Below are 57,441 nucleotides of genomic sequence, written 5' to 3'. Positions count from 1 at the left end.
TGCCGTGGCGGGCGGAGCGGGCCGAGGCGGCGCTGATCGGCGGGCCCGCGACGGGGGAGGCGTTCCTCCAGGCCGCCGAGACAGAGCTGGAGCAGGCCAGGCCGCTGCCGCGCAACGCGTACAAGGTGCCGCTGGCCCGTAACCTGATCGTCGCCACGCTGGAGGAGCTCGCGCCGTGAACCGCATCGAGGGCCGCGTCAAGGTCACGGGACTGGCCACGTACGCGGCGGAGTACCCGGTCGAGGGCGTCACCTACGCCTACCCCGTGCAGTCCCGCATCGCCAAGGGCCGCGTCAAGCACGTGGACGCCGCGCCCGCGCTGGAGCTGCCCGGCGTGCTCGCCGTGCTGTCCTGCGAGGACCCGCCGAGCCTCGCCGAGGACGCCGACCCCGAGCTGGCCCTGTTCAGGAGCAGGGACATCGCCTACCGCGGCCAGATCATCGCCGCCGTCGTCGCCGACACCTACGACAACGCCCGCGCCGGCGCCGACGCCGTCCGCGTGGACTACGACCCCGACGACCACGACGTCACCCTGCGCATGGACCACCCCGGCCTCTACAAGCCCGACGTGGTCAACCCGGACTACCCGACCGACACCGAGCTGGGCGACGTCGAGGCCGGGCTGGCCGAGGCCGCGACCACCGTGGACGTCGTCTACGAGACGCCCGTCATGCACAACAACCCGATGGAGCCGCACGCGGCGCTGGCCTACTGGGACGAGGACGGCCGGCTCATGCTGTACGACACCGCGCAGGGCAGCTCCACCAGCCGCGACATGGTCGCCCACACGCTCGGCCTGCCGAAGGACCAGGTCAGGGTGGTGGCCAGGCACGTCGGCGGCGGGTTCGGCTCGAAGGGCACGACCAGGCCGCAGGCGGTGCTGGCCGCGCTGGCCGCCAAGGCGGTGGGCCGCCCGGTCAAGATCGCGCTGACCAGGCAGCAGATGTTCGACGTCACCGGCTACCGCACGCCCACCATCCAGCGGCTGCGCCTCGGCGCGGACGGGGAGGGCCGGCTGACGGCGCTGGAGCACGTGGCGTACGAGCAGACCTCGACGATCGCCGAGTTCGCCGAGCAGACCGCCACCCCGGCCAGGGTCATGTACGCCACCCCCGCCCTGCGCACCAGGCACCGCCTGGTCCGGCTCGACGTCGGCACGCCCTCGTGGATGCGCGCGCCGGGCGAGTGCCCCGGCATGTACGCGCTGGAGTCCGCCATGGACGAGCTGGCCTACGCCGCCGGCATCGACCCCGTCGAGCTGCGGCTGCGCAACGAGCCCGAGACCGAGCCGTACAGCGGGCTGCCGTTCAGCTCCCGCGACCTCGCGGGCTGCCTACGCGAGGGCGCCCGCCGCTTCGGCTGGGAGCAGCGCGACCCCGCGCCCGGCGTCAGGCGCGAGGGGGAGTGGCTGATCGGCACCGGCGTGGCGTCCTCCACCTACCCGGCCAGGCGGCGGCCGTCGAAGGCGCTGGCCAAGGTGCTGGACGACGGCGACGTGCTCGTCCAGGTGGGCGCCGCCGACATCGGCACGGGCGCGCGTACCGCGCTGACCAGGATCGCCGCCGCGACGCTGAACGTGGCGCCCGAGCGGGTGCACGTGGAGCTGGGCGACAGCGACCTGCCGGACGGGCCGGTCGCCGGCGGCTCCATGGGCACCGCGTCCTGGGGCTCCGCCGTCGTCCGCGCCTGCGAGGAGATGGTCAAGGACGGCAAGGAGGGCCGCGCGGACACCACCGACGAGGTCGCGAAGGAGGCCGAGCTGGCCAGGCACGCGTTCGGCGCCCAGTTCGCCGAGGTGCGGGTCAGCATGGTGACCGGCGAGGTGCGGGTCTCCCGGCTGCTCGGCGTCTTCGCCGCCGGGAACATCGTGGATCCCGAGCTCGCGAGGTCGCAGTTCATCGGCGGCATGACGATGGGCCTCGGCATGGCGCTGATGGAGGAGACGCTGACCGACGAGGAGTTCGGCGGGTTCCTGCACCGCGACCTCGCGCAGTACCACGTGCCGGTCTGCGCCGACATCCGCGACGTGCAGGCCGTCTGGCTGGACGAGCAGGACGACGCGCTCAACCCGATGGGCAGCAAGGGCATCGGCGAGATCGGCATCGTGGGCACCGCGGCCGCCGTCGGCAACGCCGTCTTCCACGCGACCGGCCACCGCGTGCGCGAGCTGCCGATCACTCCGGCGAAGGTGATGAGGCACACGTTTTAACGATGCTTTGCGGAGCAGAGTAAGGCTCTCGTCCAGTGGCGGGAGGCCCCCTTGAAGAACGAGTCGCACCAGGAACGTGCGGACCGCAATTTCGTCGAACTGCTCCAGGGCGCGCGCGTGGCCGTGACCGGCGTGCAGGTGCTGTTCGCGTTCCTGCTCACCGTGCCCTTCTCCTCGAGCTTCTCCCGGCTGGACCAGGCCGACCGGTGGCTCTACTTCACGGCGCTGCTCAGCGCCGCCTTCGCGTCGATCTGCTACATCGCGCCGCCCGCGCAGCACCGCGTGCTGTTCCGTCAGGGCCGCAAGGAGACGCTGGTACGCCGCTCCAACGTCTACGGCATCCTGGGCGCGCTCGCCTTGGCGGTGTCGATGACGACGTCCACGATGTTCGTCATCGACTACCTTTTCGACGCGACGCTGGCGTGGGTCGCGGCCGGCCTGCTGGCGCTGCTCGCGTTGTGGACCTGGTTCGGGCAGCCGGCACTCGACCGCTCGGGCGCGGGTTCGGACGGGGACGAGGGCTCCACGCGCGCTCAGTCGTCGGAGGGCAGCCCGGTGTCGTCGTCGGAGGAGTGACGGGCGTTGGCCGCCCGCGCCACCATGTAGGCGGCGACCGACACCGTGATCACCTGCGAGAGCGCCACGAGCAGCAGCGGCCCCGCGTACGTCAGCGACGGCCGGTGCAGCCACATCGCCAGCAGCACCAGCAGCACGCCGAGCACCTGCGGCTTGGTGCCGGCGTGCATGCGCTGCAGCGTGGTGCGGAAGCGCACCAGCCCGATCCCGGCCGACAGCGCCAGCACCGAGCCCAGCAGCAGGCAGGCGGACGCGATCATGTCGAGCACGCTCATCGGCTCCTCCTCTCCTCCTTGCCGGAGAAGAAGCGGGCCAGCGACACCGACCCGACGAACCCCAGCAGCGACAGCACCAGCAGGATCGGCAGGTCGGAGTAGTCGTCCCTGACCACCGCGTACGCCCCGGCCCCGCACATCGACAGCGAGGTGAACACGTCGAGCGCCACCGCCCGGTCCAGCATCGACGGGCCCCTGCCCACCCGGTAGAGCGTCGCCGCCGCCCCGCAGCCGAGCAGGGCCAGGGTGACCAGGTACACCGTGTTCACGCCAGCTCCTCCTGGTCCATGGGCGTGCCGAAGGCCGCCACGAGGCGCGACTCCAGTTCCGCCACGTCCCGGCGTACGGGGCCGGTGACGTCGCCGGGACGGCCCAGCACGTGCAGCAGCAGTTCCCCGGGGTAGCGCTCGACGACCAGGCTGCCCGGCACGGTGGAGATCGCCACCATGACCAGCACGGTGATCGGCTCGGACGTCGTGCGCAGCGGCACCCGGACGAACTGCGTCGGCGGGTCGCCGGGCCGCAGCACGTAATAGACCACCCGAACGGTCGAGATCACCAGGTCGAACGCAAAGTACAGCAGGAAGCGGGCCAGCGGCACGGGATGCGGCCTGATGGCCCGGTTGATGGGCGGCATCGGCAGCAGCCAGGTCACCACCAGCCCGGTCGCCAGCCCGCCCAGCACGGTGCCCACGCTGAGGTCGCCCCACAACGCCACCCACACCAGCGTCAGCCAGGCCACCAGTGGCAGCGGCACCCGCCGGCCCAGCAGCCGCGGCGCCAGTGACTCCGGCCTCATCGCCACCTCCCATGGGCGCGCCTCACCGGGGACGCTCCAGCACCGCGGACATGTACGGCTCGCGCGCCAGCAGCTCGCCCGCCGCCCGCTCGGCCAGCGCCGTCAGCGGCCCCGCCAGCACCGTGAACGACAGCCCCAGCACGATCAGCGCCGCCACCGACAGCGGCAGCGGCGCCGGCAGGCTGATCGTGGTCACGGTCGGGTCCTCGCCGGTGGCCTCCTCGCTTTCCAGCACCCGGCCCACCTGCTCGGACTGCGGCGTCCGCCAGAACGCCTTGCCCCACGTCTTGGCCACCGCGTACAGGGTGAGCAGGCTCGTCGCCAGCCCGGCCACGACCAGCGTCACCGGCAGCCAGCCGCCGGTCGCCAGCCCGGCCTGCACCAGCATCAGCTTGCCCAGGAACCCCGACATGGGCGGAATGCCCGACAGGTTCATGGCGGGCACGAAGAACAGCACCGCGATCAGCGGCGTGGCCCGCATGAGGCCGCCCAGCCGGGTCACCGACGTCGTGCCGGTGCGCCGCTCCACCATGCCCGCCACCAGGAACAGGCTGGTCTGCACGGTGATGTGGTGCACCACGTAGAACACCGCGCCGGCCAGGCCCGCCACCGTCGACAGCGCCACCCCGAACACCATGTAGCCGATGTGGCTGACCAGCGTGAAGGACAGCATCCGCTTCATGTCGGTCTGCGCCACCGCGCCCAGCACCCCGGCCACCATCGTGGCCAGCGCCACCCACATCAGCAGCGTCGAGACCGGCCCGACGGGGAACAGCAGCGCCTCCAGCCGGATGATCGAATACACGCCGACCTTGGTCAGCAGGCCCGCGAAGACCGCCGTGGCCGGGGCGGGCGCCGTCGGGTAGGAGTCGGGCAGCCACGCCGACATCGGGAAGATCGCCGCCTTGATCGCGAAGGCCAGCAGCAGCGTCAGCTCCACCAGCAGCTGCACCTGCTCCGGCAGGGTCGCGAAGCGTTCGGCGAGCTGGGCGAGCGACAGCGTGCCGGTGGCGCCGTACGTGACGGCCAGCGCGATCAGGAACAGCATCGACGAGGCCAGCGCCATCAGCGTGTACGTCGCCCCCGCCCTGATCCTGAACTCGGTGCCGCCGAAGGTCAGCAGCACGTACGAGCCGCTCAGCAGCAGCTCGAAGGCCACGAACAGGTTGAACAGGTCACCGGTCAGGAACGCGTCGGCCACCCCCGCCACCATCACCAGGAACGCCGGATGGAAGATCGCCATCGGCGCGTCGTGCTCCTGGTCGTCGTAGGCGTTGGCGACCGAGTACACCATCACGCACAGCGTCACCGCCGACGACACCACCAGCACCAGCGTGGACAGCCGGTCGGCGACCAGGGTGATGCCGATCGGCGCCGGCCAGCCGCCCAGCTCCGTCACCAGCGGCCCCTGCGTGTCGGCCGCGACCATCAGCACCACCGACACGGCCAGCGACACGCCCAGCGTGACGACGCTGATCAGCGACTGCAGCCCGCGCAGCCGCCCGCCGATCGCCAGCTTCACCCCGGCGGCGAGCAGCGGCAGCAGCACGGGCACGCAGACCAGGCTCTCCAGCCCGCTCGCGCCGATCACCGCTCACCGTCCATGGCTCAGTCGTCGCCCTCGAGCTCGGGGTCCTCCGCCAGGGCCTGCCTGGCGCGTTCCCTCCTGATGGCCGCCCGCATCTGCTTGCGCGCCTCCCGCTGGCGGGTCTTGAGCTTCTTGCGCAGCTCCCGTTCCCTCGCGTCCTGCGTCCGCCTGCGGCGCTCGTGCTCCTCGCGCAGCTGCTCGATGCGCTCGGCGTTGCTGATCGCGCCGGTGTCCTCGCGCAGGCCGACGTCCTCGAAGCGGCGCTGCAGCTCCTCCTCCGACAGGCCCTGCTCGCGCAGCAGCCGCATCCACTGCTCCAGCTCGGTGTGCACGCGGGAGATGCGCCGTTCCAGGTCGGCCTCCTCCAGCCGCTCCCGCTCGGCCCGCTCGGCCTCCATGTTCGCGAGCTCCGCCCGCTGCTCGACGACCAGCCGCCGGTACGCGTCCCGCCTGGCCCGTACGGCGTCGCCCAGCTCGCCGCGCCGCGCGCGCAGCCGCACCCGCCGGTCCTCGGTGTCGTCCTGCACCTCGTCGGTGCCGGTGAGCTGCCACGAGCGGTGCACCATGGCCAGCAGGAACCCGGTCACGCCCAGCGTGATGACGATCGCGGTGAGCACCATGGCCTGCGGCAGCGGGTCCGCCATCCCGACCGTGCCGGTGTACGGCGGGCCTCCCGCGTCCCCGCCCGAGGTCACGATCAGCAGGTTCACGCCGTTGCCGAGCACGATGACGCCCGCCAGCACCCGCACCAGGCTCCGCTCCAGCAGCAGCGTCACGCCGGTGGTGATCAGCACGCAGCAGGCGGCGAACGGCACCAGCGAAACGCTGTTCACGCGTTCTCCCCGGCGTCGACCTGGCGGTCCAGCTCGGCGCCGAGCGCGCGCAGCACGTCCTGCACCATGCCGACGACGGAGACGTACACGCCGAGGTCGAACAGCAGGCCCGTGGACAGGTGCAGGTGGCCCACCAGCGGCACGCTCACGTCCGTGGCCAGCATCGCCAGCGCCGCCTGGCCGAACAGCAGCCCGATCAGCGCGGTCCCGGCCGACAGCGTGAGCCCGAGCCCCATCAGCACGCCCGCGTGCACCGGCACGGCGGCGGCCAGCTCGTTCCTGCCGCCCGCCAGGTAGCGCACGGTGATCGCGAGCCCCGCCACGATGCCGCCCGCGAACCCGCCGCCGACCCCGCTGTGCCCGACGAACAGCAGGAACACCGACAGCACCAGCACCGTGTGGAAGGTCAGCCTCGCCGCCACCTCGAACGCCAGCGCCCGCTGCCCGCGCGGCAGCGTCGAGGCCAGCCAGTGCGTCGGCTCCTCGGGCCGGTGCCCGTGCTCCACCCGCTCGATCGCGTACGACCTGCGCCGCAGGAACACCAGGCTGGTCACGCCCAGCGTCAGCACGATGAGCACCGCACTCTCGCCCAGCGTGTCCCAGGCCCGGACGTCGAGGATGATGGCGCTGACCACGTTGCGCGCCCCCGCCTCCACCGCCGCCTCCGGCATCGACGCGCCCACCGGCTCGGTGCCGCGCGCCGCCATCGCCAGCATGCCCGCGCCCGTCGCCACCACGCCCACCGCGAGGCCCACCCCCAGCCGGAACGGCATCGGCAGCCGCCCCCCTGCCGGCTCCACCGGCAGCCGCCGCAGCACCAGCGCGAACACCACCAGGCTCAGCGTCTCGGCGAGGAACTGGGTCAGCGCCAGGTCGGGGGAGCCGTGCACCAGGAACAGCAGCGCCGTGCCGTAACCCGTCAGGCCGATCACCAGGGCCAGCAAAATGTACGCGCGGGCGAACAGGGCCAGCGCGCCCGCCGCCGCCAGCAGCACCACGATCACCGGCTGCTCGGGCCGCTGCCAGCCGACGACCGGCACGTCCAGGTGCGGCGGGCCGCCGTACACGATCGAGAACAGGCCCACGCCGACCGTCGCCAGCAGCGTCAGCAGCAGGTAGTCGGGGACCGAGCCGCGCTGGATGAAGCCGGTGACCTGGATCGCGAACCGGTCGAGGCGGCGGATCGCCGTCCAGAAGACCTGGCTGGAATCCATCACGTGCAGCGCCGTGCCCGCCCTGGCCATCGGGCCGCGCGCCAGGAACAGCACCAGCCCGGCCGCCAGCGCCGACGCCGACAGCAGCAGCGGCAGCGAAGGGCCGCTCCAAGGAGCCAGGTGGGCGTGCCTGCCCGGGTCGGCGTACGTGCCGGTATAGCCGGACATCGCGCCCTCGTACCAGGGGGCGAGCGGCCCGAACACCAGGCCCAGCACGGCCAGCAGCCCCGCCGGGGCGGCCATCGCCGCCGGCGTCGCGTGCGCGGGGGTCGGCTCGATGCCCGGCTTGCCGGCGAAGGCCCCCCACAGGAAGCGCAGCGTGTACGCCGCCGTCAGCGCCGAGCCCGCCACCACCCCCGCCAGCACGGGCGGCGTGTCCAGCAGCGACTCCAGCGCCGCCTCCTTGCCCGCGAACCCCGCCAGCGGCGGCAGCCCCGCCATCGACGCGCCCGCCAGCACCGCCGCCCCGCACGTCCACGGCATCGCCCCGCCGAGCCCGCTCAGCGCGCGCAGGTCCCGCGTGCCCGTCGCGTGGTCCACGATGCCCACCACGAGGAACAGGGCGGCCTTGAACAGCGCGTGCGCCAGCACCATCCCGGCGCCCGCCACCGCCGTGCCCTCCGTGCCCGCGCCGAACAGCAGCACCATCAGGCCGAGCTGGCTGACCGTCCCGTACGCCAGCAGCCGCTTCAGGTCCGTCTCCCGCAGCGCCCGCCAGCCGCCCAGCAGCATCGTCACCACGCCCAGCGGCACCGCCACCGACCGCCACAACGCCAGGTCGCCGAACGCCGGGCCCAGCCGGGCCAGCAGGTACACCCCCGCCTTCACCATCGCCGCCGCGTGCAGGTACGCGGAGACCGGCGTCGGCGCCGCCATCGCGGCCGGCAGCCACGTGCTGAACGGGAAGATCGCCGACTTCGCCAGCGCCCCCGCCAGCACCAGCACCAGCGCCACCGGCGCGACGTCAGGAGGGCGGGCGACGATCTCCGAGATCTGGTACGTGCCCGCCGCCTGCCCCAGCAGCACGAACCCGGCCAGCATCGCCAGCCCGCCGAACGTCGTCACCGACAGTGCCTTCATCGCCGCCTGCCTGCTCGGTCGGCTGGCCGGGTCGTGGCCGATGAGCAGGTAGGAGAAGACCGTCGTCAGCTCCCAGAACACGTACAGCAGGAGCAGGCCGTCGGTCGTGACCAGGCCCAGCATCGAGCCCGCGAAGGCCACCATCGCCCCGCCGTAGCGGCCGAGCCCCTCGCCGGCCGCCGGGAAGTAGCGGGCGCTGTACCCCAGCACCAGCACGCCGACCCCGGTGACCAGCGCCATCATCAGCACCGCCAGCGGGTCGGCGCGGAACGACAGCTCCAGCCCCAGCACCGGCGCCCACGGCCTGCTCTCCCGCGCCGGCAGCCCGCGCAGCGCCAGCCATCCCGTGTATGCCAGCCCGGCCGCCGACGGCACCGCCAGCACGGCGAAGTAGGAGGCCCGGCCCAGGCGGGTCACCAGCCAGGGAGCGCAGGCCGCCGCGACCGCGTGCAGGATCAGCAGCGACTCCATGGGCTCCTCGGGCGGGAATTTCCGGCTACGTCCGCCAATCTCTCCCACGGTGGCCGCGCCATCGCGCAGGCACGGCCAGGGTTGACCCGAACGTCACCTCTCCCACACCGAGGTGTGGTGTCACCTCAGGCGCCGGTCACAGGCATGACCCTTGGGCCCGCCTCGCGCACCGCCGCTCCGCCTCAGACGCCGGCCTTGGCCTGGGCCTTCGCGTTCGCCTTCGCGTCGGTCGTCGCGTCGGGGCGGCAGGTGCTCGGGCGCGGAGCCTTGGCCGTCAGCAGGTAGTCGTCCACCTTGCGGTCGAGGCAGGAGGAGCCCCTGCGGTAGCCGGTGTGGCCGTCGGCGTCGTTGGTCAGCAGCACGCCGTGCTCCAGCTGCTCGGCCAGCGCCTGCGCCTCCTTGTACGGCGTCGCGGGGTCCCGCGTCGTGCCCACCACGACGATCGGCGGCGCCCCCTTGGCCTGCACCTTCGCCGGCACCCGCGAGCCCTTGACCGGCCAGAACGGGCACGGGCTCTCCGGATGGTCGACGCAGTTGATGGCCATCAGGGCCTCGAAGCTGTTGTCGTAGCGGCCGTTGGGCCGCCGCCCGTTGCTCTCGTCGGCGAGCTGCAGCAGCTTCGTGCCGTCACCCTTGTACGCCTGCGCCAGCGCCTGCCGCAGCCGCGGCCAGGTCGCCGTCTGGTACATCGAGTACTCCACCGCGCTGCGCACGACGGCCTCGCTGACCTGGCGGGCGTCGTACTCGTTGCGCAGCGGTGACTGGTCGGCGCGGTCGTAGAGCCGGTCGAGCTTCTTCATCGCCGCCTTCACCGAGTGCCCCTTGAACGGGCAGTCCCCGGCCTTGAGGCAGTCACGCAGGAACGACTCCGTGGCCACCTCGAACCCGCGGTCCTGGTCCTCGATGAAGTCCTCGGTGTCCTGCGACGGGTCCTCGGCGCCGTCGAGCACCATCGCCCGCACCCGCGTCGGGTACATGTCGGCGTACAGCGAGCCGAGGTAGGTGCCGTACGAGAAACCGAGGTACGTCAGCCGCTCGTCTCCCAGAGCGGCGCGCATCACGTCCATGTCGCGGGCGACCTCTACGGTGCCCACATGGGCGAGCAGTTTCTTTCCCGACCGCTTGGCGCAGGATTTTGCGAATGCTTTGTCCCACTTTTCCTGACGCTTTACTTCGGCAGCGGTGTCAGGAGTGGGATCGAGGGTGAAGTAAGAATCGAGGTCGAGGGATTTCATGCAGTGGACGGGTGCCGAACCGCCGACGCCGCGGGGGTCGAAGCTGACGACGTCGAAATGCTCCCTGATCGCGGGGGAGACGACGTCCTTGCTCTGCAGCAGCGTGTCGACGCCGGACGCGCCGGGGCCGCCGAAGTTGAGCACGATCGACCCGATCTTGCGTCCCGTCGCAGGCAGGCGGGCCATGCTGAGGCCGATCCTGTCGCCCTCGGGGCGCGCGTAGTCGAGCGGGACCGACACCTTCCCGCATTCATAGCCGTCGCCGCAGCGAGACCAGGCAAGGCGCTGTCCGTAGAATTCGCCGAGCCGTTCAGGCGCGGCGGCTCGGGCTTGGCCCGCGACACCGGTGAGGGTCAGCAGACCGGCCAGGGCAGGCGTAATGAAACGGAATAGTCGTCGCATGTCTCAGGGGATGTAGGCAACGGATTTCCCGTTATTTATAGACGTTGCCCCAGGTCGAGAGCAAGTGGGCAAAACACTCGAATTCCCGGTCCGGAGAAAGATCTACCAACCGCCCGAGACCTCAAAAGGCCATTCCCCGCCCCGAAATCCGCCCGTACTTCGTCAGCCGCCACCGGAGACGCGGCGCTGCACCTCGTCGGCGAGGCTGTCGAGCGACCGGTCGAGCAGCCCGCGCACCTCGTCCGCCCGCGCCCCGGACTCAGGCTCGTCGAGCAGGCTGATGTGCACCGTCACCTCGCTGGTGCCGGCCGCGGAGTCGGCCACCTGCAGCCAGCCCGAATAGCCGGGGTGGTCGCGTCCGCCCCACTCCACCCTCAGCTGCTCCTGGGAGACGCGGAACAACCCCTCGTGCTTGCCGGAACCGGGCACCAGCGAGCCGTCCGCCTCGAGCGTGCCGGGCCCCGCGTCGTGGACCGACAGTCCCTGCGGCAGCCACCGGTCCATGAGCCGCACATCGGACGCCACCCCGAACACCACCATGCTCTCCGCCGGCATGCCCCGCGTCGCCTCGAACTCCGCCATACCGTTACCCCCGGACCCCTGGCTTCCCATGCCAGCGCCGTACCCCCGTGATGTACGGGCAAACAGCGACCCCCGTGACGGTGTGTCCCGCTACCGTTGCGTCGGGTAATCGAGCGGCGAGGGGAGCGGGTGATGGCGGGCGCGCCACAGGTGCCGCCGGAGTTGTTCCGGTTCACCACGACGGAGCGGGCTGACCTGCACACGGCGGTCCTCTTCGCGTTCGGCGAGGCCGACGAGCGGCTGGAGACGGCGCTCACCGCAGACGAGGTGCGGGAGCGGTTGCGCGCGACCGGCTGCTACGCGCCGGTCGGCGAGCAGGACCTCGCCGGCACGCTCAAGCAGCTGGCCGGGTGGGGGCTGCTCGACGTGGTCTTCGACCACGCGGGCGGCTTCGCCACGGCCGAGGAGTACGAGCGCAGGAACCTCCAATACTCGCTCACCGGCCGTGGCGCGGCGGCCCTCGCCGGGATCCGGCACGCCATGGCCGCGCTGGACTCGGCGGGTGCACTGCAGACGGCGGTGCTGGACGCCATCGCCGCCCGCCTGGCCGAGCTGAACGAACTGCTGCACGACCCTGACCCCGGCCGCAACCGCCGCATCTTCGCCTGCCTGATGGAGCTGGAAGCCCACCTCGACGCCCTGCGCACCGACACCCGCCGCTTCAACGCCGACCTGCAGCGCCTGCTACGCGCCGAGGGCACCGACCTGGCAACGTTCCACGAGGTGAAGACCGCCACGGTCGCCTACCTCCAGCAGTTCGTCACAGATTTGGAGCACCGCACCGACACCATCACCACCCTCCTCCACCCCCTCATCGGCGGGGCCGCCCACCCCGACCAGGGCGGCCGACCCGGCGAGGGGAGTCCCGCGGCGGACGGTGGGCGGGGTGATCCGGCTGCGTATGGCGGGCAGGGTGGGCGAGGTGGCTTGGTGCGGCACAGCGGGCGGAGCGTCGCGGTGCTGCACGCGCGGGCCCTCGATGGGGCCGATCTGCCGAGGATGCCGGGGGCTGATCACGCGACGCCGTGGCTGGCGGCGCGGGTGGCGCAGTGGGAGGGGCTGCTGGCGTGGTTCGCGCCTGAGGACGGGAGCGTGCCGCGGGTGCGGCGGCTGCACGACGTGGCGCGGCGGGCCATCGTCGTCCTGCTGCAGGTGCTCGACCGCATCACCGACGCCCGCCGCCGCTCGTCCAGCGCCGCCGCCGACTTCCGTACGCTGGCCCGCTGGTTCGCCACCGCGCCCGGCGAGGACGACGCGCACCGGCTGTGGGACGCCGCGTTCGGGCTCGGCTCGGCCCGCCACGCCCACCTCGGTCACGCCGACGCCGAGCTGATCCCGGCCGGGGTGCCGTGGGCGGAGGCCGAGCCGGTCGAGGTGTCGGCGCTGCTGCGCTCGCGCGGACGTACCGAACGGATGGGCCGCACCGGCAGGGTCCGCGACGTCGCCGAGCTGCGCGCCCAACGGCGGGCCATGGCCGAGCGCGAGCGCGCCGAGCTGGAGGCCGCCTGGGCGGCGCTGGCCACGACGGGCCCGATCCGGCTTTCGCAGCTCGGCGAGCTCGACCACGACACCTTCGGCCGCCTGCTCGACCTGGTGGGCAGGGCGCTGGCCGAGCGCCCCGACCCGACCGGGTTCCGCCGGGCCGTCACCTCCGACGGCCGCGTGGAGATCGTCCTGCGAGCCCCTGACGACGCGCCCACCGAGAGGGAGGTGGCGGTCCTGCGGACGTCCGAGGGCTGGTTCCGCAGCCCCGACTACCTCATCGACGTCCGCGCACCCGGCACCCTGCGCGAACGGGTGGTGGGCGCGTGAGCACGGCGGCGACTTCCATGACGGCGGCGTGGCGGTGCGGTGGTTCGCGTGAGTGGGGGGTGGGGGCGTGAGCACCCTTGCCAACCAGCTCGTACGCGCCGAGAAGGAGGAGCTGGCCCGGGCCATCAGGACCCTGCTCGGCCGTCCCCTCGTCTCCGCCCACGACGACCCGGCCGCCTTCGACCTGGTCAGGAAGCGGCGCGGGCCGCTCATCCAGTGGTTCGACTACTTCTGCGGCTGGCGGCTGGTCGTGGAGCCGCGTCAGGGCTACGCCCGGCTGGTCAAGGTCAGGTCAGAGCCCGGCGCCACCCGTCCGGCCAGGCGCCGCCGCACCACCAGGGCGCCCTTCGACCGCCGCCGCTACACGCTGCTGTGCCTGTGCGCGGCCGAGCTGCTCACCTCGCCCGTCACCACGATCGGCATGCTGGCCGGGCGGGTCGCGCAGGCGGCGGCGGTGGAGCCGGGCGTGCCCGCGTTCGAGCCGGTGCGGGGTGAGGAGCGCGCGGCTTTCGTGGACGCGGTCAAGCTGCTGGAGCACTACGGCGCGCTCACCGCGATGGACGGCGCCACCGACGCCTACCTCGACGACGAGGACGCCAAGGTGCTCTACCGCGTGGACACGACCCGCGTCATCCGCCTCCTCGCCGCCCCCGTCCCCCCGTCCCGGGTGGCGGACACCTGGCGGGGCGGGCCGCCGGATGCGCTGGTCGCCGAGGCGCGGTACGGCGCCGGCGAGCCCAGCGAGACCCAGCGCGCCCTGCACGCCCGCCACACCCTCATCCGCCGCCTGCTCGACGACCCCGTCGTCTACCGCGACGACCTGACGCCCGCCCAGGCGGCCTACGCCGCCTCGCTGACCGGCCGCAGGCTGCTGCGCCGCGCGGCGGAGGAGGCCGGGTTCGTGCTGGAGGAGCGGGCCGAGGGGTTCCTGCTGGTCGATCCCGACGGCATCGCCACCGACAGCAGGTTCCCCGACGACGGCGGGCACGCCAAGGTGGCCGCCCTGCTCATGCTCGACCTGCTCGTCACCTCGGGTCCCGTCAGCGCGGCCCGGCTCGACGAGGAGGCCGCCGAGCTGCTGCGCCGCTTCCCGCAGTGGGCCAAGGCGTACCAGTCGGACGGCGGCGGGCCGCGGCTGGCCGCCGACGCGCTTGAGGTGCTCGTCCGGTTCGGGCTCGCCCGCCGTACGGGTGACCGGGTCGCGGCCCTGCCCGCCGCGGCCCGCTACCGGGTCGATCGCGCGGCCGTACAGGAGGATTGATGACCGTCACCGAGCTCGCCCCGCAGCGCGCCGCGCAGGGGATGGACGCCCGCTGGGTTCCGGTACGCGCCGGGATACTCAACGTCTGGCGCTACTACGACGAGGTGTTCGAGTTCCACCGGGGGCGGCTGCTGCTGCGCGGGCCCAACGGCAGCGGCAAGTCGAAGGTGCTGGAGCTGCTGCTGCCGTACCTGCTGGACGCCAGCCTGAAGCCGAGCAGGCTGTCCACGTTCGGCGGCGGCGAGCGCACCATGCACTGGAACCTCATGGGCGACGGCGCCGGCGGAGCCACCCGGGTCGGGTACGTGTGGCTGGAGTTCCGGCACGCCGACGGGCGCTGGTTCACCTGCGGGGCGCGGCTGCAGGCCACCGTCCACACCAAGAACGTCACCGCCGCCTACTTCACCACCGACGCCCGCGTGGACGCCCCCGACGGCATCAGGCTCGCCGGCGAGGGCGGCCAGCCGCTGACCAAGGCCCAGCTCATCGACGAGCTGGGCTCGTCTGGCACGGTGCACGAGACCGCCGAGTCGTACCGCGACGTCGTGCGCAGGACCCTTTATCGCGAGCTGAACGAGCAGCGCTACGACTCGCTGCTCACCGCGCTGCGCCAGCTCCGCACCCCCAAGCTGTCCGAACGCCTCGACCCCGGACTGCTGTCCGACCTGCTGTCCAGCGCCCTGCCGCCGCTCGGCGAGGGCGAGATCCACGAGATCGCCGAGGGGTTCGAGCGGCTCGACCGGCAGCGCGAGGAGCTGCGGCGGCTCGACCGCGACGTGGAGGAGGCCGACCGGCTGGCCGAGCGGCAGCGCGGCTACGCCCAGCGCGTGCTGCGGGCCGCCGCCGCTGCCGTCATGTCGGCGTGGGAGCGGGTGGAGTCGCTGGCCGCAGAGGTCAAGGACCGGCGCGAGGCACTCAACGAGGCCGAACGTGAGCTCGCGGCCACGACCGTGCGGCTGGGGGAGGAGGAGGCCCAGGAGCTGGCCCTGGCCGCCCGCATCGACGGCCTGAAGGAGAGCGAGGCGTACCGGGAGGCCGGCGACCTCCACCGCCTCCGCACCGAGGCCCAGGCAGCCCACGAGACGGCGGCCCGCCTCCGCGACCAGGCCGGCCAGGCGGCCAGGGAGGTCTCGGCCAGACAGGCCCACGCCGACCGCGCCGCCGCCGCGGCCCGCACAGCCGCCGCCCTGGCCGACCGCGCCCGGACGGAGGCCCACCACGCCGCCACCCGCGCCGGCCTCCTGTCCGTCCACGAGGAAGCAGCCGGCCGCACAGCCCCCCTACCCGACCAGCCCCTCGCCCGCCCCGCTCTCCTGCCGGTCCACGAAGAGGCAGCGGACAACGCCGAGGGCCGTGCGGGGCTGCCGTCCGCACCCGAGGACGATGATCGGGCTGCGGGGCGCGCCGCCCCCCTCTCCGCCCATGAGCAGGGGGATGCGGAGGCTCTGGTGCGGCGGGGGAGGGAACTGCTGCGGGCGGCCGTCAGCAGCAGGGCTGGGCAGATCAGGGAGGTCAGGGCAGGGGCGGTCGCCCACGAGGAGGCTGTGGGGCGGCGGACCATGGCCGAGCGGGATCGTGACGAGGCGCGTGACGATCTGGCCGCCGCTCAGGAGGGTCGTGAGCGGGCTGAGCGGGTGCGGGACGAGCGGGCCCGGGACCTGGCCGCCGCGCTGGGCGACTGGGCCGGCGGGTGCGCGCAGCTTCAGCTTGATCCTGCCACGCTGGCCGGCCTGGCCGAGGACTTTGAGCGCGCCGATGACCTTGTGAGCACGGCGCGGACGATGGCCGCCGTCGAGCTGGCGGCCCGGGAGCAGCATCTGACCGGCCTGCGTGACCGGCTGGCAGGCGAGCGGGCCGAGCTGGCTCAGGAGCGGGAGCGGCTCAGCGATCAGACGGCGATCGAGCCGCCCGCCTCGCCCACCCGTACCCCCGCCGGGCGGCTGGCCCGGCCTGGGCTGCCGTTGTGGCGGGCGGTGGCGTTCAGGTCGGGGCTGGACCCGGTCGCGCAGGCGGGGGTGGAGGCGGCGCTGGAGGCGTCCGGGCTGCTCGGCCTGTGGCTGCGCCCGGACGGCGGGTTCGACGCGAGCGAGCACGACGCGTTCGCGGTCGCCGCGCTGGCCCGCCCCGCCCCCGGCTACAGCCTGGCCCACGTGCTGCTCACCGAGGCGGACTCGCCGGTCCCGGCGGACGCCGTGCTGGGCGGCATCGCGTTCGCGCCCACCGCGATCGGCGTCGACCACCCGGCCGTGATCGGCGCCGACGGCACCTGGCGGCTCGGCCCTGCGGCGGGCCGCTGGGTCAAGCCGGAGCCCGCCTACATCGGCGCGACCGCCAGGGAGCGGGCCAGGCGGCGCCGCGTCGCCGAGTTGGACGACCGGCTGGGCGAGCTGGCCGGGCGGATCGCCGAGTGCGACCACCTGCTGGCCGTGGTGGACGCCGACCGCGACACGCTGGCCGCCGAGCTGCGGCGCAGGCCCGACAGGCGGCCGTACGCGGAGTCCGTGCAGGCGCTCGACGACGCGGAGCGCAAGGTGGCGCTGCTGGAGGACCGGCTGCGCGCGTACGAGGAGCGGCTGCACGGGCGCGAGCAGGACGTGGCGCGGTCGCTGCGCCGCCTGACCGAGCTGGCCGACCGGCACGCGCTGCCCGCGGCGCCGTCCGCGCTGGACAACCTGGAGCAGGCGCTGCGCACGGCCGAGACGACCGGCGCCGTCTGGCACGACCGCCGCGCCGACGCCCGCGCCGCCGCCGAGCACGCCAGGCTGGCCGCCGAGACCGCCGCCCAGTACGAGCGGCTCGCCCTCGACGCCGTCGAACGCGCCGAGCGGGCCGCGTCCGCCGCGGTCGTGCTGGCCGAGCGGCTGGCCGCGATCGAGGGTACGGCCGGCGCCGAGCAGCACGAGGTCCTCGCCAGGCTCCAGGAGTCCCAGGCCGCCTACCAGGACTGCCGCCGCGCCATCAAGCAGATCAACGACGGCCTGGCCCGCCTCAACGCCCGCCTGGGCCGACTCAGGGGCGAGCTGTCCACCGCCGAGGACCGGCACGCCGAGGCCGCGCAGGCACGCGAGGAGGCCTCGGACCGCTTCCGCCGCCTGGCCTCCGGTCACCTGCCGGCCGACGCGGGCGTGACACTGGAGCCGACCTCGGAGGCCGGGCCGGTGCTGGAGGCGGCGAGGGTGGCGGCGAGGGTGGTCGCGGAGCGGCTGGGGGCGGTGCCGTATGAGGGCAAGCAGGTCAGAGAGGCTGAGGCGCGGTTGCGGGATGCCGTGCATCGTGCCAGGGAGGCGCTGGGCGGGCGGGCGGAGCTGGAGCTGACGCCCGACGACGACGTGCAGGTGCTGACCGCGACCGTCAACGGGGTGCGGGCCGGGGCGGCGGCGCTCGGCAGAGTCCTGCACCAGGAGCGGGACGCACGGCGGCGGGACATCACCGAGGCCGAGCGGGACCTGTTCGACCGCACGCTGGCCGGCGACACGCGCCGGCATCTCGCCGACCGCATCAGGCAGGCGACGGCGCTGGTGGAGGCGATGAACCAGCGGCTCGAACGGGTCCGCACCGCGTCCAAGGTGGCGGTGCGGCTGGTGTGGCAGGTCGACCCCACGCAGTCGCCCGGCACCCGCGCCGCCCGCGACCTGCTGCTGCGCGACCCGGCCGGGCTGAGCGAGGCCGACAAGGAGGCCCTGTACGTCTTCTTCATGGACCGCGTCGAGGAGGCAAGGGCCGACGACTCCTCGGCGAGCTGGGAGGACCAGCTCATGAAGGTGCTCGACTACACCGCCTGGCACCGCTTCGTGGTCAAGCTGTACAGGGGCGACGGCCAGGGCTGGCAGGACCTGACGCGCAAGCTGCACGGCGCCCTGTCGGGCGGGGAGAAGGCGATCGCGCTGCACCTGCCGCTGTTCGCCGCCGTGGCCGCGCACTACCTGACCGATCCGGGCTGCCCGCGCTTCATCCTGCTGGACGAGGTGTTCGTGGGGGTGGACAGGGCCAACCGCGGCCAGGTGTTCGACCTGCTGGTGAACCTGGGCCTGGATCTGGTGCTGACGTCCGACCACGAGTGGTGTGAGTACCGCGAGCTGGACGGCATCGCCATCCACCAGCTCATCACGGGGGACGGCGACGACGCGGTGACGACGGCCAGGTTCGTGTGGAACGGCTACCGGACGATCCCAGCCGAGTGACCGTGTCGAGTGACCGTGCCGAGTGACCGTGCCGAGTGACCGTGCCGAGTGACCGTGCCGAGTGACCGTGCCGAGTGACCGAGCCAAGTGACCGTGCCGAGTGAGCGCGTACGTCCCGATGAGCGCCGGATGTCCGGAAGCGCGGCCCCCCGCGCGACCGGTTGGTGTCTAAATCGTTTTAGAACTTTTATGCCAGAACCCAAGTCGCGTACCGGCAGTATTGACACGTAACTCCCCGCCGTTTTACGTTCTGGACACATTAAAACGTTTCGCCTGAACGGTGCCGGAGGGCGTATGAGTGAATCTCCTCCCATCCTGTCGCTCCGCGATGTCAGCAAGTCCTTCGGCGCGGTCCGTGCCCTGTCAGGCGTGCGGCTCGACCTCTACGCCGGCGAGGCGCACGGCCTGGTGGGAGAGAACGGGGCGGGGAAGTCCACGTTGGTGAAGATCCTCGCCGGCGCCCACCCGGCCGACGCCGGCACGCTGACCGTGGACGGGAAGGAGCTGACGCTCTCGGGCCCCGCCGACGCCCAGGCCGCCGGAATGGCAGTGATTTACCAGGAACCGACGCTTTTTCCGGATTTGTCGGTTTCCGAGAACATCTTCATGAGCCGCCAGCCATTACGCGGCCTGCGCCGCATCGACGCCAAGGCCATGCGCGCGGCCACGTCCGAGCTGTTCGCCAGGCTCGGCGTCGGGCTCGACCCCGACCGGCCCGCCCGCGGCCTGTCCATCGCCGACCAGCAGCTCGTCGAGATCGCCAAGGCGCTCGCGTTCGACGCCCGCGTCCTCATCATGGACGAGCCCACCGCGGCCCTGTCCGGCGTCGAGGTCGAGCGGCTGTTCTCGGTCGTCGGGTCGCTGCGCGAGGCGGGCGCGGCCGTGCTGTTCATCTCCCACCGCTTCGACGAGATCTTTACCCTCTGCAGGCGGGTCACGGTGATGCGCGACGGCCGCTGGGTCTCGACCGACCCGGCCGCCGGCCTCACCGTCGAGGAGCTGGTCCGCAGGATGGTCGGCCGCGAGGTGTCCGCGCTCTATCCGAAGACGGCGGCGGACGTCGGCGACCCCCGCCTCGAGGTACGCGGCCTGACCAGGCACGGCGTCTTCGAGGACGTCTCGTTCACCGTGCGCGGCGGCGAGATCGTGGCGCTGGCCGGGCTCGTCGGGGCCGGGCGCAGCGAGGTCGCGCGGGCCGTGTTCGGCGTGGACGGGCCCGACGCGGGCGAGGTGACCGTCGAGGGAAGGACGCTGCCGCCCGGCGACACCGCCGCCGCCATCGCCGCGGGGCTGGCCCTCGTCCCCGAGGACCGCCGCCAGCAGGGCCTGGTCATGGAGCTGTCGGTGGAACGCAACGCCACCCTCACCAGGCGCTGGTCGCTGAGCAGGCTCGGGCTGCTGTTCGGCGGCGCCGAGCGGGCGGCGGCCCGTACCTGGAGCGAGCGCCTCCAGGTCAAGACCGCTCGCCTCACCGATCCCGTCTCCACCCTGTCGGGCGGCAACCAGCAGAAGGTGGTGCTGGCCAAGTGGCTGTCCACCGAGCCGCGCGTGCTCATCGTGGACGAACCCACCCGCGGCATCGACGTCGGCACCAAGGCCGAGGTGCACCGGCTGCTGTCGGAGCTGGCCGGGCAGGGCGTCGCGGTGCTGATGATCTCCAGTGAGCTGCCCGAGGTGCTCGGCATGGCCGACCGCGTGCTCGTCATGCACGAGGGCAGGCTGGTGGCCGACATCCCCCGTACGCGGGCCGACGAGGAGTCGGTGATGCTGGCCGCGACAGGACAGGCGGCAGGACAGGCGACAGGACAGGGCGGTACCGCATGACCGCCGTCACCGAGGGCACCCGGCTCGTGCACCGGGTGTTCGTGATCAGAGAGCTGGGCATCGCCGCCGCGCTGGTGCTGCTCGTGGCCGTGACCGTGCTGGTCAACCCGCGCTTCCTGACCGCTCAGGGCGTCAAGGACCTGCTGCTCGGCTCGACCATCCTGGCCGTGCTCGCCGTCGGGCAGAGCATCGTCGTCATCACCCGCAACGTGGACCTGTCGGTCGGGTCGGTGCTGGGGCTGTCGGCGTTCGCGACGGGCAGCCTGTTCGTGGCGAACCCCGGCCTGCCCATCCCGGTCGCTCTGGCGGCAGGCGTGCTGCTCGGCGCCGTCTGCGGAGCCGTGAACGGCGCGCTCATCGCCGCCGCCCGCGTCCCCGCGCTCGTGGTGACGCTCGGCACCCTGTACGTCTTCCGCGGCGTCGACTACACCTGGGCCACCGGCCGCCAGATCAACGCCGCCGACATGCCGCCCGGCTTCCTGCGCATGGGCAGCGCGACCCTGCTGGGGGTGCCGGTGCTGGCGCTGTTCGCGGTGGTGGTGCTGGTGGCCGCCGGCTACTACCTGCGGACGTACCGCAGCGGCAGGGAGCTGTACGCCATCGGCTCCAGCCCGCCCGCCGCCCGCCTCGCGGGCATCCCGGTGGGCCGGCGGGTGTTCGCCGCGTTCGTCGTCTCCGGCGCGCTCGCGGGCCTGGCCGGCGTCCTGTACGCGGCCCGCTTCGGCACCCTCGACGCCAACGCGGGCAACGGCTTCGAGCTGAACGTGGTGGCCGCCGTCGTGGTCGGCGGCGTGGCCATCTTCGGCGGCAGCGGCTCGGTCTACGGCGCCGCGCTCGGCGCGGTGCTGCTCACCACGATCAGCAGCGCCTTGCCGGTGCTGGGGGTGAGCCCGTTCTGGCAGCGGGCCGCCGTCGGCGCGCTCATCCTGGCCGCGATCGGCCTGGACCGCGCGCTGGCCGTCCGCATGGCCAGGACCTTGCGAGGAAGGAGCGGCCGTGGCTGAGGCGGTAGGAGACGGCGCGGGGAGCAGCATGGAGACCGGCACAGGGACCGGCACAGGGACCGGCACAGGGACCGGCACAGGGACCGGCACAGGGACCGGCACAGGACCCGGCACAGGCAGCGGCGGCGCGATCAGGCGGGTGCGGGCGGTGGCCGGGTCCTGGGACGCCGTGCTCGTCGTGGCCCTGATCCTGGTCGTCGCGATCGGCGCGCTCAGCATCGAAGGCGTGGCCAGCCCGCGCTTCTGGCGGTTCGTCACGCTGGAGGTCATCCCGATCGCGCTCATCGCGCTCCCCATGACCCTGGTGGTCATCACCGGTGAGATCGACCTGTCGGTGGCCAGCATTCTCGGCCTGACCTGCACCGTCATGGGCCAGCTCTGGCTGTGGGGCGTCACCTCGCTGCCCGTGGTGATCGTGCTCTGCCTGCTGCTGGGCGCGCTGCTCGGCGCGGTCAACGGGCTGTTCGTGACCGGCTTCGGGCTGCCGTCGCTGGCCGTGACGATCGGCACGCTCGCGTTGTACCGGGGTCTTGCGTACGTCGTGCTCGGCGACCAGGCGGTGGCCGACTACCCGCCCGAGTGGACGACGGGCGCGATCGCCGCCATCCCCGGGCTGACCATCCCGTGGATGATCATCGTGGTCGCCGCCCTGGCGATCGTCTTCGCGCTCGTGCTGCACGCCACCCCGATCGGCCGCGGCCTGTACGCCATCGGCAACAACGCCGAGGCCGCCCGCTTCACCGGCATCGGCGTGGCCCGCACGAAGTTCTGGCTGTTCGTCGCCACCGGCGCCATGTCGTCGCTGGCCGGCGTCTTCTGGACGCTGCGCTTCGCCAGCGCCCGCGCCGACAACGGCATGGGCCTCGAACTCGCCGTGGTGGCCGCGGTCCTGCTCGGCGGCGTGTCCATCTTCGGCGGGCGCGGCGGGCTGCTCGGCGTCATCGCAGCCGTCGTCCTGCTCGGCACGCTGCGCAACGCGCTGCAGCTCGCGTACGTGCCGGCCAACACCCTGACCATCATCACCGGATCCCTGCTCATCGTCTCCGTAGTGGGACCCAACGTCGCCGGCATGGCGCGCGAGCGGTTGCGCCGGCGACGATCCGTCACCCCCTGACCGCGATCGCGGGCCGCGAAAGGAACTCCATCATGGCAGCGAGAACTCGAGGAGGCAGGGCCGTCGCCCTGGCGGTGCTCACCGCGTTCAGCCTCGCCGTCACCGGCTGTGCGAGCCAGGAAGAGCCGGCCGGCCGGCCGGCTCCCGGCGCGTCCTCCGCCGGCACGGGGACGATCAAGGAGGGGCTGAAGGTCGCCTTCCTCCCGAAACAGGTGAACAACCCGTACTTCGACGCCTCCGACAACAAGGGCGGCAAGGTCGCGGTCGAGGAGTTCAAGGGCGTCTACAGCCAGACGGGCCCCTCGGAGGCCAGCCCGTCGGCGCAGGTCAGCTACATCAACACGCTGTCGCAGCAGGGCACCGACGTGATCGTGGTGTCCGCCAACGACAAGGACGCCATCTGCGGCGCCCTCCAGGAGGCCCGCACCGCCGGGGCGAAGGTGGTCACGTACGACTCCGACACCAACCCGTCCTGCCGGGACGTCTTCATCAACCAGGCCAGCGCGGAGGGCATCGCCGCCTCGCAGATCAAGCTCATCGGCGAGGCGGTCGGCGAGGAGGGCGGCGAGATCGCGATCCTGTCGGCGACCGCGAACGCCACCAACCAGAACGCCTGGATCGAGATGATGAAGACCGAGCTGGCCAAGCCCGAGTACGCCAAGCTCAAGCTGGTCGACACCGTCTACGGCGACGACGACGACCAGAAGTCGTTCCAGGAGACGCAGGGCCTGCTGGCCAAGCACCCCAACCTGAAGGGCATCATCTCGCCGACCACGGTCGGCGTCGCGGCGGCGGCCCGCTACCTGTCCGGCTCGGAGTACAAGGGCAAGGTGCAGCTGACCGGGCTGGGCACGCCCAACCAGATGCGCGCGTACGTCAAGGACGGCACCGTCACCTCGTTCGCCCTGTGGAACCCGTCCGACCTCGGCTACCTGGCCGCCTACACCGGCGGGGCGCTGGCCTCCGGGCTGATCACCGGCAAGGAGGGCGAGACGTTCAAGGCGGGCAAGCTCGGCGACTACACCGTCGGCGAGGACGGCACGGTCCTGCTGGGCGACCCGTTCGTCTTCACCAAGGACAACATCGACGACTTCGACTTCTGAGCCGGGTCAGAGCTGGTCGGACCAGGGTGGGTCGGCGCCGGGGACCGTGCAGGTCAGCGCCGCCACCCGGGTCCCGAACGCGGCCGCCGCGACGGCGGTGTCGAGGTCGAGCGCGTCCAGGCGCCCGCCGAGCAGCCCCTGCGCCTCCAGGTGGTGCAGCAGCCCGGCGGTGAACGCGTCGCCGGCCCCGACCGTGTCGGCCACCTCGACGCGGATCGCCGGCACGGTGGCGCGCTCGCCGTCCAGCGACACCAGCGCGCCCTCGGCGCCGAGCGTGACCACGATCAGCCGGGCGCCCGCCTCGTGCCACCGGTCGCAGGCCGCCTCCGCCGGGGTGCCAGGCAGCAGCGCCGTGAGGTCGTCGTCGCTCAGCCGCAGCACGTCGGCGTACGCGCACCACCGCTCCACCCGGTAGTCCTCGGGCGCGGCCAGGCTGCGGCGCACGTTGGGGTCGATCGAGACCGTGGCCCGCTCATGGGCGGCCCGCGCGAGCTCCTCGACGGCCGCCGCGCCGGGCTGCTTGACCAGCGCGAGTGAGCCGGTGTGCAGGCAGGACGCTGCTCCGAGCCGTTCCAGGCCCAGCTCGCCGGGCGTCCACTGCCAGTCGGCGGTGCCCTGGGCGTAGAAGGTGTACGCGGCCCGCCCGCCCGCGTCCAGCGCGGCCACCGCCAGAGTGCTCGGCTCACCGGCCGCGATCGCCGCCGACAGGTCCACGCCCGAGGCGGCCAGCCGGGTACGGAACAGCTGCCCGAAGACGTCACTCGACAGCCGCCCCAGGAACCTGGCCCGCGTGCCGAGCCGCGCGAGCGCCACCGCCGTGTTCGCTGGCCCGCCCCCGGGGAACACCCGCAACCCCATGCCCGTCCCGCCCTCGGACGGTGCGGAGTCGGTGAAGGCGTCGGCGACGCACTCGCCGAGCACAGCGATCATCGGACCCGCCTCTCTCCCGGGGACGCTGCCGTTTCCGCACGGCCGGGAGCATGGACGCTCCCCGGGACGGGGTTCATCATCGCAGCCCCGCCGCCGTCATGATGAGCGCCGGGTGGCCACGCCGCCCGGATCGCGTCCCCTGAGCACGCGAACGGGGGGCCGCCCCTTCCGGGACGGCCCCCCTCATGCGGTCGATCGTCAGCGCTTGACCGTGAAGTGGCCGGTCAGGGGACCGAGCGTGACGGTGTAGGTGCCCGCATCGGAGCGGCGCAGGTCGAAGGTGACCCGGGCGTCCTCGCCGGGCTTCAGCGAAACCTCCCGCCGCTGCTCCTCGGCCCCGTTCACCCGGACCACCGCCTGGTACGAGCCGGCCTGCTCGCCCACGTTCTTCACCAGCGCCCGCACCTTCACGCGCCCTGACCTGGACGACTCGGGCGTCACCGACAGGTCGCTCAGCGCGAACAGCGCCTCGGGCCCGGCCACCAGGTCGTGCACGAAGACGTCCGAGCGCTTGTTGGTGTCGCCCTCGACCAGGTTGGCCGAGGTGCTCTCGAAGGCCACGTACCGGCCGTCCGCGCTGATCGACGGCAGCGCGGCCCGGCCGTCGCCACCCGTCCCGCCGGGCGCGCCGGACAGCAGCGTGGTGGTGCCGGCCGTCACGTCCCGCAGGAAGACGTCGCTGAGGTTGTTGTCGTCGCCCTCGGCGAGCCGCCCTGAGTCGCTGTAGAAGGCGACCTTGGTGCCGTCGGCCGACAGCGAGGGGGCGAAGGTCAGGCCGCCGGCGCCGGTGCCGTCCAGGGTGACGGACACCAGCTCGGCCTTGCCGGTGGCCAGGTCGTGCACGTAGATCTCGCCGAGGCCGACGCCGTTGGAGTACGCCACGGCGGTGCCGTCCGGGCTGATCACCGGCCCGACGGTCTCGGTGGCCGGGTCGGGCCCGGTCACGCGGGCGAGCGTCTTGGCCTGCCGGTCCAGCACGAAGGTGTCGATCTCGCCGTTGTCGTCGCCGGGCACCAGGTCGGCCGCGTCGCTCTGGAAGGCCACGTACCGGCCGTCGGCGCTGATCGTGGCCTCGCGGGCGTTGCCGTTGACCTCGGTCCCGTCCTGCGTCACCGAGATCCGCTCGGTGGTGCCGGTCTGCCGGTCGCGCAGGAACACGTCGTTGCGCCCGTTGGTGTCGCCGGGAACGAGGTTCGAGGCCATGCTGTCGAAGACCGCGTACCGGCCGTCCGCGCTGAACCTGGGCGCGCCCGACAGGTCGTTGCCCGGCTCGCCCTTCGAGGACACCGAGATCATCTCGGTCGTCCCGGTCTGCCGGTCGTGCAGGAACGCGTCCGTCTGGCCGTTGGCGTCGCCGGGGACGAGGTTCTTGGAGAAGCTGCTGAACCCGACGTACCGGCCGTCGTGGCTGACCGTCGGCGACAGCGAGAACGAGTCGCCGAGCCCGCCGCCGGTCGGCACCGAGACCCGCTCGGTCACCCGGGTACGCCGGTCGGTGGCGAAGATGTCCAGCTCGCCGTTCGTGTCGGCGTCGTCGGTGAGGTTGGAGGCGAAAGTGGCGTATACCACCACATTCCCGTCACCGCTCAGCTCCGGCCACCACGCCTCGTGGTTGCCCTGGCGGCCGTCCGTGCCGAGCGACAGCCGCTCGGTGGGGGAGCGGCGGGGCAGCGTGAGGTCCGCCTCCGCCCCGTGCTTCCCGGCGTGCTTCCCGGCGTGCGTTCCGACGGTGACCTCCACGTCGGGCGACCTGGACACGCCGGGGGCGTGCGCGGCGATCCGGTACGCGCCGACCGGCACGTCCTTGATCGTGTAGCGGCCCTTCGCGTCGGTCACGGCGGTCAGCTCGTCGGGCACGCCGAGCACCTCGACCGTCGCGCCGGGCACGGTCGTGCCGGTCGGCCCGTACGACACCCGGCCCGAGATCGTGCTCCACTTCGTCCGCTCCAGCCGCACCCGCTCGTCGGAGAGCCGGTCGGCGCGGACCGTGACCGTCTTCTTCGTGTCCTCGTAGCCGAACCTGGACAGCGTCAGCTCATGCCGCCCGGCGGGCAGCCGCAGCTCGAAGCGGCCGTCCGCGTCCGTCTCCGTGCTGCGCCCGCCGACGCCCACCCGCACGCCGGCCAGCGGCTCGCGGGAGCGCCGGTCGGTGACGGTGCCGCGCACGCCGCTGGTGAGCGCCGCCTCGGCGACCGCCGCGTAGGCGTCGATGCGGCCCTGGCCGTAGCGGGGGTTCGGCAGCGGGCCGTAGCGGTCGTCGGAGACCGACGTGCCGGCCAGGATCTCCTCGGCCGCCGCCACGGTCAGGCCGGGACGGGCCTCCAGCATGAGGGCGACCGTGCCCGACACGTGCGGGGTGGCCATCGAGGTGCCGTTCAGCGCGGCGTACCCGCCGCCTGGCATCGCCGACACCACGTCCACGCCGGGTGCGGAGACGTCCGGCACCACATACGAGTCGGGCCACTCGGGCGGGGCGTGGAACCAGTCGGTCGACCTGACCACGCCGCCGCAGGAGAAGTCGGGCACGTCGTCGTTGACGTCGGTCGCGCCCACGGCCACCGACTCGTACACGTTGCCCGGGCTGCCCGACTGGCCCTCCGCGCAGTCGTTGCCGATCGCGAAGGACGGGAACGCGCCCGCGCGGTAGATGTTCCTGGCCGGCTCGACCAGCTCGTCGGCGTAGCCCTCGGCGCCCAGCGACATGCTGACCACGTCGGCCGGCTCGCCCGCCGGAGTGCCGTCGGCCGCGTACGGCGCCAGCGCCCACTGCATGCCCGCGACCACCTGCGCGAGCGTGCCCTGGCCGCCCGGGATGACCAGCCCCGCCATCAGCTCGGCCCCTGGAGCGACGCCGATCTTCGTGCCGGACGCGTCGCCGCCCGCGATCGTGCCCGCCACGTGGGTGCCGTGGAAGGAGCTGTCGTGCGGCTCGCTCGGCACGGGCTTGCCGTCCGGGCCGAACTCGATCCAGCCGCCCGCGTGCTCCTTGCCCGTCCCGGCCAGCTTGCCCTGCAGGTCGGGGTGGGTGATGTCGACGCCGGTGTCGAGCACGGCCACCCGGACGCCCTTGCCGGTCAGCCCGCGCTCCTGCTGGACGCGGTCGGCGCCGATCTTGGTGAGACCCCACGTGGCGGGCTCGGCCGCCCTCTGGGGGCCGGTCTTCGACGCGGGCGCGCGGTCGGGCTCGGGGGCGGTGAGGGTGAAGTTCGGGATGATCCGGTCGACCAGCTCCAGCTCGGCCAGGGCGGCCAGGGTGGCGGGCGTGACGCGTACCAGGATCATGTTCTTCAGCCAGAACGTGTTGACCACCTGGTCGCCGCGCGAGCGCACGAACGCGGCCACCGGGTCCTGCACCGGCTCCGCGCTCGCCCGCAGCGCGGCGCGGGCCTGCACGGGGGTGTCGGTCGCGGGCGGCTGCCGCAGGGTGCGCAGCACGACGAGCGCCTCGATGGGGTCGCCGGCGGTCCTCATCCGCTCGGTCAGCTTGGCGTCGATCTTCTGGTCCGGCTTCTGATCCGGGGTGGGGGCGCCGGACGGGGCGGTCTGCGCCTCGGCCGGGCTCGCGGGGACGAGCGTCCCGTACGTCGCGGTCGTCAGCAGAACCGCTGGTAAGACGGCGGCGAGCAGACGGCGACCGGGCGAGCGGCGAGGGGACAGCGGCATGATGCTCCTTCTTTCCTGTGGCCACTGGGGCCGATGGTGCTCAAGAACGCTGACATCTTCCGCCTTTTCCTGACAAGCTTGGTTAGTGACGGGTTTCTGTCATGTGTCGTCATTCGGACAGGAGGAGCGGGGTGCTGGAGGCGATCGGGCTCAGCCCTCAGGACGAAGAGGTGTACGACGCGCTCGTCCGCCGCACGCAGGCCACGGTCGCCGAGATCGTCGCCGACTGCCATCTGCCGGCCACCGCCGCCCGCCGCATCCTGCAGTCGCTGCTCGACCTCGGCCTCGCCACCCGCTCCACCGGCCGGCCCACCCGCTACGTCGCCGTCTCGCCGGACAGCAGCCTCGAGGCCATCCTGCGCGAGCGGGAACGGGAGCTGGACGGCGTCCGCGCCCACATCCGCGCCCTCATGGACGTCTACCGCGCCGGCACCCGCTTCGCCCACCCCGGCGAGCTGATCGAGGTCGTCTCAGGGCGGGACGAGGTCAACCACCGGTGGGTGCAGATGCAGCAGGACACGCGGGCCCAGATGCGCGGCTTCGACCGCCCGCCGTACGCGGCCCCCGCCCAGCACCGCGAGCCCAACCCCGTCGAGCTGGACCTGCTGCGCCGCGGCGTGCGCTACCGCGTCATCTACGAGACCAGCGTGCTGGAGATGCCCGGCTGGCTGGAGGACGTCACGGTCGGCGTGCAGCACGGCGAGCAGGCCAGGATCCATCCCGGCCTGCCGATGAAGCTCGGCATCTCCGACGACCGGCTCGCCATCATCCCGCTGATGCGGGCAGGGGACGACGTGCTCTCCGCGTCGTACCTGATCCACCCTTCGCCGCTGCTCGACGCGCTGATCGCGCTGTTCGAGGCGCTGTGGGAGCGCAGCGTCCCCGTGCGGCTCAACGGCGAGCTCGCCTCCGAGCAGGAGCTGTCGCCGGACGAGGAACGGCTGCTCACCCTGCTCGCCGCCGGCGCCACGGACCGCTCGGCGGCGCGGGCGCTGGGCTGGAGCGAACGCACGGTCCAGCGCCACCTCACCAAGCTGATGCGCCGCCTCGGCGCCCAGACCCGCTTCCAGGTGGCCATGGAGGCCACCCGCCGCGGCTGGATCTGACCCACCCCGCCCCGCCGGGCCCTGAATCTCAGGTCATGGCCGCGCCGGGTGGGTTACGAGCACTGGTAGGCGGTGGGCAGGCCGGTGTCGCCGCTCCGGCGGGTGGCCTGGAAGCCGAACGTGGTGCTCTGGCCCGCCGCCAGGGTGCCGTTGTGGGTGGTGTTCCTGGCCGTGACGGTCTGGCCGGAGACGGCCAGGGCCGCGTTCCATGAGCCGGTCACCGTGTGGCCGGGCGGCAGGGTGAAGGTCACGGTCCAGGCCGGCCGGGATGCCGTGCCGTCGTTGGTGACCGTCACCGGCTGGATGACGTAGCCGGTGCTCCACTGGGTCTGGGCGGTGGCCGTGGCCGTGCAGGCGCCGGAGGGGCCGCCGCCCTCGCCCGTCGCCTGCGGGACGCGGATGATGCGGTCGTCCTGGGCCACCGGGGTGCCGCGGCCGTCGCGGTTGCTGGTCGACACCCAGAGGTGACCGTCCGGGCCCGTCGCCACCGCGCGCAGCCGGCCGTAGGAGCGGAGCTGCGCCACCGGGGTGCCCGGCGTGCCGTCGGTCAGCGGGATCGCCCACAGCCGCTGGCCGCGCAGCGCCGCCGCGTACAGGGCGCCGTCGGCGTACGCCAGTCCGCTGGGCGACGACTCGGCGGTGGACCACGTGACGATCGGGTCGCGGTAGGAGCCGTTGCCGCAGGTGCCCTCGCACACCGGCCAGCCGTAGTTGCCGCCCGCGACGATCCGGTTGACCTCGTCCCAGGTGTTCTGGCCGAACTCGGAGGCGTACATCCGGCCCGCCTCGTCCCACGCCAGGCCCTGCACGTTGCGGTGGCCGTAGCTCCACACCCGAGAGCCGGGGAACGGGTTGCCCGACGGCACCCCGCCCTCCGGCGTCATGCGCAGGATCTTGCCGGCCGGGCTGTTCAGGTTCTGAGCGTTGGAGGTGGCGCCGGCGTCGCCGGTGGCGACGTACAGCATGCCGTCGGGGCCGAACGCGATGCGGCCGCCGTCGTGGATCGTCGCGCTCGGCACTCCCGAGAAGAGCACCTCCTGCGTCTGCGGGGCCGCCAGCCGCAGCCTGACCAGGCGGTTGTCGCCGGCGGTGCTGGTGAAGTACGCGTAGACCCAGCCGTCCTGCGCGTACGACGGCGAGACCGCGACGCCCAGCAGGCCGCTCTCACCCGACGCGCGCACCCCGCTGATCGTCGCCACCGGCGACGGCGCCTGCCCGGGGCGTACCTGCATGATGCGGCCGGTGTTGCGCTCCGACACCAGCGCGCTGCCGTCGGGCAGGAACGCGATCGCCCACGGCACCTGCAGCCCCGTGACCGACACCTCCGCCCGCGAGAAGTCGAACCCCGCCTGCGCACCTGAGGCGGCCGGCGCGCCCAGGCCGAGGGCGAGCAGGACGAGAACCAGGACCGGGATGAGGCGGGCACGCATGACGGGCTCCTTGACCGGATGTCCGGGTGGGTCTGTCAGCACTCGTCAGCACTGTAGGCGGCCCAGAGCCCGACCACCATCACCACACCCGCCCCCGCCCGGCGAACTGCGACGACCCCCGACGATCGGTGAAACTTTCACCACCCGCCGGGAACCGTCAGGGGCGGAGCCCGGCGAACAAGTCGTCTTCGTGGGCCGGAGCGTCGACCTTGGACAGGACGCGTTCGAACGCCTCGTGCGAGAACGCCTGCTGCTGGGCCTCCTCCGGCATGCGCAGGAAGAAGATGTTCTCTCCCTGGCTCTCGTGCGCCCGCAGCGCCTTCAGCTTGCGCTCGGCGTAGGCGGTGACGTCGACGACGGTGGTGACCTTCTCGTCAGGGGTGCCGAAGTCGTCGGACGGCAGCTCGTCGCCGAAGTCGACGCCGTTGGCGCGCATCAGCTCGAACATGCGCTTGATCGCGGCCCGGGGAATGGCCGTGTGGTAGAGCTTGTCGGGAATGCCGGTGCGCTCGGTGGCCGCCACCGTGATCTGGTGGGCGCGCACGTGGTCGGGATGGCCGTAGCCACCGCCGCCCGTCTCGTCGTACGTCACCACGACCTGCGGCCGGTAGCGCTCCATCAGCTCGGCCAGCCGCCCGGCGGACGTCTCCAGCGGCACGTTGGCGAACGCCTCGGGATGGGCGTTGGCCTCCCACCCCTCCATGCCGGAGTCGCGGTAACCCAGCAGCTCGAGGTGCTCGACACCGAGGTGAGCGACCGACTCGCGCAGCTCGCCGAGCCGCTGCACGGCCACCGCCGCGTCGTCGTGGCCGGGGTCGCCCGGCTTGACGCCGCCCGCGCCGTCGCCCTGCTCGCCGTTGGTGCAGGTCACGAGGACCGTGCGGATGCCCTCCTCCGAGTAGCGGGCGAGGATGCCGCCGGTGCTGAGACACTCGTCATCGGGGTGGGCGTGCACGACCATCAGGGTCAGTTGGCGTTCCATGCTGGGGAATCTACTCGACGGGCCCGACAGTTCCGGCGGCTCCGCCGGCGCGGGCCAGGTCGGCCGCGCGGACCCGCGCCACGGCCGCCGCCGCGCCGTCGCCGACCGCGTCGGCCAGCGCCGCCTGCTTGAGCCAGTTGTACGGGCTGCACGGCCGCAGGCTGATCCGCTCGCTCACCAGCACCCTGGCCAGGTCGCGCCGCCCCGCCCGCAGGGCCGACTCCAGCAGCGTGCGCTGCACGGCGTCGCGCTGCGCGTGGCTGCCGCCGAACTCGGCGATCCGGTGCCTGATCGGCCACAGCAGGTCCACGACCGCGTCATGGTCACCGCGCCCGAACGCCACGATCGCCCGGCACACCGGCAGGCCCACCCGCAGCGTCATGCCGTGGTTGGTGACCCCGGGCCGGGGCCTGGTCACGTACGCCTCACGCTCGGCCACCAGCTTGTCCGCCTCGCCGATCCGCCCCGCGCCCACGTACGACATCACCGCGTGCATGTCGTTGAACGCGTAGAACGGCTCGGCCACCCGCGCCGGCCACCGGTCGGCCAGCGCCTGCCAGCGTGCGTGCTGGTCGGAGCCCTCCAGGTGGAGCCGCCACAGCAGCGCGGCGGCGTCGAGAAGCTCCAGGCACGACTGACCGTCGGCGAGCACCGCGTCATAGATCGACAGCACGCGCGGCAGATCGCCGCTCTCCAGCGCGTACAGGCAGTAGTGCCACCACGTGTGCACGTTGAAGAACGTCCCCCTGGACCAGTCGGGCAGCCGCGCGTCGAGATAGCGCAGGCCCGTGCCGAACCTGCCCTGCTCCTCGTACGTGTGCACCACCGCGTGGATGGCCCACACGTCGCGCGGGTTCAGCTCGACCGCCCGCAGTCCTGCCTCCTCCGACCTGTCGTGGTGCCCGCACTCCTCCAGCCCGAAGGCGTACATGCCGAGCAGGTGACCGAAGTGCGGGTCGTCCCGCGGCCAGGCGTTGAGCGCGCCGCCGACGCGGTCGCGCAACATGCGGGCGTCGCCGGTGAAGAAGTCGATCTGGTGGCCGACCGCGAGGGCCAGCGCGTCACGAGGATGCTCGGCCGTCAGCTCGGCGAGCAGCGAGCCGCAGGCCAGGAAGTCGCCGTCGAGCAGCGCCAGCACCGCCGCCACGTGCGCGCGCTCCCTGGGCAGCAGGTCGGCGCCCTCGGTCCTGCGCAGGAACGCCCCGAACCTGGACCGCGCCGTCCGCGCGTCCTCCACCTCAGTGGTCAGCAGCCCGAGGTAGGCCACCAGGACGTTCCCCATCGGGAATCCGGGTGACTCGGCCAGGGCGGCGCCGGCCTCGGCGTCGACCTCGGCCCTGAAGTGCAACAGCTCGTCGATCGCGCGGTCGTAGTGGCGTACCGCCGCCGCGCTGGCGCCCGTCATGGCCAGGCCGTGCCGATCGTGGCTCACCGCCTCACTGTAACCAGCGAACTCCGTACGGGCACGGACCTGTACCGCCGTCCCCTGGGCCGCTACGCCGACCCGGCGCTCCGCTTCCGCGCCGACGCCCGCATCGTGGACTGGTCGAGCTGACCCACCGGCCGCCGAGTGGCCGGTGGGTCAGAGGTCGGTGGCGATGATGTGCTCGATGTTGCGCTCGGCGAGGGCCGTGATCGTGACGAACGGGTTGACCGTCGCGTTGCCGGGGATCAGCGCGCCGTCGATGACGTACAGGCCGGGGTAGGCGGTCAGCCGGCCGTAGTCGTCGGTGGCGCGGCCGAGCACGGCGCCGCCCAGCGGGTGGTACGTGAGGTGGTCGCCCCAGACCTTGTAGACGCCGAACAGGTCCGTCCGGTAGATCGTGCCCTCCTTGGCGTTGATCTTGTCGAAGATCGTCTTCGCCATGTCGATGGACGGTTGCTTCCAGGCGGTCTGCCAGCTCAGCTCGACCTTCCCCGCCGCCGCGTTCCAGGTGAACTGCGCCCGGTGCGGGTTGTTCGTGATCGACAGGTAGAAGGAGGCCCACGTCTCGATGCCCGTCGGCAGCGGCGCGACCTCGGCGAACGCGCCCCCGGCCGACCAGTTGTCGATGCCGCAGCACGGGATCGCCGACTGCAGGCTGCCGGTCGGGTCCCACAAGTGGTTGGCCCGGCCGCACATCACGTTGCCGTTGTCGCCCCAGCCCTTGCCGACCTCGCCGTTCAGGGCCGGCAGCGCGCCGGTCGCCTTCAGCCTGACCAGCAGCTTGCTCGTGCCGACGCTGCCGGCCGCGAAGAACACCCGGGTGGCGGTCACGGTCTTGGCCGCCACCACGTTCCCGCTCGTGTCGAGCTGGTCGATGAGCACCGTGTAGCCGCCGCCGGGCGCCGGGGCGACCGAGGTGACCTGGTGCAGCGGCGACACCGTGACCCGTCCTGTGGCCTTGGCCCGCGCCAGGTACGTGCGCTGCAGCGACTTCTTGCCGTGGTTGTTGCCGTAGAGGATCTCGCCGGCCAGCGCCGACTTCGGCACCGTGCCCGCCTCCTCCTGCTTCATGTAGTCCCAGTCGTAGACGTCCGGCACGAACACGAACGGGAAGCCGGAGCGCTGGGCGTGCTTGCGGCCCACCCGGCCGTACTGGTAGGCGGGCGTCGTGTCGAACCAGGCCGGGTCGATCGTGCCGACGCCGAGCGCGGCGTTGGCGCGCGGGTAGTAGACGGAGTACATCTCGTCGGCGTTCACCGTGGGCAGCACCGAGGCGAAGTTCTCGCGCTTGGGGGTGACCGCCATGCCGCCGTTCACCAGCGAGCCGCCGCCGACGCCGCGGCCCTGGTAGACGGTGATGCCGGCGAACTCCTCCGCGTCCAGCACGCCGGTGTGCTTCGGGATGCCGCGGTCGATCGGGAAGCCGAGGAAGTAGTTGAGCGGGGCCTTGGTGCGCGTACGCAGCCAGTACGAGCGGTAGTCCGGCTCCCGCGTGTTGCAGAAGATCTTGCCGTCGGTGCCCGGCGTGTCCCAGGCCATGCCCATCTCCACCATGTGGACGTCCACGCCCGCCTGGGCCAGGCGCAGCGCGGCCACCGAGCCGCCATAGCCGGTGCCGATGACCAGGACCTGGACCCGCGCGCCGGAGGGGATCGCGCGGGCCGGCGAGGCGTGGACGCCGAGTGTGGCGGCTCCGACCAGGGAGCCGGTGCCGGCGATGAAGCCGCGACGGGTGATGCTCATGGTGCCTGCCTCGCTTCCGGCCGGTGGGCGGGCGACGCGCCGCCGGGCAGCCGGCAGACGGTGTCCAGGCCCAGAACGTGGTTGAGCCGGCCGAACGCCAGCCAGGAGCCGAGGCACATGCTCAGCTCGACGATCTCCGCCTGGCCGTAGCTCGCCGTCATCCTGGCCCAGAACTCCTCGTCCAGGCCGTGGGGGTCGAGGGTGTAGCGCTCGGCGTACTCGGCGGCCAGGCGGGTGCGCGCGTCGAAGGCCGTGGTGGTGCGCCAGTTCGTCACCGCGTCGGCGAAGCCGTCCTCGACCTTCTCGCCGTCCCGCTCGGTCCGCCAGTCCAGGCAGAACGCGCAGCCGTTGATCTGGGCCACCCGCAGCCTGGCCGCCTCGAACTCGCGCAGGCCGAGCGTCGTGTGGGCGTAGACGGCCAGCGAGAAGCGGGCGGCGGCGGGGCCGATGCCGGGGATCATCTCGCCCCAGACGTACTCGATGGCGTCCTTGCCCTCCGGGATGTCGATCCTCATCGCGTACCTCCGAGCTTGCCGGGGACCGGGCGTAGCGGGACGTCGAGCGCGTCGTACAGGCCGGGGGCGGCGGCCACGAGCCAGTCGATGGCGCCCACCAGGCGGCCCACGGCTGTCGCGTTGCCGCCCGCCGACTGGTTGCCGTCCTTGTCGGTGGCCTCCAGCGTGACCTCGATGCGCGGGCGGCCCTCGACGATCACGCGGTGCGCGCCCACGCCGCCCGGCGGGACCGGCCAGCCGGGGGCGCAGGCCGGGTGGATGCGGGTGACGTGCTCGATCACGATGCGCGGCGCACCGCCGATCATGCCCCGCACCTCGAACCTGGCCGCGCCCTGCGTGCCCTTCTCGAACGTGCCCATCGTGGCCGTCGTGATCGTCTCGTCGAGCGGGCGGCGTTCGACGTGCTCGCGGATCTCGTCGAGGTCGGCGCCCAGCGCGCGGGCCAGCAGCCTGATCTGGCCGCCCCACACCATCGACGGGACGCCCCGCGCCAGCATCGGGGGCTCGTAGCCCATCGGCTGGCCCATGCCGACCAGGTAGCGGACCGAGTCCGGCTGGTCGTAGGTGGAGTAGTCGAAGATCTCCTGGCAGCGTACGGAGTCCACGGTCGCGGCCAGGCCGCTGACCAGCAGCGGCAGCACGTCATTGGCCCAGCCGGGGTCCACGCCCGAGGCGAACAGCGACCCGCCGCCCTCGGCCACCGCCTTCAGCACGGGCTCGCGGACCTCGGGCGGGGCGTTGCGGTGGTCGTAGAGGGCGTACAGGGACGGCGTCACGACCACGGCACCCGCCCTGACCGCCTTGACCACGTCCTCCAGGGCCTCATTGGGGCGCAGGTCGCCGGAGGCGGCGTACACGACGGCCCGGGGGGCCGCGCCGAGCACCGCGTCGACGTCGGTGGTGGCCGCGACGCCGAGGCGGCGGCCGAGCCCGGCCAGCTCGCCCGCGTCCCGCCCGGACTTGCCCGGATCGTGAACGAGGACGGCGGCCAGCGTGAGCGCGGGATGAGCGGCGACGGCGCGGATGGCGGCGCGCCCGATGTTGCCGGTACCCCAGACGATCGTGGACACCATAGGCGGAGCGTAGCAAGCGCTTGGTTGCGTGTATAGCTCCCACCGTCGCACCCCCTGACCGAAGATCACCCCCGACCGGCTCCGCTTGTGAGGGGGAGCCGGGCGCGAGCCGGGGTGCGCGGTCGTCCGGTGGGGTGGCTGTCCGGGTTGTCCTAAGAGGGAGGTCGGGGTTGTTGTCTGCTGGGTGGGGGGAGTGGTGGGGGTTTGAGGGGGTGGTGGAACTGGTGGGTAGTCACTTTCTTACTTTTCGTGGCGGATGCATTCCGGGTCCGGCAAGCTGCTGTCACCGAATGCGGCGGAGCGAGCCGGACGGGTGGGGTTGATGAAGATGGGTAGGCGGCCGGCCGGCAATCTGCCGCCGGAGATGACCAGCCTGGTGGGCCGGCGTGGCGAGCTGGCCAGGATCCGCCGGTTGTGCCGTGAGTTCCGCATGGTGACGCTGACCGGCGCCGCGGGCGTCGGCAAGACCAGGCTGGCGCTCAGGGCCGCCGCCCGCATGCGGCCGGAGTACGCGGACGGCGCCTGGTACATCCCGCTGTCGGCGCTCGACCAGGGCGCGCTGCTGCCGTACACGATCGCCGAGGCGCTGCCCCTGGCGGACCGGACGACGCGGCCGATGATGGAGGTGCTCAGCGAGTATCTCGCCGACCGCCACCTGCTCCTGGTCCTCGACACCTGCGAGCACCTCATCGACGACTGCGCGCGGACCGCACGCGCGCTGCTGGTCGCCGCGCCCCGGCTGACGATCCTCGCCACCAGCCGCCGCCCGCTCGACGTCCCCGACGAGCAGGCGCTCATCATCGAGCCGCTGCCCGTGCCCGACGCGCGCGGCGAGGGCCCGCAGGAGGCGGTGAAGCTGCTCGCCGAGCGCGCCGCCGCCGTCGTCCCCGGCTTCGAGGTGACGGTCGGCAACCGCCACCAGCTCGTACGCATCTGCCGCCACCTTGAGGGCCTGCCCCTGGCGATCGAGCTGGCCGCGGCCCGGCTGCCCAAGCTGGGCGTCGCCGAGCTGTGCGAGCGGCTCGACGACCGCTTCGCGCTGCTGGGCGACGCCGACGACGATCTGCCGGGAGCCGACCCGCCCTGGCACCGGGCGCTGCGCACCGCGATCGGGTGGAGCCACCAGCTGTGCGACCCCGGGGAGCGGCTGCTGTGGGCGCGGGCCTCGGTGTTCGCGGGCAGCTTCGACGACCGGGCCGTGATCGAGGTGTGCGCGGACCGGCTGCTGCCCGCCGACGCGATCCCCGGCCTGCTGGCGGGCCTGGTGGACAAGTCGATCCTCATCTGGGCTCCCACGGGCGGCGGCGAGCGCTACCGGATGCTGGACACGATCCGCGAGTACGGCGCCGGCTGGCTGCGCGCCCTCGGCGAGCAGGACGAGCTGCGCCGCCGCCACCGCGACCACTACCTGGCGATGGCCCGCCAAGGCGACGCCGCCTGGTTCGGCCCCGACCAGGTCTCCTGGAACGACCGCACCACCGCCGAGCACGAGAACCTGCGCATCGCCCTCGACTTCAGCCTGTCCACCCCCGGCGACCACGGCGCGCTGGAGCTGGCCGCCGCCCTGTGGTTCTTCTGGTACCCGTGCGGTTTCCTGCGCGAGGGCCAGCACTACCTGGAGCGCGCGCTGGAGCTCGACACCGAGCCGAGCGCCGTGCGCAGCCGCGCCCTGTGGGTGTGCGCCCTGACCCTCATCGTGCAGGGCGACGCCGACGCCGGCATGGCGTGGGCCACCGAGTGCGCCGGGGTCGCCGAGGAGCTCGGCGACGCCTCGGCCGCGCTCGCCGCGCAGGCCATGGTGATGGCCGCGGCCACCATCAGGGGCGACCTCCCGCTCGCCCTCGCGCTGGCCGACAGCCTCGTGGCGGTGCACCGGCCGGAGCAGGGGCTGGACCTGCCGACGATGCTGGCCAGGCTCGGGCAGTGCCACGTGCACACCGCGCAGGGCCGCATCGAGGAGGCGATCAGGGCGCTGGAGGAGCTGTGCGCCGAGTGCGACGAGCACGGCGAACGCTGGATGCGCGCCTACGCCGACCTCTTCCGCGCCCAGGCCGAGCTGACCCTCGGCCGCTACGACCTGGCCCAGCGGTACGCCCGCGCGTCCCTGGAGCTGAAGCACCGGCTGCACGACAGCATCGGCATCGCGCTCGCGCTCGACGTGCTGGCCTGCGCCGCGGCCGCGTCAGGGCAGGGTGAGCCGGCCGGTCGCCTGCTGGGTCTCGCCCAGCAGGTGTGGGACACGATCGGGCGGGCCCAGATCGGCATCCACGAGTGGGTGGCGGCCCGTACGCGCTGCGAGCGGCAGGCCCGCGCGGCGATCGGCGACCAGGCGTACGGGTCGGCGTTCCGCACCGGCTACGACACCGGCCTCGACACCGGCATCGTCCAGGCCATCGACTCCGGCACCGCCCACCGCTGACCCCCTCGCCGTCAGGGCAGCAGGCGGCTCGCCGCCGCGAAGAGCAGGGGCTCGTCGCCGGGGCGGCAGAGGAGCTGGAGACCGGCCGGGAGGCCGGCGACCGTGCCGGCGGGGACGGTCAGGGCGGGCAGGCCCAGCACGTTCCACGGGCAGGTCAGGGAGAGCAGCGCGACCCCGACGGGCACGGGCCGCCCCGCCGCGGTCACCTCGCGCTCGTCGATGAGCGGGGCGGTGACCGCCGCCGTGGGCAGCGCGAGCACGTCGTGCCGCGCGAACAGCCCGTCCGCGACCGCCGCCAGCCGCTCCCTGGACTCCAGGGCCCGGACGTAGCTCCATCCGGGCAGCTGCGCGGCGCCGCGCAGCCGTTCCAGCACCTCCGCGCCGAACAGCTGGGGCGCCGTCTCCATCCGGTCCGCGTGCACGGCGACCGCCTCGCACGACTGGATGACCCGGTACGTCCGCAGCGCCTCCTCGGCGAACCCGTCAGGAAGCCGCACCTCAGGCAGTTCACCCGCCGCCGCGCGGACCGTCGCCACCACCTCGGGGTCGCCCTCGAACAGGTCGCTCGTGTCCAGCCACGCCACCCGGGCCGGCTCCACAGGGGCGGGTGCGTCGGCGCCGGTCAGGGCGCGATAGGCGATCAGGCAGCCCTCCGGGTCGCCGGCCAGCACGCCCACGTGGTCGAGCGAGCGCGACAGCGGGAAGACCCCGTCCGCCGGGATGGCGTCGTACGCGGGCTTGAACCCGGCGACCCCGCACAGAGCGGCCGGGATGCGGACGGACCCGCCCGTGTCGGTGCCCAGGGCCAGGGGCACGAGGCCCGCGCCGACGGCGGCGCCGCTGCCGCCGCTGGAGCCGCCCGACATGCGCGAGGGGTCGTGCGGGTTGCGCGAGGCCCCGTTGGCGGAGCGGTCGCCGGTCGGCCCGTACGCGAACTCGTGGGTGGTGGTCTTGCCCACGATCACCGCCCCGGCCTCCCGCAGCCGGGTCACGCAGGCGGCGTCCCGCTCGGGGACGTACCCGGCGAAGTGCCGCGAGCCCATGGTCGCGGGCAGCCCGGCCACCTCGATGAGGTCCTTGACCCCCACCGGTACGCCGTGCAGCGGCCCCCGGTCGAGCCCCGCCGCCAGCTCGGCGTCCGCCGCCTTGGCCGCCTCCAGGGCGCCTGTCCCGTCCACGGTGACGAACGCGTTCAGCCCGGGATCGAGCGCGGCGGCGGCGCCGAGCGCCTGCTCGGTGAGGCCGGTCGAGGTGGTACGGCGGTCGCGCAGGTCCCGGGCGAGCTGGGCGAGGGTGCGGCCGGTGAACGGGCCGGGGGGAATAGGCATGGCATCTTTCTACACATTTCATGCCGTCCCCATCGACCCTCCCCACTTGCACCGGCCCGGTGCCCTGGCTGCCCGCGATCAGGCGGTCCTGGCGCGCGCGCCGAGCCGCTGCGCCAGCCGGTCCAGCGCCATGTTGATGACGATGAAGATGGCCGCGATGAGGATGGCCGCCGGGATCACGTTGGAGAAGTTCGCCGCGATACCGTTCAGGCCCCGGTCCACCAGCTCGTCGTAGCCGACGATCAGCCCCAGCGCCGAGTCCTTCAGCAGCACCACGAACTGGCTGACCAGCGCGGGCATCATGGCCTTGAGCGCCTGGGGCAGCAGCACGAGCCGCATCACCTGCCCCTTGCGCATGCCCACCGCGCACGCCGCCTCCCGCTGCCCCTTGGGCAGGCTCAGCACCCCGGCGCGGACGATCTCGGCGATCACCGAGCCGTTGTAGAGGGTGAGGCCGAACACGACGGCGGCGAAGGCCGAGATGTTCACGCCGATGAGCACGTACGAGCCGAAGAACGCGAAGAAGATCAGCAGCAGCAGTGGCACGGACCTGAAGAACTCCACCACCACCGCCGCCGGCACCCGCACCCACGTGTGCTCCGACAGCCGCGCGGTGGCGAAGACCAGCCCGAACAGCCCGGCCAGCACCACGCCGACGACCGCCGCCGACAGTGTGCCGGCCAGGCCAGGCAGGATGAACGTGGCCCAGACGTCGGCGCGCAGCAGCGGCGTCCACTTCTCGGCCGCCCACTGGTCCTTGGCGTCGAACCGGACGTACACGAAGGCCGCCACGGCGAGCAGCGCCAGCGCGACGACGCCGGTCAGCACCCGGTTGCGCCGCACGCCGCGCGGGCCAGGAGCCTCGTAGAGCGTGGTGTACGCGCTCATCGGGCCACCGCCAGCCGCCGCGACAACCAGCCGAACAACAACCCCATCGGCAGGCAGAGCAGCACGAACCCGGCCGCGAAGCCGAGGAAGATCTCGATCACCTGGTCCCCGTACGTCTCGATCAGCTCGCGCATCCGCACCGACGCCTCGGCGACGCCCACCACCAGCGCGATCGTGGTGTTCTTGGTGAGCGCGATGAGGATGCTGCCGAGCGGCGCCACCACCGCGCGGAACGCCTGCGGCAGCGTGATCAGCCCCAGCGTCCTGACGAAGCCGAGCCCCAGCGAGCGGGCCGCCTCCGCCTGGCCGACCGGCACCGTGTTGAGCCCGGAGCGCAGCGCCTCGCAGACGAACGCCGAGGTGTAGGCGGTGAGCCCGATGACGGCCAGCCAGAAGTTGTTGGTGGCGATGTCGTCGGACAGCTCGAGCCCCAGGTTCGCGCCCACCCCGAGGCCGGTGAAAAGCAGCACGAGGGTGAGCGGGGTGTTGCGGGCCACGGTCACGTACGCGGTGGCGGCGGCGCGCAGCGAGCCGAGCGGCGCCACCCGCATGGCGGCCAGCAGCGTGCCCAGCACCAGCGAGCCGAGCGCGCTGACCGCGGTCAGCCGCACCGTCATCCAGAAGGCGGCGACGATCGTGCCGCCCTCGGTCAGCAACGCGTCCATCGGGCCTCAGTACCGCTCGAGCTGCGGGGCCTGCGGCACGGCGAACCCGGAGGCGCCCACGCTGGCCTGCAGCGCCTGGGTCCAGCTGCCGTCGGAGAACATCTTCTCCAGCGCGTCGTTGACCGCCTTGCGGCCCGCGGTGTCGTCCTTCTTCAGGCCGATGCCGTACTTCTCGGTGCTGAACGGCTTGCCGACGACCTTGAGCTTGCCGGTGTGCTGCGCGGCGTAGCCGGCCAGGATGACGTTGTCGGTGGTGATCGCGTCGAGCTGGCCGCCGAGCACGCGGTCCACGCAGGCCGAGTACGTGCGCTCCTCCTGCAGCTGCACCTCCTTGGCGTACTCCTCCTTGACCTTCTGCGCCGGGGTCGAGCCGGCGACCGAGCAGAGCTTCTTGCCGTTGAGCGTCTCAGGCCCGGTCAGCGCGCCCTCGTCGGACCTGACCAGCAGGTCCTGCCCGGCCACGAAGTACGGCCCGGCGAAGGAGACCTTCTGCTTGCGGGCGTCGGTGATCGAGTACGTGGCCACGACCATGTCGACCTGGCCCTGCTCGAGGAAGGCCTCCCGGTTGGCCGAGACGGTCTCCTTGAACGTGATGTCCTTCTCCTCGACGCCGAGCTGCCTGGCGACGTACTTGGCGACCTCGATGTCGAAGCCGGTGAAGGCGCCGTCGGGGGTGCGCAGCCCGAGCCCGGGCTGGTCCGCCTTCACACCGATGACCAGCTTCTTGTCGTTCTTGGCCTTGTCCACGATCGAGGCGTAGGTCTCGGAGCCGCCACCGCACCCGGAGGCGGCGGCGACCACGGCGACCACCGGGACGAACACCGTGAGAAGGGATCTGCCGAACATGACGACTCCTTAGTGGGTGAGGATCTTGGCGAGGAAGGACTGGGCGCGGTCGCTGCTGGGCGCGCCGAAGAAGGCGGCGGGGGAGTCCTGCTCGACGATCTGGCCGTCCGCCATGAACACGACCCGGTCGGCGGCGCGGCGGGCGAAGCCCATCTCGTGGGTGACGACGACCATGGTCATGCCCTCGCGGGCCAGCGCCGTCATGACCTCCAGCACCTCGTTGACCATCTCCGGGTCGAGCGCCGAGGTGGGCTCGTCGAACAGGATCGCCTTCGGGTCCATGGCCAGCGCCCGCGCGATCGCGACCCGCTGCTGCTGCCCGCCGGACAGCTGCGCCGGGTACTTGTCCGCCTGGGAGCCGATGCCGACCCGGTCGAGCAGCTCGCGGGCCTTGCGCACGGCCTCCGCCTTCGGCCGCTTCAGCACGTGCACCTGGCCGAGGACGACGTTGTCCAGGACGGTCTTGTGCGCGAAGAGGTTGAACGACTGGAACACCATGCCGACCTCGGCCCGCAGCCTGGCCAGCGCCTTGCCCTCGGCGGGCAGCGGGGTGCCGTCGAGGGTGATCGTGCCGGAGTCGATGGTCTCCAGCCGGTTGATCGCCCGGCACAGGGTCGACTTGCCCGCCCCTGACGGGCCGATCACCACCACGACCTCGCCCTGCTTCACGGTCAGGTCGACGTCCCTGAGCACGTGGTGGTCGCCGAAGCGTTTGTTGACCCGGTCCAACACGATCAGGTCCGCGTGGCTCATGCGTCACGCTCCTTGTCTCGGTCAGCGTTGGCGTAACCGTAAGGAGCGGGACGTGCCGCGAAGCGGCTTATGATCGTTTAGTTCAGCGGTTCGCCGGTCGGGACGACGCCGAGGTCGTGCCGGTGACCCCGATCGTGGCCATGAAGGCGCGGTCCCACTGCCCGTCGCGCAGCCAGCGCGCGATCAGCCCGTTCAGGTAGTCGCGGAAGGCCGCGTCCTGCTTGCGGATGCCGATCCCGTACGGCTCGCGCCCGAACGGCTTGCCGACCATCCGCAGCGTGTCGGGATGCTGGGCCAGCAGCCCGAGCAGGATCGTGTCGTCGGTGCTGATCGCGTCCACCCGCCCCGACACCAGCGCGGGCACGCAGATGCTGTACGCGTCCACGATCTCCAGGTCCGCCTCCGGCACGGTGGAGCGCAGCCGCTCGACCGACGTCGAGCCCTTGGCCGTGCAGACGGTCTTGCCCTTCAGGTCGGAGACCTGGTCGATCGTCATGTCGCCGGCCCTGACCAGCAGGTCCTGCCCCGCGTAGTAGTACGGGTCGGTGAACGACACCAGCTTCGCCCGCGCCGGCGTGATCGAGTACGTCGCCACGACCAGGTCCACCAGGCCCTGGGTGATGAAGTTCTCCCGCTCGCGCGAGACGGTCTCCACGAACCGGACGTTGCGCTCGCTGCCCGTCAGGTCCTTGGCGATGAGCCGGGCGATCTCCGCGTCGAACCCGGTGATGCGCCCGCTGACCGGGTCCTTGTAGCCGAACATCGGCTGGTCGAACTTGGTGCCCACGGTGAGCACGCCGCGCTCCCTGATGCGCGCCATCGTCGAGTCCTCGGGGAACTGGTCGGGCTCACCGCAGCCCGCCGTCGCCAGGCAGACGAGCATCGCCGCGACCAGGGCGCGCAGTCCCCTCATCGGACGCGGTACCGGTGCTGCGGCCGTCCCGTCGGGCCGTAGCGCGGCCGGCCCTCGACCAGCCCGCGGTCGGCCAGGTGCTCCAGGTAGCGGCGGGCGGTGGCCCTGCTGACCCCGATCATGCCGGCCAGTTCGTGCGCCGAGGCGTCCTCCTCGACCTCCGACAGCGCGTCCAGCACCGCCTGCTCGGTCGCCGCCGAGATGCTCTTCGGGCGGGACGCCGGGTCGAGGTGCATCGAGCGGAAGATGCGGTCGATCTCCTGCTGCTCGGCGAACCGGCCGCCCGACTCCAGCTGCTCGACCGTGGCGGCGTACCGCAGCAGGGTCTGCTCCAGGGTGCCCGCCCTGGTCGGTTTGACCAGGTAGTAGAGGGCGCCGCGCTGGATCGCCGCGCGTACGGTGGCCGACTCCTTGCGGCCCGAGACGACGATGACGTCGGCGGGCGGCTGCTCGGGCCGGCGCAGGCGATGCGCCACCTCTAAGCCGGGCATATCGGGAAGGTGCAGATCGAGCAGGACGAGCCGCGGCGCGAAGCGGGCGGCGGCGGCCAGGGCGGCGTGGCCGGTGTGGGCGATGCCCACGACCCTGAACCCGAGCACCCTGTTCACCTGGGCGTGCAGCGCGGCGGTGACGACGGGATCGTCGTCCACGATGAGAACGGTGATGTCCCTGAGCTCAGGCATCGCCACGCTCCTCGTCAATCTGGTCGATCACTGCAGCTTAGGCGGGTTTTATCAGAAAAGATCGACTTTTGCTCGTTCTGCTCAGCTGGAACCGGCGCGAACGCCGGATCCCTCCTAGTCTGTACCCCAAAGAGTGGGGGGAGGGACGGACGCCCGTGCGATGGCTGCTCGCGGTGACCGCCTTGTGGACGCTGCTCGGTCTGCTGCCCCTGGCGCTGCTCACCTCCTCCAGCATCTCCCTGTCGGAGCAGGCCGTCAGAGGCGAGGTCAGCGACCGCGTCAAGACCACCGCCTCGGTCAGCCGGGTCGTGGTCGAGCAGCAGATGGACTCGCTCAAGCAGCTCGTCACCGCCTTCGCCCAGCGGCCCCAGGTCCGCGAGGCCGTCAAGAAGACCGCCCCCGGCACCCTCGGCGGCTGGCTCACCGAGCTGCAGGGCATGCGCGACGGCGTCAGCGGCCTCGTCATGATCTCCCCCGAGGGCAAGATGCTCGGCGTCGAACCGCCCGTCGTGCTGCCCCAGGACATCACCAGCACCGACTGGTACCGCGCCGTACGCGACCAGCGCGTCGCCTACGTCTCGCAGGCGTACACGCCGACCATGCGCGACGTGTCCAGAGCCGTCGCCGTGGCCGCGCCCATCCCCGCCGCCGACGGCGTCGGCATGGTCGGCGTGCTCGCCGTCGTCTACAGCCTCGACGCCATCCAGCAGTTCGCCGAGAAGGCCGCCGACGCCCAGGACATCCGGCTGCTCATCACCGACAAGGCCGGCGTGCTCGTCGCCGACGACCCCAGCAAGAAGCTGAACGCCCTGACCTCCCTGCGCGAGGACCCCCGCGTGGACGACGCGCTCAACGGGCAGGCATGGAGCGGCGAGTATCGCGGCATCGACGGCGTCGTGCTGTCGGCGTCCGAGCCCATCCCCGGCATCGGCTGGACCGTCACCGCCGAGGTGCTCGCCGCCGAGGCGCTGGCCTCCGCCGAGCGGCTGCGCACGAACGTGCTCACCGTCGCCGCCCTGCTCGCCCTGCTCATCCTCATCGGGCTCGGCCTGCAGATCCACACCACCAGAGGCCGCCGCCGCGCCCAGGCCACCCTCGCCAGGTACGCCGCCGAGCTGGCCGGCGCCCGCGACGAGGCGCTCAGCGCCTCCAGCGCCAAGTCCGAGTTCGTCGCCAAGATCAGCCACGAGATCCGCACCCCGATCAACGGCGTGCTCGGCATGAACTCCCTGCTCATGAACACCCGCCTGGACGACGAGCAGCGCTACTACGCCACCACCGCGCAGGAGGCCGCCCAGAACGTGCTGCGCCTGCTCGACGACTTCCTCGACCTGTCCAGGATCGAGGCCGGCCACCTCCAGGTCGAGGCGGCGCCGTTCGACCTGCCGCGCCTGTGCGACGAGGTCGTGGCGCCGTTCGCGCCGCACGCCTACGAGCAGGGGCTCTGGCTCACGCTCAGGATCGACGAGAACGTGCCCAGGCAGGTGTGCGGCGACCCCGCCAGGCTCCGCCAGGTGCTGACCAACCTCGTCGGCAACGCGCTCAAGTTCACCGTCCAGGGGGGCGTGGACCTGCACGTCGCGATCTCCGAAGGCGAGCCTGGCCAGGACCGGGTGGTGCTCAGGTTCGCCGTGGCCGACACCGGCATCGGCGTCGGGCCGCAGGACCGCGAGAAGGTGTTCGGCGTCTTCCGCCAGGTGGACACCCCGATCACGCGCAGGACCGGCGGCAGCGGGCTCGGCCTGGCCATCAGCAGGCAGCTCGTCGAGCTGATGGGCGGCAGCATCGGGCTGGACAGCGTGGAGGGCGTCGGCAGCCGGTTCTGGGCCACCTTGCCGGTCGACGTCCTCGACTGGTCGGAGCCCGGTGCCGCGGCGCTCGAAGGGCTGCGTGCGCTCATCGCCGACCAGCGGCCCGAGGACCGGGCGCTGGCCGCGCGCTTCCTCGCCCAGGCGGGGGCCGACGTCGAGGAGACCAGGGACGTCGAATCCGCCCTCGGGCTGCTGCGGGCCGCGGCGCAGGGCGGGGAGCCGTACGAGCTGGCCGTCGTCGCCCTAGACCTGAGCGCGGGGCATGACCACGCCGACCACGCCGCCCCCGCCGATCCCGGCACGCCGCGCTCGCTCGCCCACGCCATCCTCGTCGACCCGCTGCTCCAGGCCACCAGCGTCATCGTGGTCGTCACGCCAGGCCGCTCCGGCGTCGCCTGGCCCGCCCCGGCCGGGGAACGCGCCGTCCAGCCGATCACCCGGCCGCTCAGCCGCCGCCGCCTGCTCGCCGCCGTGGAGAACGCGCTCGGCTCCTCTGACAGCCCTAACGGCGCGCCTGGTGGTGCTCCCGCCGTGGCAGCCGGTGGGCCCGCCGGGGGCGCGCGGATCCTGGTGGCCGAGGACGACGAGGTCAGCCGCCAGGTGGCGATGCTCGTCCTCAGCCAGGCCGGGCACGCGGTCGAGACGGTGGACGACGGCGAGCAGGCCGTACGCGCCGTCCTCGCCGGCGGATACGACCTGGTCTTCATGGACTGCCAGCTGCCCGTGCTCGACGGGCTCGCCGCCACCGAGGAGATCAGGAGCCGCGAGGAGGTCCACACCCCGATCATCGCCATGACCGCCGCCGCCATGCCGGACGACCGCATCCGCTGCCTGGAGGCCGGCATGGACGACCACCTCGCCAAGCCGGTGGACTGGGCGCGCGTGCTGGCCAGTATCCCCGAGTGGGCCGCGTCCGCCGGGCTGCCGCCCGAGCTGGCCGGGCTGTCCGCCGACGCGCTCGCCGACGTGGCCCGCGCGTACCTGGCGACCGCGTCCCGCACGTTCGAGGAGCTCCGCCAGGCCGTCCGCGACGGCGACCGCCCCCAGGCGGCCTCCCTCGCCCACCGCCTCAAGGGCGCCTGCGCCACGGTCGGCGCCACCAGGGAGGCCGAGCTCTGCCGCCGCGCCGAGGAGATCTCACGCGCCGGCGGCGTCGTGGGCGAGGCCCTGCTGCAAGAACTGGAAACCCTGCTCACCCAGGCCCCGGACTGGATGGCCACCGTCCGCTCCCCCTGATCCTCCCCGAGCCCCTGCTCCCGCCGGGCCGCTTCACCCTGATGAGCTCTGGAGAGTTCGGTTCGAACCAACTGAATGCACTCAAAATAACCCTTGAGCCTGCGCTGAAATATCACCCCGGGGGAAGGGCGAATGCATAGCGACATCGCAGTTGGAGCGTTAGCGTTTGTTGGCGCACCGGGGAACGCTGATCGAGGTGGGAGCTACCATGCCCGCGTGTACTTATACGCGGAAGAATCGGCCGATGGAGGTAGTAAATGAGCACGTACGAAGGTCTTCGTGCGCCCTGGGGTTTGGGGCGTATGACCGTAAGCGGCCTCGAAGAAGAGTCGTGGTACGAAAGTGTATGCCTCGATCCCGCCACCCAGATCACTCGGTTCTACAACGCGGGCGGGGAAGTCCTCCCGATGCAGATGGGCGCGACCATCACCAAGTCCAAGGGCGGGGGTGGCGACGGCTCATCCGGGTCTCCTGAGGTCGCCGACGACTCCGAGAACGACAACTGATCGGACAGGCACATGGGTAACTCGTCCAACGCGGTCTTGGTGGTCACATCGCCGGAAGACGTCACCGCGAACCTGGTCATCGAAGCATTGAACGAGCGGAGGGCGCACGTCGTGCGCGTGGATCCGGCCAGCATCGGTGCTGGTCTGACGTTCGGCGCACGCCTTTGCGATGGCCAGACGCGATGGACGGGCCGTCTTCAGACGCCGAGCCGAGACATCGCCCTGGACGAGATCGGGGCGGTGTACTATCGCCGCCCCACCCCATACATCACCCGGTTCGCTCACTTACCTCAGCAGGCACGGGACTTCGCCGCCACCGAGGCCCGACACGGGCTCGGCGGGATTTTGAACAGTCTTCCCAACGCCACGTACGTCAATCATCCCATCTCCGTCAGACGCGCAGATGACAAGCCTGCTCAGCTCCAAATGGCCGCCCAGCATCGCCTTCCCATTCCGGCCACTCTGATCACCAATGATCTGGAACGGGCTAGAAAATTCGCCGCGGACCACGGCCCTGTCATCTACAAGTCGTTCAGGGGGGCGCCGCGTCCGCTGGATGGCAATACAGCAGCTATATGGACGCAGCGCATCAAAGAAGAGGACCTTGACGAGTCGGTCACCATCACGGCCCATATGTTCCAGCAGGAACTGAACAAGACGGCGGATGCCAGGGTGACCGTGGTCGGGCGATCAGCATTCGCAAGCCGGATCACCACACCGGATAGGGCGCTCGACTGGCGGAGCGGGAATTGGGATGAACTGATACATGAACCCATCGCCGTCCCCGACACGGTCATGAAAGGGTTGCACGCCTATCTTGACGGCTTCGGGCTGGCGTTCGGGTGCTTCGACTTCGCCCTGGAGACCCACCTGGGCGATCATGCAACGGACGGGTGGACGTTCATCGAGTGCAACCCCAACGGACAATGGGGCTGGTTGCCCGACTCCGAGGCGATAGCGCGGGCGTTCGCCGACGTGCTCACGCAAGGATGGTGGCGATGACGGACACCGCCTCGGAACTACGGCTCGCCCTGGCCGACCGCCTGGGGTCCACGGGGTGGCGCGAGGCGCTCATGAAGGTCCCTCGTGAACTGTTCCTTGGCGAGGCGGTGTATCGAGCCGATGGGGCTCGTGCTGATCGGTGGGTTCCCGTCCGGCGGGCGGCGATGAGCGGGGACGACTGGCTGAGCCTCGTCTACGCCGACCAGACATGGGTCACACAGGTCGGCGGAGTCCTCGCCGAAGACGCGCCCGGTGCCGTGATCGGACCGCCCACCTCTTCCTCCACGCTGCCCAGCCTGGTGGTCTTGATGCTGGAAGCGGCACGCATCAGCGAAGGTGACAACGTGCTGGAGATCGGCACCGGCACCGGGTACTCGACGGCGCTGATGTGCGCCCGGCTCGGCGAGGGGGCGGTGACCTCGATCGAATACGATCCCGAGGTTGCGGCCAGGGCGAAGAAGGCGATCTCTGCTGCCGGATACACGCCCACGTGTGTGGTGGCGGACGGGCTCAACGGCCATGCCGCGAACGCCACGTACGACAGGGTGATCTCCACCTGCTCGGTACGGGTCATCCCGCTGCCGTGGCTGTGGCAGACCCGCAGCGGTGGCACCATCACCACTCCGATGTGGGGCTGGATGGGCGGGGTCGCGTTCGTACACCTCACCGTGGCCGAGGACGGCACGGCGAGCGGCCGGTTCCTGAAGGAGGATCTGTCCTTCATGACCGCCCGCGGCCACCTGGCACCGCCACGCCCGCCGATCATCACAGGCATCGGCCCAGCCCGCCCGTCGAGAATCGATCCGGCGATTCTTCGCAACGACACCGCCCTGTGGGTCGCCCAGCTCGCCGCGCCTCAGGCGCAATGTTCCTGGGGGAAGGACACCACGATCCTCATCGATGTCAGCACCGGATCACGGGCCGACGCCAGGCCGGACTCCGCAGGCGGATGGACGGTACACCAGCACGGCCCGCTCCGGCTCTGGGATGCGGTGGAAGAGGCCATTGAGACGTGGCAGGGCGCGGGCAGTCCTCATCAGTCGGGCTTCGGCCTCACCATCGGCACGGACCGTCAGCGTGTATGGCTGGGGGAGCCCGGTGGACCCGGTTGGGACCTTCCCGCATGATCCGGGGACCAGCGACACCACGCCGGTGCCGGTCCTGGTCGCAGCCGTCGTTACGGGTTTCCGCCATTGAGGTCGGCGGGGTGCCCCCATGGCCGGGGGCGGGGCGCGCTCCTAGCGTGAAGTGTCGTGATCAGTCTGAAGGGTTTGACCAAGCGGTACGGTGATCGGCTCGCCGTGGACGATCTGACGCTGGAGTTGCGGCCGGGGAAGGTGACCGGGTTCCTCGGGCCGAACGGGGCGGGCAAGTCCACCACCATGCGCCTGGTGCTGGGCCTCGACCGGCCCACCGCGGGCACCGCGCTCGTCGGCGGCGTGCCGTACCACCGCATCGAGAACCCCCTGCGCACGGTCGGCGCGCTGCTCGACGCGCGGGCCGTGCACCCGGGCCGCAGCGGGCACGCCCACCTGACGGCGCTGGCCCGCGGCAACGGCATCCCCGTGCGGCGCGTGGGCGAGGTGCTGGAGGCCGTCGGCATGACCGGCGCCGCCCGCAGGCGGGCCGGCGCGCTGTCGCTCGGCATGAGCCAGCGCCTCGGCATCGCCGCCGCGCTGCTCGGAGACCCGGAGGTGCTGATGTTCGACGAGCCGGTGAACGGCCTCGACCCCGACGGCGTGCGCTGGGTACGCGGCCTCATGCGCTCCCTGGCCGCCGAGGGACGCACGGTGTTCGTCTCCAGCCATCTGATGAGCGAGATGCAGCTCACCGCCGACCACCTCGTGGTGATCGGCAAGGGCCGGCTGCTCGTGGACGCCCCGCTCGCCGACGTCATCGCGAGCAGCTCGATGACCGCCGTGGTCGTGCGCACCCCGCACGCCGCCGACCTCGCCGACCGCCTCCGCGCCGCCGGCCTCACCGTGGACCGGCTCGCCGAGAACGAGCTGGAGGTCACCGGCGCCACCATCGAACAGGTCGGCGACCTGGCGTACGAGGCGGGCGCCCGCCTGCACGAACTCCGCACCAGACAGGCGTCCCTGGAGCAGGTCTACCAGGAGCTCACCTCCGGCAGCGTCGAATACGGAGCCGCCGCATGACCCCCGCTCCCCAGACCGCGCTGAAGAGCCGGTCGCCGCGGGCCCTGCCGCGGGCCCTGTGGCAGAGCGTCGCGGCCGAATGGGTGAGGGTGTGGTCGGTCAGGAGCACGTGGTGGTGCTCGGCCTGCGCGTTCGTGCTGACCGTGCTCGCCGCCGCGACGCTGGCGCTGGGCGCCGCGAACGCGACCGAGGCCGTCCGTGAGGGCGTGGACACGCGCATCACGGCCAGCGAGGCCGTGGTCTCGGCCACGTCGTTCGCGCAGTTCGCGCTGGTCGCCCTGGCCATGCTGACCGTCACCTCCGAGTACGCCTCCGGCGGCATCCGCGTCACCCTCCAGGCCACGCCCGTGCGCGGCATGGTGCTGGCCGCCAAGGCGCTGGTGGTGGCGCCGGTGATGGTCCTCGCGGGCGTCCTGACGGGGGCGGTCGCCACGGCGGCCGTGTACGCCCTGCTGTCGATCGACGTGTTCGGCGGGCTCGTCGTGCTGCCGCCCGGCGAGGTCGTCGGGGACCTGCTGGCCACGGGCGGCTACTACGCGCTCATCGGCGTGATGACGGTCGGCGCCGGCGCCGCGATGCGCAGCGCCGCGGGCACGCTCTCCGTGATGTTCATGCTGCTCATGGGCCTGCCGCTGCTGCTCATCATGACCGGGAGCCAGGTCGCGGTGGACGTCTCGCTGCGGATGCCGATGTTCGCCGGGCTGGCGTTCATGGACAGCACCGACAACCTGACCGGCGCCCCGATCCCGTACTCGGCGGGGGAGGGCCTGGGCTGGCTGCTGGCCTGGACGGCGGCGACCCTCGCGACAGGCTGGGCCGTCCTGCGCCACCGCGACGCATGACCGATTCCACGGGCGGCGGCATAGACTTCACGGCCGTGTCAGGCAGCCGGATCGCGCGGGCGTTCGCCGGGGTCCTCATGGGGGTCCCGCTCGGGGCGGCAGAGCTGGCCGTCCTCGCGCTCGTCGTCCCGGCCCGGCTCGTGCCCGCGCTGCGGCCCGCCGCGGCGCGCGAGGTGGCGCGGCTGGTCGCGGTCGAACGCGGACGCCTGTTCCGGTGGCTCGGGCACGAGACCGCGCCGCCGCGCGCGGGCGGGGCCGCGTTCCTGGCCGCCCGTGCCGTCCTTGGCCTGGTCGGCGGGTACGCCGCGGCGTCCGCGCTGTTCCTGACCGGCCTGCTGCTGGGCGGCGGCACATGGACCCTCATCACGGGCGAGTCCGACCCGGTGCCGCTGGAGCTGCCCGGCGTCCGCCTGGTCACCGACAGCGGGATGCTCGGCGTGAGCAGCGGGGTGGTGCTGCTGGCGGTGTCCGCCCTGCTGATCCTGGGCGTGGCCGCTGCCGAACGGCGGCTGGCCACGTACTTCCTGGGCCCGAGCGCCCAGGAGCGCATGCGGGCCCGCATCGCCGAGCTGACCGCCACCCGCTCCGGCATCGTCGAGGCGGTGGACGACGAGCGCCGCAGGATCGAGCGCGACCTGCACGACGGCGTCCAGCAGCGCGGCGTCTCCCTCGCCTTGCTGCTCGGCCGCGCCCGGCACACCCCCGACCACGAGCGCACGGCCGAGCTGGTCGAACAGGCCTACGCCGAGTCGCGCCGCCTCCTCGACGAGCTGCGCAGCGTCGCCTGGCGCGTCTACCCGACCGCGCTGGACGAGCTGGGCCTGCGCGCCGCGCTCGAAGGCGCCGCCGAGCGGGCCGGCTTGCCGGTCACCGTCCACTACGGGCTGTCCGGCCGCCCTGCCACCCGCATCGAGACCGCCCTGTACTTCGTGGCCCGCGAGGCGATCACCAACGCCGTCAAGCACGCCGCCGCCCGTGACATCCTGGTGGTCCTGGACGAGGACGAGCAGGCGGTGAGCGTGGCGATCTCCGACGACGGCAGGGGCGGCGCCGACCCCTCGGGCGGCGGGCTGTCCGGGCTGGCCCGGCGGGTCCTGGCCCTCGACGGCACGTTCACCGTCGACAGCCCGCCCGGCGGCCCCACCCGCGTCACCGCCACCCTGCCCAAGGCGCCGCCGTGCGCCTGATACTCGCCGACGACTCCGTGCTGCTGCGCGAGGGCCTGACCCGGCTGCTCGCCGACGCGGGCCACGACGTGGTGGCCGCGGTCGGCGACGCGCCCGCGCTGCTCGACGCGGTCGAGCGCCACCGGCCCGACGTGGCGGTCATCGACGTCCGCATGCCGCCGAGGCACAAGGACGACGGCCTGCGCGCGGCCCTGGAGATCCGCGAACGCCTCCCCGACGTCGGCGTGCTCGTCCTGTCCCAGTACGTCGAGCAGCACTACGCCGCCCGCCTCCTGGCCGGCGCCACAGAAGGGCTCGGCTACCTGCTGAAGGACCGGGTGTCGGAGGTGGGCGAGTTCCTCGGCTCGCTCGAACGCGTCCGCGCCGGCGGCACCGTGCTCGACCCCGAGGTGGTGCGCCGCCTGATGGCCCGCGCCACCCGTACCGACCCGCTGAGCACGCTCAGCCCGCGCGAGAGCGAGGTGCTGAAGCTGCTGGCCCAGGGCTTCGTCAACGCCGCCGTCGCCGAACGCCTGCACGTCTCGCTCAGCACGGTGGAGAAGCACGTCAACGCCATCACCGACAAGCTCGACCTCCCCCGCGACCCGGGCTACAGCCGCCGCGTGCTGGCGATCCTGCGCTATCTGGAGGGCTGATTGGGCGGCCCGCCCCTGGGGAAGGGACACCGCCATGACTGTCATGCTCGCTGACGGACGTCCCATGCCGCGACTCGGCCTCGGCACCTGGCCCATGGACGACGAGGAGGCCCGCCAGGCCGTGACGCACGCGCTCTCGCTGGGCTACCGGCTGGTCGACACCGCCGCCGCCTACGGCAACGAGCGCGGCGTCGGCGCCGCCGTGAACGAGGCGGCCGTGCCCCGCGAGGACGTGTTCGTCACCACCAAGCTGCGCGGCGCCGACCACGGCTACGACGCCGCACTGCGCGGCTGCGAGGCCAGCCTGGGCCGGCTCGGCCTCGACTACGTCGACCTCTACCTGATCCACTGGCCGCTGCCCGGCCGCGACCTGTACGCCGACACCTGGCGCGCCTTCGTCCGCCTGCGTGAGGAGGGCCTGGCCCGCTCGATCGGCGTGTCCAACTTCACGCCCGCGCAGATCGAGCGGATCGCCGGCGAGACCGGCGTCTGGCCGGTGCTCAACCAGATCGAGCTGCACCCCGGCTTCGCCCAGACCGAGCTGCGGGCCTGGCACGCCGACCACGGCATCGTCACCGAGTCGTGGAGCCCGCTCGGCCTCGGGCAGAAGCTGCTCGACGACCCCGTGGTCACCGAGCTGGCCACCGCGCACGGCCGTACGCCCGCCCAGGTGGTGCTGCGCTGGCACCTCCAGCTCGGCGCCGTGCCCATCCCCAAGTCGGCCGACACCGACCGTATGCGGCAGAACTTCGAGGTCTTCGACTTCAGCCTGACCCCTGACGAGATGGCCAGGCTTGACGCGCTGCCAGGCGGCCGCATCGGCGGCGACCCCCACACCCACGTCGAGCTCTGACCGCACTCAGAACACGGTGTGATCCAGCCAGTGCCGCAGCAGCGCCCGGTCGCCGTGCACCCGGGCGGGCGGCACGCGCCTGGCCAGCACCAGCATGCACTCGGCCACCGGGCCCGACAGCACCACGTCGGCGTCCGCGTCGGAGCGCTCCCACATGGGCCCCTCCGGCGTTCTGGTGATCAGCCAGCCGGTCATGCCGTCGGGGCGCACGGCCAGCCGCTCGCCGTGGCCGCGCAGCGCGGTCAGCTCGGGCTTGAACGCCTGTGACTCCGGTGCGGTGATGAGCTCCATCGCCTCAGTGATCACGTCGGCCGCGAGGTCGTCGGCGATCGTGTGGGGCGCGCCGGTGGTGGCCGCCGCGTCGTAGTGGTGGACGGCGGTATCGCACAGCATCCGGCGCAGCCAGAACACCGGCGGCACCGGCCCGTTGAAGGACCAGACGGAGGTGTCAGGGGCCGCCGTCCGTACGGCGGTGATCAGGTCCTCGGCGCCGTCACGCAGCCATGACGCCCAGGTGTCCGGCGCGCCCGGCAGGGCGTCGAGCGGATCGGGCACGGGCAGCGGCGTGCCCGTGCGGACCATCCGCTTCTACTGCGACGAGGGCGTCATCGCGTCCGTGCGCAGCACGGGCGGCCACCGCAGGTTCGACCGGGCGGCCGTCGAGCGGCTCGTCCTGGTCAGACGGCTGCGCGGGCTGGGGCTCGGGCTGAACGCGATCGCCTCGGTGCTCGAAGGCGAGACGACCGTGGCGCGGGCGGTGGCGGCGGAACGCGCGGCGCTCGACGTCCAGCTGCGCGAGCTGGCCTGGCGGCGGGCCCGGCTGCGGGCGGTCGAGGAGGCGGGGGCCGCCGAGCGGGCCGGGCGGCTCGCGCTGCTCGCCGCCGTCGAGGACGCGCAGGCCGCCCGCGAGCGGCTGGTCGCGTTCTGGCGGCTGCAGATGGTGCTGCCCGTCTCCGACGAGCTGTTCGGCTCGTTCCTGTCCATGGCCGCACCTCCGCCGCCGCCTGATCCGACGCCGCCGCAGGTCGTCGCGTACGCCGAGCTGGTCGCCGTGACCGGCCACCGGTCACTGACCCGCGGCCTGCGCGCCAAGGCGAGGGAGAACGCCCGCGCCATCACCGACGAGAACGAGCTGATGCGGGGCGTCGGTGCGGCCGTCGCGCTGGCCGAGCCGCTCGTGGCCGCCGGCGAGCCCCCCGCTCCCGGCCCCGAGCTGGACCGCTTCGTGGCCGCCCACGCCGCCGTGCGGCGCCGCTCCGACACCCCGGGCTTCCGCCGCGAGCTTCTGGGCATCGTGGCCGGCGACCACGACCCCCGCGTACGCCGCTACTGGCGTTTGGTCGGCGAGGTCACCGGCGAGCGGGCCCCGATCGGCACCACCCTCACCTGGCTCGGCGACGCCCTCGCCCGCTCAGTCGCGAGGTGAGGCCGGTGCCGCCACCGCCGGGGACGGCCGCCCGGTGTCACGCGGCGGCCGGGCGGCTGAGGCGATGCGTGGCGAGGACGGCCGACGCGGCCAGGAGGAGCCAGGCCGACGTCAGGGCGATCAGCCAGGGCCAGCCCGCGTGGCCGTACACGACGGCGCCCGTCGTGCCGCCCGCGCCGCTGCCCAGGTAGTAGCAGAGCGTGTAGACCCCGGCGGCGCGCCCGCGGGCGTGCGGAGGCGCCTCGGCGGTGACCCAGGCGTTCGCGATGGCGTGGGCGGCGAAGAAGCCGGCGGTCAGGACGGCGAAGCCGAGGGCGATGACGACCAGGGACGAGTGGGCGGTCAGGGCCGAGCCCGCGACCGTCACGGCCAGCGCCGTCACCAGCGCGGGTGTGCGGCCCAGCCGGGAGGCGAGCCGGCCCGCGGTGGCCGAGGACATCGTGCCCATCGCGTACGACAGGAACACCAGCGACGCGGCGGCCGGGCTGAGCGAGAGCGGCGGGGCGGAGAGCCGGAAGCCCGCCGCGTTGTAGACGGCCACGAACGCCCCCATCCCCAGCGCGCCCACCGCCACCGGAACCCCCAGCACCACCCACGTACGCCCCGGCACCCGCCCAGGAGGAGCGGCGGCGGGGCAAACGTACCATTCCGTGAAACACCGGGGTATCTGTTTGGTGGAACCTGATTAGAGGAAACTCAAAGAGTGCTATGGTATGGTGACGGAGTGCGCTGGTCAAGAGTGTAAAAGCTTTTTGAACAGAGAGCATTTCCGGCAGCAGAGAGACCTGAAAAAGCAATTTTTCTGGAATTTCAGCTGTTTCCAAACTCAATAAGTATCTTCTAGCAAGAGGGAATAGG

The 57,441-nt window shown here is 72.5% G+C and carries 48 protein-coding genes (1 of these 48 only partly in view); 23 read left to right on the top strand and 25 right to left on the bottom strand.

All coding sequences use genetic code 11. The annotated features are described in order from the left end of the window. The 3 genes in view from ABZW11_RS36545 to ABZW11_RS36535 are tightly spaced (at most 51 nt apart) and all read left to right on the top strand, a layout consistent with a single transcriptional unit that may run on beyond the window. Positions 1-179 carry the final stretch of a xanthine dehydrogenase family protein subunit M gene (locus ABZW11_RS36545; RefSeq protein ID WP_355427646.1) on the top strand. It extends 790 nt beyond the left edge of the window, so only the last 179 of its 969 coding nucleotides appear in the window; the start codon falls outside the window, past its left edge; it ends in the stop codon at positions 177-179. Continuing rightward, positions 176-2,209 (top strand): xanthine dehydrogenase family protein molybdopterin-binding subunit, encoded by a 2,034-nt coding sequence (locus ABZW11_RS36540; RefSeq protein ID WP_355427643.1) that lies wholly within the window; start codon positions 176-178, stop codon positions 2,207-2,209. Before ABZW11_RS36545 ends, ABZW11_RS36540 begins: the two co-directional genes overlap by 4 nt. A 51-nt stretch (positions 2,210-2,260) precedes the next feature. Further along, entirely contained in the window at positions 2,261-2,785 is a 525-nt protein-coding gene (locus tag ABZW11_RS36535; RefSeq protein ID WP_355427640.1) for a DUF6328 family protein, read from the top strand. Here the strand turns inward: ABZW11_RS36535 and ABZW11_RS36530 are convergent. From ABZW11_RS36530 to ABZW11_RS36495, 8 genes are all read right to left on the bottom strand, one after another. Beyond that, the gene (locus ABZW11_RS36530; RefSeq protein WP_355427637.1) at positions 2,743-3,060 is read right to left on the bottom strand and encodes a monovalent cation/H(+) antiporter subunit G; all 318 of its coding nucleotides are present in this window, start codon (positions 3,058-3,060) and stop codon (positions 2,743-2,745) included. The genes ABZW11_RS36535 and ABZW11_RS36530 overlap by 43 nt on opposite strands. Further along, positions 3,057-3,329 carry a monovalent cation/H+ antiporter complex subunit F gene (locus ABZW11_RS36525; protein ID WP_355427634.1) on the bottom strand — a complete coding sequence of 91 codons (273 nt, stop codon included), beginning with the start codon at positions 3,327-3,329 and terminating at the stop codon, positions 3,057-3,059. Before ABZW11_RS36525 ends, ABZW11_RS36530 begins: the two co-directional genes overlap by 4 nt. Then, positions 3,326-3,859, bottom strand: a complete 534-nt coding sequence (locus tag ABZW11_RS36520; protein WP_355427631.1) for a Na+/H+ antiporter subunit E — start codon at positions 3,857-3,859, stop codon at positions 3,326-3,328. The genes ABZW11_RS36525 and ABZW11_RS36520 overlap by 4 nt, the downstream gene beginning before the upstream one ends. Before the next feature lie 22 nt (positions 3,860-3,881). Then, positions 3,882-5,450 carry a Na+/H+ antiporter subunit D gene (locus ABZW11_RS36515; protein WP_355427628.1) on the bottom strand — a complete coding sequence of 523 codons (1,569 nt, stop codon included), beginning with the start codon at positions 5,448-5,450 and terminating at the stop codon, positions 3,882-3,884. A gap of 17 nt (positions 5,451-5,467) precedes the next feature. Continuing rightward, positions 5,468-6,280 carry a Na(+)/H(+) antiporter subunit C gene (locus tag ABZW11_RS36510; RefSeq protein ID WP_355427626.1) on the bottom strand — a complete coding sequence of 271 codons (813 nt, stop codon included), beginning with the start codon at positions 6,278-6,280 and terminating at the stop codon, positions 5,468-5,470. After that, positions 6,277-9,045, bottom strand: coding sequence for a Na+/H+ antiporter subunit A (locus tag ABZW11_RS36505; protein WP_355427623.1), 2,769 nt, complete (start codon positions 9,043-9,045; stop codon positions 6,277-6,279). Before ABZW11_RS36505 ends, ABZW11_RS36510 begins: the two co-directional genes overlap by 4 nt. Positions 9,046-9,227: 182 nt before the next feature. Then, positions 9,228-10,520 carry an alpha/beta hydrolase gene (locus ABZW11_RS36500; RefSeq protein WP_355427620.1) on the bottom strand — a complete coding sequence of 431 codons (1,293 nt, stop codon included), beginning with the start codon at positions 10,518-10,520 and terminating at the stop codon, positions 9,228-9,230. A 324-nt stretch (positions 10,521-10,844) separates the two neighbouring features. Further along, positions 10,845-11,264 (bottom strand): SRPBCC family protein, encoded by a 420-nt coding sequence (locus ABZW11_RS36495; protein ID WP_355427617.1) that lies wholly within the window; start codon positions 11,262-11,264, stop codon positions 10,845-10,847. A gap of 132 nt (positions 11,265-11,396) precedes the next feature. Between ABZW11_RS36495 and ABZW11_RS36490 the strand changes: the two genes are divergently transcribed. From ABZW11_RS36490 to rhaS, 7 genes are all read left to right on the top strand, one after another. Then, positions 11,397-13,076, top strand: coding sequence for a TIGR02677 family protein (locus tag ABZW11_RS36490; protein ID WP_355427614.1), 1,680 nt, complete (start codon positions 11,397-11,399; stop codon positions 13,074-13,076). A gap of 67 nt (positions 13,077-13,143) precedes the next feature. Beyond that, the gene (locus tag ABZW11_RS36485) at positions 13,144-14,337 is read left to right on the top strand and encodes a TIGR02678 family protein (protein ID WP_355427611.1); all 1,194 of its coding nucleotides are present in this window, start codon (positions 13,144-13,146) and stop codon (positions 14,335-14,337) included. Then, a complete protein-coding gene (locus ABZW11_RS36480) occupies positions 14,337-18,518 on the top strand; it encodes a TIGR02680 family protein (RefSeq protein WP_355427608.1) in 4,182 nt (1,393 codons plus the stop codon). Before ABZW11_RS36485 ends, ABZW11_RS36480 begins: the two co-directional genes overlap by 1 nt. Positions 18,519-18,812: 294 nt before the next feature. Further along, positions 18,813-20,342 (top strand): sugar ABC transporter ATP-binding protein, encoded by a 1,530-nt coding sequence (locus tag ABZW11_RS36475; RefSeq protein WP_355427605.1) that lies wholly within the window; start codon positions 18,813-18,815, stop codon positions 20,340-20,342. Then, positions 20,339-21,346, top strand: a complete 1,008-nt coding sequence (locus tag ABZW11_RS36470) for an ABC transporter permease (protein ID WP_355427603.1) — start codon at positions 20,339-20,341, stop codon at positions 21,344-21,346. Before ABZW11_RS36475 ends, ABZW11_RS36470 begins: the two co-directional genes overlap by 4 nt. Next, on the top strand, positions 21,339-22,460 hold the full coding sequence (locus tag ABZW11_RS36465) for an ABC transporter permease (protein ID WP_355427600.1): 1,122 nt from the start codon (positions 21,339-21,341) through the stop codon (positions 22,458-22,460). Before ABZW11_RS36470 ends, ABZW11_RS36465 begins: the two co-directional genes overlap by 8 nt. A 32-nt stretch (positions 22,461-22,492) precedes the next feature. After that, a complete protein-coding gene (gene rhaS, locus ABZW11_RS36460) occupies positions 22,493-23,563 on the top strand; it encodes a rhamnose ABC transporter substrate-binding protein (RefSeq protein ID WP_355427597.1) in 1,071 nt (356 codons plus the stop codon). A gap of 6 nt (positions 23,564-23,569) precedes the next feature. On the opposite strand, the gene ABZW11_RS36455 is transcribed toward rhaS, so the two are convergent. Both ABZW11_RS36455 and ABZW11_RS36450 read right to left on the bottom strand, forming a co-directional pair. Next, positions 23,570-24,493 carry a carbohydrate kinase gene (locus ABZW11_RS36455; RefSeq protein WP_355427594.1) on the bottom strand — a complete coding sequence of 308 codons (924 nt, stop codon included), beginning with the start codon at positions 24,491-24,493 and terminating at the stop codon, positions 23,570-23,572. Between the two features lie 198 nt (positions 24,494-24,691). Further along, positions 24,692-28,156, bottom strand: coding sequence for a S8 family serine peptidase (locus ABZW11_RS36450; RefSeq protein ID WP_355427591.1), 3,465 nt, complete (start codon positions 28,154-28,156; stop codon positions 24,692-24,694). A gap of 131 nt (positions 28,157-28,287) precedes the next feature. On the opposite strand from ABZW11_RS36450, the gene ABZW11_RS36445 reads away from it, so the two are divergent. Then, positions 28,288-29,262 (top strand): helix-turn-helix domain-containing protein, encoded by a 975-nt coding sequence (locus tag ABZW11_RS36445; protein WP_355427588.1) that lies wholly within the window; start codon positions 28,288-28,290, stop codon positions 29,260-29,262. Positions 29,263-29,315: 53 nt separating this feature from the next. Here the strand turns inward: ABZW11_RS36445 and ABZW11_RS36440 are convergent, their stop codons facing one another. The 3 genes from ABZW11_RS36440 to ABZW11_RS36430 all read right to left on the bottom strand — a co-directional run bounded on the left by ABZW11_RS36440 (position 29,316) and on the right by ABZW11_RS36430 (position 33,106). Then, entirely contained in the window at positions 29,316-30,692 is a 1,377-nt protein-coding gene (locus tag ABZW11_RS36440) for a PQQ-dependent sugar dehydrogenase (RefSeq protein ID WP_355427585.1), read from the bottom strand. 157 nt (positions 30,693-30,849) lie between these two features. Continuing rightward, positions 30,850-31,674 (bottom strand): PIG-L family deacetylase, encoded by an 825-nt coding sequence (locus ABZW11_RS36435; RefSeq protein ID WP_355427582.1) that lies wholly within the window; start codon positions 31,672-31,674, stop codon positions 30,850-30,852. Between the two features lie 10 nt (positions 31,675-31,684). Next, positions 31,685-33,106, bottom strand: coding sequence for a tetratricopeptide repeat protein (locus tag ABZW11_RS36430; RefSeq protein ID WP_355427579.1), 1,422 nt, complete (start codon positions 33,104-33,106; stop codon positions 31,685-31,687). Between ABZW11_RS36430 and ABZW11_RS36425 the strand changes: the two genes are divergently transcribed. Beyond that, the gene (locus ABZW11_RS36425) at positions 33,098-33,229 is read left to right on the top strand and encodes a hypothetical protein (RefSeq protein ID WP_355427576.1); all 132 of its coding nucleotides are present in this window, start codon (positions 33,098-33,100) and stop codon (positions 33,227-33,229) included. The two genes, ABZW11_RS36430 and ABZW11_RS36425, sit on opposite strands and share 9 nt — an antisense overlap. Before the next feature lie 27 nt (positions 33,230-33,256). Here the strand turns inward: ABZW11_RS36425 and ABZW11_RS36420 are convergent, their stop codons facing one another. Genes ABZW11_RS36420 through ABZW11_RS36410 form a run of 3 tightly spaced genes read right to left on the bottom strand, consistent with a single transcriptional unit; the run spans position 33,257 to position 36,431 of the window. Next, the gene (locus ABZW11_RS36420) at positions 33,257-34,843 is read right to left on the bottom strand and encodes a GMC oxidoreductase (RefSeq protein WP_355427573.1); all 1,587 of its coding nucleotides are present in this window, start codon (positions 34,841-34,843) and stop codon (positions 33,257-33,259) included. After that, a complete protein-coding gene (locus tag ABZW11_RS36415) occupies positions 34,840-35,358 on the bottom strand; it encodes a carboxymuconolactone decarboxylase family protein (protein ID WP_355427570.1) in 519 nt (172 codons plus the stop codon). Before ABZW11_RS36415 ends, ABZW11_RS36420 begins: the two co-directional genes overlap by 4 nt. Then, a complete protein-coding gene (locus ABZW11_RS36410; RefSeq protein ID WP_355427567.1) occupies positions 35,355-36,431 on the bottom strand; it encodes a dihydrodipicolinate reductase in 1,077 nt (358 codons plus the stop codon). The genes ABZW11_RS36415 and ABZW11_RS36410 overlap by 4 nt, the downstream gene beginning before the upstream one ends. Before the next feature lie 322 nt (positions 36,432-36,753). On the opposite strand from ABZW11_RS36410, the gene ABZW11_RS36405 reads away from it, so the two are divergent. Beyond that, positions 36,754-38,850 carry an ATPase gene (locus tag ABZW11_RS36405; RefSeq protein ID WP_355427564.1) on the top strand — a complete coding sequence of 699 codons (2,097 nt, stop codon included), beginning with the start codon at positions 36,754-36,756 and terminating at the stop codon, positions 38,848-38,850. An 11-nt stretch (positions 38,851-38,861) separates the two neighbouring features. Here the strand turns inward: ABZW11_RS36405 and ABZW11_RS36400 are convergent, their stop codons facing one another. The 7 genes from ABZW11_RS36400 to ABZW11_RS36370 form a co-directional block, all read right to left on the bottom strand. Further along, on the bottom strand, positions 38,862-40,178 hold the full coding sequence (locus ABZW11_RS36400) for an amidase (protein ID WP_355427561.1): 1,317 nt from the start codon (positions 40,176-40,178) through the stop codon (positions 38,862-38,864). Between the two features lie 78 nt (positions 40,179-40,256). Further along, a complete protein-coding gene (locus ABZW11_RS36395; protein WP_355427558.1) occupies positions 40,257-41,066 on the bottom strand; it encodes an amino acid ABC transporter permease in 810 nt (269 codons plus the stop codon). Continuing rightward, positions 41,063-41,731, bottom strand: a complete 669-nt coding sequence (locus ABZW11_RS36390) for an amino acid ABC transporter permease (RefSeq protein WP_355427555.1) — start codon at positions 41,729-41,731, stop codon at positions 41,063-41,065. The genes ABZW11_RS36395 and ABZW11_RS36390 overlap by 4 nt, the downstream gene beginning before the upstream one ends. Positions 41,732-41,737: 6 nt before the next feature. Next, complete coding sequence (locus ABZW11_RS36385) at positions 41,738-42,577, bottom strand: glutamate ABC transporter substrate-binding protein (protein WP_355427552.1); 840 nt, start codon at positions 42,575-42,577, stop codon at positions 41,738-41,740. A 9-nt stretch (positions 42,578-42,586) separates the two neighbouring features. Then, on the bottom strand, positions 42,587-43,330 hold the full coding sequence (locus ABZW11_RS36380) for an amino acid ABC transporter ATP-binding protein (RefSeq protein WP_355427549.1): 744 nt from the start codon (positions 43,328-43,330) through the stop codon (positions 42,587-42,589). 82 nt (positions 43,331-43,412) lie between these two features. Beyond that, positions 43,413-44,243 carry a glutamate ABC transporter substrate-binding protein gene (locus tag ABZW11_RS36375; RefSeq protein WP_355427546.1) on the bottom strand — a complete coding sequence of 277 codons (831 nt, stop codon included), beginning with the start codon at positions 44,241-44,243 and terminating at the stop codon, positions 43,413-43,415. Then, positions 44,240-44,926, bottom strand: coding sequence for a response regulator (locus ABZW11_RS36370; protein ID WP_345402842.1), 687 nt, complete (start codon positions 44,924-44,926; stop codon positions 44,240-44,242). The genes ABZW11_RS36375 and ABZW11_RS36370 overlap by 4 nt, the downstream gene beginning before the upstream one ends. Before the next feature lie 155 nt (positions 44,927-45,081). On the opposite strand from ABZW11_RS36370, the gene ABZW11_RS36365 reads away from it, so the two are divergent. The 9 genes from ABZW11_RS36365 (at position 45,082) to ABZW11_RS36325 (ending at position 55,157) form a co-directional block, all read left to right on the top strand. After that, positions 45,082-47,973, top strand: coding sequence for a response regulator (locus tag ABZW11_RS36365; RefSeq protein WP_355427542.1), 2,892 nt, complete (start codon positions 45,082-45,084; stop codon positions 47,971-47,973). A 257-nt stretch (positions 47,974-48,230) separates the two neighbouring features. Next, on the top strand, positions 48,231-48,479 hold the full coding sequence (gene tgmA, locus ABZW11_RS36360) for a putative ATP-grasp-modified RiPP (protein WP_355427539.1): 249 nt from the start codon (positions 48,231-48,233) through the stop codon (positions 48,477-48,479). A 12-nt stretch (positions 48,480-48,491) separates the two neighbouring features. Continuing rightward, positions 48,492-49,481, top strand: coding sequence for an ATP-grasp ribosomal peptide maturase (gene tgmB, locus ABZW11_RS36355; RefSeq protein WP_355427536.1), 990 nt, complete (start codon positions 48,492-48,494; stop codon positions 49,479-49,481). Next, the gene (tgmC, locus tag ABZW11_RS36350; protein WP_355427533.1) at positions 49,478-50,608 is read left to right on the top strand and encodes an ATP-grasp peptide maturase system methyltransferase; all 1,131 of its coding nucleotides are present in this window, start codon (positions 49,478-49,480) and stop codon (positions 50,606-50,608) included. Before tgmB ends, tgmC begins: the two co-directional genes overlap by 4 nt. A gap of 126 nt (positions 50,609-50,734) precedes the next feature. Continuing rightward, a complete protein-coding gene (locus ABZW11_RS36345) occupies positions 50,735-51,640 on the top strand; it encodes an ATP-binding cassette domain-containing protein (RefSeq protein ID WP_355427530.1) in 906 nt (301 codons plus the stop codon). Further along, positions 51,637-52,482, top strand: coding sequence for an ABC transporter permease (locus tag ABZW11_RS36340; RefSeq protein ID WP_355427527.1), 846 nt, complete (start codon positions 51,637-51,639; stop codon positions 52,480-52,482). The genes ABZW11_RS36345 and ABZW11_RS36340 overlap by 4 nt, the downstream gene beginning before the upstream one ends. 35 nt (positions 52,483-52,517) lie before the next feature. Further along, complete coding sequence (locus ABZW11_RS36335) at positions 52,518-53,669, top strand: histidine kinase (RefSeq protein WP_355427524.1); 1,152 nt, start codon at positions 52,518-52,520, stop codon at positions 53,667-53,669. Then, positions 53,660-54,304, top strand: a complete 645-nt coding sequence (locus ABZW11_RS36330; protein ID WP_355427522.1) for a response regulator transcription factor — start codon at positions 53,660-53,662, stop codon at positions 54,302-54,304. Before ABZW11_RS36335 ends, ABZW11_RS36330 begins: the two co-directional genes overlap by 10 nt. A 64-nt stretch (positions 54,305-54,368) precedes the next feature. Next, entirely contained in the window at positions 54,369-55,157 is a 789-nt protein-coding gene (locus ABZW11_RS36325; RefSeq protein ID WP_355427519.1) for an aldo/keto reductase, read from the top strand. Positions 55,158-55,163: 6 nt separating this feature from the next. Here the strand turns inward: ABZW11_RS36325 and ABZW11_RS36320 are convergent, their stop codons facing one another. Beyond that, complete coding sequence (locus ABZW11_RS36320) at positions 55,164-55,739, bottom strand: maleylpyruvate isomerase family mycothiol-dependent enzyme (protein WP_355427516.1); 576 nt, start codon at positions 55,737-55,739, stop codon at positions 55,164-55,166. Here ABZW11_RS36320 and ABZW11_RS36315 point away from each other — a divergent pair. Next, entirely contained in the window at positions 55,723-56,583 is an 861-nt protein-coding gene (locus tag ABZW11_RS36315; RefSeq protein ID WP_355427513.1) for a MerR family transcriptional regulator, read from the top strand. The genes ABZW11_RS36320 and ABZW11_RS36315 overlap by 17 nt on opposite strands. Before the next feature lie 37 nt (positions 56,584-56,620). On the opposite strand, the gene ABZW11_RS36310 is transcribed toward ABZW11_RS36315, so the two are convergent. After that, the gene (locus ABZW11_RS36310; protein ID WP_355427510.1) at positions 56,621-57,193 is read right to left on the bottom strand and encodes an MFS transporter; all 573 of its coding nucleotides are present in this window, start codon (positions 57,191-57,193) and stop codon (positions 56,621-56,623) included. Between the last annotated feature and the right edge of the window lie 248 nt (positions 57,194-57,441).

This window comes from Nonomuraea sp. NPDC004580 (genome assembly GCF_040609855.1).
Taxonomy (GTDB): domain Bacteria; phylum Actinomycetota; class Actinomycetes; order Streptosporangiales; family Streptosporangiaceae; genus Nonomuraea; species Nonomuraea salmonea.
This window is presented reverse-complemented; position numbering and strand designations above follow the sequence as displayed.

Coding starts and splice junctions, on each gene's coding strand:
- ABZW11_RS36530 (WP_355427637.1), bottom strand. CDS start 3,060: ATGAGCGTGCTCGACATGATCGCGTCCGCCTGCCTGCTGCTGGGCTCG.
- ABZW11_RS36520 (WP_355427631.1), bottom strand. CDS start 3,859: ATGAGGCCGGAGTCACTGGCGCCGCGGCTGCTGGGCCGGCGGGTGCCG.
- ABZW11_RS36505 (WP_355427623.1), bottom strand. CDS start 9,045: ATGGAGTCGCTGCTGATCCTGCACGCGGTCGCGGCGGCCTGCGCTCCC.
- ABZW11_RS36495 (WP_355427617.1), bottom strand. CDS start 11,264: ATGGCGGAGTTCGAGGCGACGCGGGGCATGCCGGCGGAGAGCATGGTG.
- ABZW11_RS36490 (WP_355427614.1), top strand. CDS start 11,397: ATGGCGGGCGCGCCACAGGTGCCGCCGGAGTTGTTCCGGTTCACCACG.
- ABZW11_RS36480 (WP_355427608.1), top strand. CDS start 14,337: ATGACCGTCACCGAGCTCGCCCCGCAGCGCGCCGCGCAGGGGATGGAC.
- ABZW11_RS36475 (WP_355427605.1), top strand. CDS start 18,813: ATGAGTGAATCTCCTCCCATCCTGTCGCTCCGCGATGTCAGCAAGTCC.
- ABZW11_RS36470 (WP_355427603.1), top strand. CDS start 20,339: ATGACCGCCGTCACCGAGGGCACCCGGCTCGTGCACCGGGTGTTCGTG.
- rhaS (WP_355427597.1), top strand. CDS start 22,493: ATGGCAGCGAGAACTCGAGGAGGCAGGGCCGTCGCCCTGGCGGTGCTC.
- ABZW11_RS36455 (WP_355427594.1), bottom strand. CDS start 24,493: ATGATCGCTGTGCTCGGCGAGTGCGTCGCCGACGCCTTCACCGACTCC.
- ABZW11_RS36450 (WP_355427591.1), bottom strand. CDS start 28,156: ATGCCGCTGTCCCCTCGCCGCTCGCCCGGTCGCCGTCTGCTCGCCGCC.
- ABZW11_RS36440 (WP_355427585.1), bottom strand. CDS start 30,692: ATGCGTGCCCGCCTCATCCCGGTCCTGGTTCTCGTCCTGCTCGCCCTC.
- ABZW11_RS36435 (WP_355427582.1), bottom strand. CDS start 31,674: ATGGAACGCCAACTGACCCTGATGGTCGTGCACGCCCACCCCGATGAC.
- ABZW11_RS36420 (WP_355427573.1), bottom strand. CDS start 34,843: ATGAGCATCACCCGTCGCGGCTTCATCGCCGGCACCGGCTCCCTGGTC.
- ABZW11_RS36415 (WP_355427570.1), bottom strand. CDS start 35,358: ATGAGGATCGACATCCCGGAGGGCAAGGACGCCATCGAGTACGTCTGG.
- ABZW11_RS36410 (WP_355427567.1), bottom strand. CDS start 36,431: ATGGTGTCCACGATCGTCTGGGGTACCGGCAACATCGGGCGCGCCGCC.
- ABZW11_RS36405 (WP_355427564.1), top strand. CDS start 36,754: ATGAAGATGGGTAGGCGGCCGGCCGGCAATCTGCCGCCGGAGATGACC.
- ABZW11_RS36400 (WP_355427561.1), bottom strand. CDS start 40,178: ATGCCTATTCCCCCCGGCCCGTTCACCGGCCGCACCCTCGCCCAGCTC.
- ABZW11_RS36395 (WP_355427558.1), bottom strand. CDS start 41,066: ATGAGCGCGTACACCACGCTCTACGAGGCTCCTGGCCCGCGCGGCGTG.
- ABZW11_RS36390 (WP_355427555.1), bottom strand. CDS start 41,731: ATGGACGCGTTGCTGACCGAGGGCGGCACGATCGTCGCCGCCTTCTGG.
- ABZW11_RS36385 (WP_355427552.1), bottom strand. CDS start 42,577: ATGTTCGGCAGATCCCTTCTCACGGTGTTCGTCCCGGTGGTCGCCGTG.
- ABZW11_RS36380 (WP_355427549.1), bottom strand. CDS start 43,330: ATGAGCCACGCGGACCTGATCGTGTTGGACCGGGTCAACAAACGCTTC.
- ABZW11_RS36375 (WP_355427546.1), bottom strand. CDS start 44,243: ATGAGGGGACTGCGCGCCCTGGTCGCGGCGATGCTCGTCTGCCTGGCG.
- ABZW11_RS36370 (WP_345402842.1), bottom strand. CDS start 44,926: ATGCCTGAGCTCAGGGACATCACCGTTCTCATCGTGGACGACGATCCC.
- tgmA (WP_355427539.1), top strand. CDS start 48,231: ATGAGCACGTACGAAGGTCTTCGTGCGCCCTGGGGTTTGGGGCGTATG.
- tgmB (WP_355427536.1), top strand. CDS start 48,492: ATGGGTAACTCGTCCAACGCGGTCTTGGTGGTCACATCGCCGGAAGAC.
- tgmC (WP_355427533.1), top strand. CDS start 49,478: ATGACGGACACCGCCTCGGAACTACGGCTCGCCCTGGCCGACCGCCTG.
- ABZW11_RS36340 (WP_355427527.1), top strand. CDS start 51,637: ATGACCCCCGCTCCCCAGACCGCGCTGAAGAGCCGGTCGCCGCGGGCC.
- ABZW11_RS36325 (WP_355427519.1), top strand. CDS start 54,369: ATGCCGCGACTCGGCCTCGGCACCTGGCCCATGGACGACGAGGAGGCC.
- ABZW11_RS36320 (WP_355427516.1), bottom strand. CDS start 55,739: ATGGTCCGCACGGGCACGCCGCTGCCCGTGCCCGATCCGCTCGACGCC.